The organism is Oligoflexus sp., assembly GCF_035638955.1.
GTDB lineage: Bacteria > Bdellovibrionota_B > Oligoflexia > Oligoflexales > Oligoflexaceae > Oligoflexus.
This window is the reverse complement of sequence record NZ_DASQYZ010000057.1, coordinates 1-51875: the sequence shown is the minus strand read 5'-3', so window position 1 is coordinate 51875 and position 51875 is coordinate 1. Positions and strand designations below refer to the sequence as shown.

The 51875-nt window shown below is 48.7% G+C and carries 50 protein-coding genes and 1 pseudogene; 37 read left to right on the top strand and 14 right to left on the bottom strand.

All coding sequences use genetic code 11. The features are described 5' to 3' along the window. Positions 1-518 (top strand): annotated as a pseudogene (locus VE954_RS05985) (hypothetical protein); the annotation flags it as partial. Between the two features lie 65 nt (positions 519-583). On the opposite strand, the gene VE954_RS05980 reads toward VE954_RS05985, so the two are convergent. Next, positions 584-967 (bottom strand): hypothetical protein, encoded by a 384-nt coding sequence (locus VE954_RS05980; protein ID WP_324950671.1) that lies wholly within the window; start codon positions 965-967, stop codon positions 584-586. Between the two features lie 240 nt (positions 968-1207). Between VE954_RS05980 and VE954_RS05975 the strand changes: the two genes are divergently transcribed. Further along, entirely contained in the window at positions 1208-1639 is a 432-nt protein-coding gene (locus VE954_RS05975) for a hypothetical protein (RefSeq protein WP_324950668.1), read from the top strand. A gap of 95 nt (positions 1640-1734) precedes the next feature. Here VE954_RS05975 and VE954_RS05970 read toward each other — a convergent pair whose 3' ends face one another. After that, positions 1735-2004, bottom strand: coding sequence for a zf-TFIIB domain-containing protein (locus VE954_RS05970; RefSeq protein WP_349263800.1), 270 nt, complete (start codon positions 2002-2004; stop codon positions 1735-1737). Between the two features lie 70 nt (positions 2005-2074). Further along, the gene (locus tag VE954_RS05965; protein ID WP_324950664.1) at positions 2075-3016 is read right to left on the bottom strand and encodes a phosphotransferase family protein; all 942 of its coding nucleotides are present in this window, start codon (positions 3014-3016) and stop codon (positions 2075-2077) included. A gap of 233 nt (positions 3017-3249) precedes the next feature. Between VE954_RS05965 and VE954_RS05960 the strand changes: the two genes are divergently transcribed. Then, entirely contained in the window at positions 3250-5211 is a 1962-nt protein-coding gene (locus tag VE954_RS05960) for a serine hydrolase domain-containing protein (protein WP_324950662.1), read from the top strand. A 16-nt stretch (positions 5212-5227) separates the two neighbouring features. Here VE954_RS05960 and VE954_RS05955 read toward each other — a convergent pair whose 3' ends face one another. The 3 genes from VE954_RS05955 to VE954_RS05945 all read right to left on the bottom strand — a co-directional run bounded on the left by VE954_RS05955 (position 5228) and on the right by VE954_RS05945 (position 9252). Next, the gene (locus VE954_RS05955) at positions 5228-7075 is read right to left on the bottom strand and encodes a hypothetical protein (protein WP_324950660.1); all 1848 of its coding nucleotides are present in this window, start codon (positions 7073-7075) and stop codon (positions 5228-5230) included. A 206-nt stretch (positions 7076-7281) separates the two neighbouring features. Beyond that, entirely contained in the window at positions 7282-7800 is a 519-nt protein-coding gene (locus VE954_RS05950) for a DUF2892 domain-containing protein (RefSeq protein WP_324950658.1), read from the bottom strand. A 39-nt stretch (positions 7801-7839) separates the two neighbouring features. After that, positions 7840-9252 carry a dihydrolipoyl dehydrogenase gene (locus VE954_RS05945; protein ID WP_324950656.1) on the bottom strand — a complete coding sequence of 471 codons (1413 nt, stop codon included), beginning with the start codon at positions 9250-9252 and terminating at the stop codon, positions 7840-7842. A gap of 146 nt (positions 9253-9398) precedes the next feature. Here VE954_RS05945 and VE954_RS05940 point away from each other — a divergent pair, with 146 nt between their 5' ends. After that, entirely contained in the window at positions 9399-10148 is a 750-nt protein-coding gene (locus VE954_RS05940; protein WP_324950654.1) for an MnmC family methyltransferase, read from the top strand. On the opposite strand, the gene VE954_RS05935 is transcribed toward VE954_RS05940, so the two are convergent. Continuing rightward, complete coding sequence (locus VE954_RS05935) at positions 10135-11184, bottom strand: ABC transporter permease (protein ID WP_324950652.1); 1050 nt, start codon at positions 11182-11184, stop codon at positions 10135-10137. The two genes, VE954_RS05940 and VE954_RS05935, sit on opposite strands and share 14 nt — an antisense overlap. Next, on the bottom strand, positions 11177-12109 hold the full coding sequence (locus VE954_RS05930) for an ABC transporter ATP-binding protein (RefSeq protein ID WP_324950650.1): 933 nt from the start codon (positions 12107-12109) through the stop codon (positions 11177-11179). The genes VE954_RS05935 and VE954_RS05930 overlap by 8 nt, the downstream gene beginning before the upstream one ends. A gap of 458 nt (positions 12110-12567) precedes the next feature. Here VE954_RS05930 and VE954_RS05925 point away from each other — a divergent pair, with 458 nt between their 5' ends. Genes VE954_RS05925 through VE954_RS05915 form a run of 3 tightly spaced genes read left to right on the top strand, consistent with a single transcriptional unit; the run spans position 12568 to position 15560 of the window. Beyond that, positions 12568-13761 (top strand): hypothetical protein, encoded by a 1194-nt coding sequence (locus tag VE954_RS05925; RefSeq protein ID WP_324950649.1) that lies wholly within the window; start codon positions 12568-12570, stop codon positions 13759-13761. Then, positions 13758-14708, top strand: a complete 951-nt coding sequence (locus VE954_RS05920; protein WP_324950648.1) for a hypothetical protein — start codon at positions 13758-13760, stop codon at positions 14706-14708. Before VE954_RS05925 ends, VE954_RS05920 begins: the two co-directional genes overlap by 4 nt. A gap of 60 nt (positions 14709-14768) precedes the next feature. Beyond that, positions 14769-15560 carry a DNA-binding protein gene (locus VE954_RS05915; RefSeq protein WP_324950646.1) on the top strand — a complete coding sequence of 264 codons (792 nt, stop codon included), beginning with the start codon at positions 14769-14771 and terminating at the stop codon, positions 15558-15560. A gap of 54 nt (positions 15561-15614) precedes the next feature. Here VE954_RS05915 and VE954_RS05910 read toward each other — a convergent pair whose 3' ends face one another. From VE954_RS05910 to VE954_RS05900, 3 genes are all read right to left on the bottom strand, one after another. Further along, on the bottom strand, positions 15615-18752 hold the full coding sequence (locus VE954_RS05910) for a WD40 repeat domain-containing protein (RefSeq protein ID WP_324950644.1): 3138 nt from the start codon (positions 18750-18752) through the stop codon (positions 15615-15617). 331 nt (positions 18753-19083) lie between these two features. Beyond that, the gene (locus VE954_RS05905; RefSeq protein ID WP_324950642.1) at positions 19084-19518 is read right to left on the bottom strand and encodes a hypothetical protein; all 435 of its coding nucleotides are present in this window, start codon (positions 19516-19518) and stop codon (positions 19084-19086) included. Continuing rightward, positions 19515-20288: a hypothetical protein gene (locus VE954_RS05900; protein ID WP_324950640.1), complete on the bottom strand. Its 774-nt coding sequence runs from the start codon at positions 20286-20288 to the stop codon at positions 19515-19517. The genes VE954_RS05905 and VE954_RS05900 overlap by 4 nt, the downstream gene beginning before the upstream one ends. A gap of 572 nt (positions 20289-20860) precedes the next feature. Here VE954_RS05900 and VE954_RS05895 point away from each other — a divergent pair. The 12 genes from VE954_RS05895 to VE954_RS05840 all read left to right on the top strand — a co-directional run bounded on the left by VE954_RS05895 (position 20861) and on the right by VE954_RS05840 (position 35157). After that, positions 20861-21532 carry a hypothetical protein gene (locus VE954_RS05895; RefSeq protein ID WP_324950639.1) on the top strand — a complete coding sequence of 224 codons (672 nt, stop codon included), beginning with the start codon at positions 20861-20863 and terminating at the stop codon, positions 21530-21532. Positions 21533-21565: 33 nt separating this feature from the next. Continuing rightward, on the top strand, positions 21566-22102 hold the full coding sequence (locus tag VE954_RS05890; protein ID WP_324950637.1) for a hypothetical protein: 537 nt from the start codon (positions 21566-21568) through the stop codon (positions 22100-22102). Positions 22103-22110: 8 nt separating this feature from the next. After that, positions 22111-24516: a hypothetical protein gene (locus tag VE954_RS05885; protein WP_324950635.1), complete on the top strand. Its 2406-nt coding sequence runs from the start codon at positions 22111-22113 to the stop codon at positions 24514-24516. A gap of 1 nt (position 24517) precedes the next feature. Then, the gene (locus VE954_RS05880; protein WP_324950633.1) at positions 24518-25429 is read left to right on the top strand and encodes a hypothetical protein; all 912 of its coding nucleotides are present in this window, start codon (positions 24518-24520) and stop codon (positions 25427-25429) included. A 25-nt stretch (positions 25430-25454) separates the two neighbouring features. Next, on the top strand, positions 25455-27926 hold the full coding sequence (locus tag VE954_RS05875) for a hypothetical protein (RefSeq protein WP_324950631.1): 2472 nt from the start codon (positions 25455-25457) through the stop codon (positions 27924-27926). 10 nt (positions 27927-27936) lie between these two features. Then, complete coding sequence (locus tag VE954_RS05870) at positions 27937-28341, top strand: hypothetical protein (RefSeq protein ID WP_324950630.1); 405 nt, start codon at positions 27937-27939, stop codon at positions 28339-28341. 15 nt (positions 28342-28356) lie between these two features. Further along, a complete protein-coding gene (locus VE954_RS05865; RefSeq protein ID WP_324950628.1) occupies positions 28357-29262 on the top strand; it encodes a hypothetical protein in 906 nt (301 codons plus the stop codon). A 19-nt stretch (positions 29263-29281) separates the two neighbouring features. Next, positions 29282-30352: a hypothetical protein gene (locus VE954_RS05860; RefSeq protein ID WP_324950626.1), complete on the top strand. Its 1071-nt coding sequence runs from the start codon at positions 29282-29284 to the stop codon at positions 30350-30352. Continuing rightward, positions 30342-32309, top strand: coding sequence for a hypothetical protein (locus VE954_RS05855; RefSeq protein WP_324950624.1), 1968 nt, complete (start codon positions 30342-30344; stop codon positions 32307-32309). The genes VE954_RS05860 and VE954_RS05855 overlap by 11 nt, the downstream gene beginning before the upstream one ends. A 2-nt stretch (positions 32310-32311) precedes the next feature. Next, positions 32312-33400, top strand: a complete 1089-nt coding sequence (locus tag VE954_RS05850; RefSeq protein WP_324950622.1) for a hypothetical protein — start codon at positions 32312-32314, stop codon at positions 33398-33400. Between the two features lie 34 nt (positions 33401-33434). Next, positions 33435-34334, top strand: coding sequence for a hypothetical protein (locus VE954_RS05845; protein WP_324950620.1), 900 nt, complete (start codon positions 33435-33437; stop codon positions 34332-34334). Between the two features lie 199 nt (positions 34335-34533). Next, positions 34534-35157 carry a hypothetical protein gene (locus VE954_RS05840; RefSeq protein ID WP_324950618.1) on the top strand — a complete coding sequence of 208 codons (624 nt, stop codon included), beginning with the start codon at positions 34534-34536 and terminating at the stop codon, positions 35155-35157. A 51-nt stretch (positions 35158-35208) separates the two neighbouring features. Here the strand turns inward: VE954_RS05840 and VE954_RS05835 are convergent, their stop codons facing one another. Then, positions 35209-36006 carry a hypothetical protein gene (locus VE954_RS05835; RefSeq protein ID WP_324950616.1) on the bottom strand — a complete coding sequence of 266 codons (798 nt, stop codon included), beginning with the start codon at positions 36004-36006 and terminating at the stop codon, positions 35209-35211. Positions 36007-36878: 872 nt separating this feature from the next. On the opposite strand from VE954_RS05835, the gene VE954_RS05830 reads away from it, so the two are divergent. From VE954_RS05830 to VE954_RS05765, 14 genes are all read left to right on the top strand, one after another. Further along, entirely contained in the window at positions 36879-39353 is a 2475-nt protein-coding gene (locus tag VE954_RS05830; protein ID WP_324950614.1) for a DUF3987 domain-containing protein, read from the top strand. Between the two features lie 782 nt (positions 39354-40135). Beyond that, a complete protein-coding gene (locus VE954_RS05825) occupies positions 40136-40855 on the top strand; it encodes a hypothetical protein (RefSeq protein ID WP_324950612.1) in 720 nt (239 codons plus the stop codon). A 4-nt stretch (positions 40856-40859) separates the two neighbouring features. Beyond that, on the top strand, positions 40860-41186 hold the full coding sequence (locus VE954_RS05820; protein ID WP_324950610.1) for a hypothetical protein: 327 nt from the start codon (positions 40860-40862) through the stop codon (positions 41184-41186). Further along, on the top strand, positions 41179-41778 hold the full coding sequence (locus VE954_RS05815; protein WP_324950608.1) for a PD-(D/E)XK nuclease-like domain-containing protein: 600 nt from the start codon (positions 41179-41181) through the stop codon (positions 41776-41778). The genes VE954_RS05820 and VE954_RS05815 overlap by 8 nt, the downstream gene beginning before the upstream one ends. 4 nt (positions 41779-41782) lie before the next feature. Further along, positions 41783-42490, top strand: coding sequence for an AAA family ATPase (locus VE954_RS05810; RefSeq protein WP_324950607.1), 708 nt, complete (start codon positions 41783-41785; stop codon positions 42488-42490). Beyond that, positions 42477-42914, top strand: a complete 438-nt coding sequence (locus tag VE954_RS05805) for a single-stranded DNA-binding protein (RefSeq protein ID WP_324950605.1) — start codon at positions 42477-42479, stop codon at positions 42912-42914. Before VE954_RS05810 ends, VE954_RS05805 begins: the two co-directional genes overlap by 14 nt. A 13-nt stretch (positions 42915-42927) precedes the next feature. Beyond that, the gene (locus tag VE954_RS05800; RefSeq protein ID WP_324950675.1) at positions 42928-43332 is read left to right on the top strand and encodes a RusA family crossover junction endodeoxyribonuclease; all 405 of its coding nucleotides are present in this window, start codon (positions 42928-42930) and stop codon (positions 43330-43332) included. Beyond that, positions 43329-43766 (top strand): hypothetical protein, encoded by a 438-nt coding sequence (locus tag VE954_RS05795; RefSeq protein WP_324950603.1) that lies wholly within the window; start codon positions 43329-43331, stop codon positions 43764-43766. The genes VE954_RS05800 and VE954_RS05795 overlap by 4 nt, the downstream gene beginning before the upstream one ends. Positions 43767-43785: 19 nt before the next feature. Further along, positions 43786-44061 (top strand): hypothetical protein, encoded by a 276-nt coding sequence (locus VE954_RS05790; RefSeq protein WP_324950602.1) that lies wholly within the window; start codon positions 43786-43788, stop codon positions 44059-44061. Between the two features lie 31 nt (positions 44062-44092). Beyond that, entirely contained in the window at positions 44093-44410 is a 318-nt protein-coding gene (locus VE954_RS05785; RefSeq protein ID WP_324950600.1) for a hypothetical protein, read from the top strand. After that, a complete protein-coding gene (locus tag VE954_RS05780) occupies positions 44407-44916 on the top strand; it encodes a glycoside hydrolase family 108 protein (protein ID WP_324950598.1) in 510 nt (169 codons plus the stop codon). The genes VE954_RS05785 and VE954_RS05780 overlap by 4 nt, the downstream gene beginning before the upstream one ends. Next, on the top strand, positions 44913-45194 hold the full coding sequence (locus VE954_RS05775) for a helix-turn-helix domain-containing protein (protein WP_324950596.1): 282 nt from the start codon (positions 44913-44915) through the stop codon (positions 45192-45194). Before VE954_RS05780 ends, VE954_RS05775 begins: the two co-directional genes overlap by 4 nt. A 560-nt stretch (positions 45195-45754) precedes the next feature. Further along, a complete protein-coding gene (locus tag VE954_RS05770) occupies positions 45755-46243 on the top strand; it encodes a hypothetical protein (RefSeq protein WP_324950594.1) in 489 nt (162 codons plus the stop codon). Between the two features lie 24 nt (positions 46244-46267). Beyond that, positions 46268-46609, top strand: coding sequence for a hypothetical protein (locus VE954_RS05765; RefSeq protein ID WP_324950592.1), 342 nt, complete (start codon positions 46268-46270; stop codon positions 46607-46609). Here the strand turns inward: VE954_RS05765 and VE954_RS05760 are convergent. Both VE954_RS05760 and VE954_RS05755 read right to left on the bottom strand, forming a co-directional pair. Further along, a complete protein-coding gene (locus tag VE954_RS05760) occupies positions 46606-46785 on the bottom strand; it encodes a hypothetical protein (RefSeq protein WP_324950590.1) in 180 nt (59 codons plus the stop codon). The genes VE954_RS05765 and VE954_RS05760 overlap by 4 nt on opposite strands. Positions 46786-47157: 372 nt before the next feature. After that, positions 47158-48153 carry a P63C domain-containing protein gene (locus VE954_RS05755; RefSeq protein WP_324950588.1) on the bottom strand — a complete coding sequence of 332 codons (996 nt, stop codon included), beginning with the start codon at positions 48151-48153 and terminating at the stop codon, positions 47158-47160. Between the two features lie 552 nt (positions 48154-48705). Here VE954_RS05755 and VE954_RS05750 point away from each other — a divergent pair. From VE954_RS05750 to VE954_RS05735, 4 genes are read left to right on the top strand one after another with little or no spacing between them, the layout of a single operon-like run. Next, positions 48706-49380, top strand: coding sequence for a hypothetical protein (locus VE954_RS05750; RefSeq protein WP_324950586.1), 675 nt, complete (start codon positions 48706-48708; stop codon positions 49378-49380). 52 nt (positions 49381-49432) lie between these two features. After that, a complete protein-coding gene (locus VE954_RS05745) occupies positions 49433-51208 on the top strand; it encodes a terminase gpA endonuclease subunit (protein WP_324950584.1) in 1776 nt (591 codons plus the stop codon). Further along, positions 51205-51414, top strand: coding sequence for a hypothetical protein (locus VE954_RS05740; protein ID WP_324950582.1), 210 nt, complete (start codon positions 51205-51207; stop codon positions 51412-51414). The genes VE954_RS05745 and VE954_RS05740 overlap by 4 nt, the downstream gene beginning before the upstream one ends. A 10-nt stretch (positions 51415-51424) precedes the next feature. Then, complete coding sequence (locus tag VE954_RS05735; RefSeq protein WP_324950580.1) at positions 51425-51784, top strand: phage portal protein; 360 nt, start codon at positions 51425-51427, stop codon at positions 51782-51784. Positions 51785-51875: the final 91 nt, after the last annotated feature.

Below are 51875 nucleotides of genomic sequence, written 5' to 3'. Positions count from 1 at the left end.
ACCAGCAGAATCCCTATCACCGTCATGCCCTTGAGCAGAGGATCAAAAGCAGTCAGATCCTTAAGAGAACCATCGGTGGAAGGGAACGCTGGTTCGTACAGCTTTGTCTGGAAGGCGAGGCCTTCCGGGATACGGCAAAGGAAAGACGGCACAAGGCGCGTCTTGTTTCCCGTTTTGGCGAGGGCTTTCAGGGACAAAGTGTATCCGTCGATTTCGGGCCGAAAAAAATTGCCATATCCAATGGGATTGTCTCCTATGAACGCCTGATCGTAGGGGACTGGCTCAAGGGACTGATCCTGGAGTCCAAAGCCCTGCAAAGAAAAATGTCGCGCTCGCTGCACATCAATAATAAAGGAGCTTTTCGAGGTGGTGCTCTTAAAAAAGGGGTGCGTCTTGGCAGGACCAGAAACTATCAGAAGCTGGCCCTGGAAAAGCGGGATATTGATCAGCAAGAGCCCTGGTGCCCGACCGGCCAGGGAAGCGCTGAACGCCCGAAGGCCAGGAATCTCCATCCATAGCCCCTGGCTTGGGTGGAGAGGTTTAATTGCTTTTCCATCATCTGAACGATAACTCCCGGAAACTCTCAGGAAATCGTGCACTGCCGAAACAACTGCACAGACACAGGTTTATCGAGTCCATAGCCCATGATGATAGCCAGACCCGTGTAGTTGCATCGAACGGTCGGATAAAGATCCACCATAAAGTTAAAAGCCGAGGCATGATAAGCCCCATAAAGACCACTGCAATCCCCACCCAGAGGAACCAGAAAATCCAATTTCACATCGGTCAACGTAGAAGGATCGATGAGGCTGGCATCGACCTTGGCGACCTTGGCGATCTGTGGAATCATGGCGGCTTTGAGGTCTTCCTGAGCGAGATTGACAAGCGAGCAGGCCGAGGCCTCGGACGTGAGATAAAACGAAGCTGAAACAAGCCCTGATAGGACCAATACGTTAAGCCTGGTCATGAGCGTCTCTCCGAAGATAAATTTTGAGTTCAGTCTTTCCTAAGAGAAACGCTAAACCTGTTCATTCAAGCGGTCAATTCCAGCTCCCAACCACGACTAAATTGACCTTCGCCCGGCGACGGCTGAGCTTCAAATACTTTTAAACAACGAAAGAATTACCAATGGTCAGCTGGGCGCTTCTTTTCCTGTCCAGTTTGAGGTATATCTGCTGGCGAAAATGTAAGAGGAGAAGGGGTTGTTATGAATAAGAAATTATTAGCGGCATTGGCGCTGGCTGTTTTGGGTCTTTTGTATCTGGCGTTCCAACCCAAGGGTGACATACCAGCCACGGTTGAAGACGAAAGGCCCGGAACCACGGATGTCGGCGACGCTCGAATTACGGCAGCCCCGGACACCACAGCAGCTCCTGACTCGGAAGACCAAAGCATGGCGGGTAAACTCGTCGAAACCCTTCATGCCGACAAGCAGCTGAATGCTGTTGCTGTTATCCAGTCGGTTGAATGCGCCGATGGTCAGTGTACGGTTGAGCTGGAAGCCAAGGGCGAAGAGAGTGTCCAGCCAACCATGCTGAATTTTCTTCGGGAACACCCGGAGTATGGTACGGACTTTAAAGTCGCTGCCGGTGAAAACCCGCGTTCGACTCAATTCATCCTGAACACGAAGAAAATGTAAGGATACTCGCCTTCCGAGGCTGCCGTGGCGGAAACCGCTCCGATCGAGCTCTCTTCCACACGGCGCTCTTCCAGCAGACCCGAGTCAGCTCAACCTTATGACGAAAACAGCATTCCCATCAAGCCGCGCTTTTTATAGTAATGCGGGTGAGCATGATGATGTTGCGGTGCACCCCAGGGAGGATGTCCAGGTGCATGTTGAGGCGGCGGTGGTGGCATTTGCTGAACCCATTGGTTTTGCAGCTGAGTCAGTGTTTCCAATTCACCGTAATCCAGAAAAATACCTCGGCAGTTGTCACACTGTTCGATGTGGATGTTGTTCCGATTGTGGGTCCGCATTGCGCCTCGACACTTTGGACATTGCATGTTCATGTTCATGGTTTTCTCCCAGTTAAAAGCGGTGGCTTACCAGCAGCCCCGCGAATTCATGTATAACTCAAGCTTGCGAAGGCATGCGAGCGATTCTGCGACAGGCCTCGATCAAATGTTCTTCAGCATCAGCCAGCGGCTTTTGCATCCGCCTGGACCGGACCAGGGCTGACGCCGCACATTGGACAACCAAAGCGCGGGCAGGACCATCGAGCGAGAGCCAAGGATCATCACCTTGTGTCACGGCCGGACCTCCCGCTGCACAGTAGGCGTTGAGGAACGATTCCCATACGTCCGGTGGAATCAATCCTGCGGCGAAAAAAGCGGCTGGCCGAGCCAGATCCCAGGCCGGGTTGCCGATGCCCATGTCATCAGGATCAATGAGCCGCAGAGTTTTTTTTCCCTTGATGGAGACCGTCACAAGCTGTCCAAAATGCCAGTCGCCATGCACGAGCGTTGTCATTCGAAAGCCCGGATTTGGATCGGACAGATTCAGTGTGGCTGCCGCTTCCCAAACTATCCTGACATTGGAATCCACGGCATCGAAGAGCTCACCACCCAGTTGAGATAAAGCCGCCCGGACTTTATCTTCCGCACGACATTGCGGTAAATCACGCTCAGACATGGAAGACGGCCAGGGACTTCTATGTAAAGCAGCCAAAAGACGCGCAGCCTCTTCCCAGGGTGCGCCTTCGAGGCTGTCATCCAGGGAAAGCCCCGCCGGCCAAAGTGTTGCCAGCAGCCCACCCGACACAGGCCAGGCTTCACACTGCAAGGGAGTGAGAAATATATCCTGCAGCGGCGAATGAGCCACAAGCTCGAGACGTGCCTTAAGTTCCTCGTGATTCGTTGGCTTCGCATGCGCTTTCACAACGACGGAACCGACACGAATGACAATCCGATCCGACCGGTAAGATAAAAGCGTCGCGTCAGCAAGTTCATGATCCTGTGCGGCTCCACGAGCCAATTGAATGAGATCATTCAATAATTGAGGCTCAATATGTTCCATATTTGCGCCATGGCAAGCCGTAGTCCCATGCGACTTCAGGAGTGCGATTTCTTGTATAGCCACGAGTTCCATGGAATGACCTATTGCGAGTGAATCCCGCTCAGAGGGGATTAAAGAGCAAGTGGCAATTTCACGCAAACAGATATACCGAGTCAAGATCATTGTTTTTAGCGAAGATGTGAGAACATGGGTTAAACTTTGATAAACTGGATTCTTTATGCAAAGGGGGCGTCATGCACAGTATTTTGTTAATTCTGGCCACGATTGTGTTCAGCTGGGATACCGCTCAGGGTTCACCTAAAAAGTATGATCAGGAAACGGAAGTTGTTTTGGGTCCGCGGACGCAATTCAAAATATCCAAAGGTTGGAGTTTTGATAGCAGCACGTTGAAACTGACTTCTCCGGAAGGCGACCTCGTTGCCTATTTGATTGAAAAGCCGGCGGAACAGGATCTGGATGCTCTGGCATTGAAGGCTTGGAAAGGAATAGACCCAACTTTCAATTTCAAACTGGCGCAGAAAATGTCACCACCGGCCACGGGCGGTTGGGAGCGCGTTCACAGCATAGCCTATGACGTCCCCATGCAGGAAAATCGAACGGTCGCCGCTACAATCCAGGTCTTCAAAGGCGTGGCTTATATTCTCCTTCTGGATGCATCCAATAGCGCCTTGGAGAAACGCCAGGCGCAATTGGATATCGTGAGTGATACCTGGAAACCCAAGGATCTTAAACCCGAGGATCTGACTCACAATAAGATCAAGAATTTTTCCAAAAAAGAAACCGTGGAAATGAATCGGTTTATTGCGAAAGCCATGAAGGACCTTGGAATACCAGGCTCATCCATTGCGATCGTTCAGTCAGGAAAGGTCGTTTATCGCGAAAGTTTCGGTGTCAAACGCCTGGGAAGTCCTGAGAAAGTCGATCCTACAACGATGTTCATGATAGGATCCACCACCAAACCCTTAACGACTTTGATGCTTGCCAAACTGGTCGATGAAAAGAAATTAAGCTGGGATCAACCGATACAAAGCGTCCTGCCAAACTTTAAGCTGGCTGATAACGCATTATCTTCGAAATTCCTGATCAAACATACGGCCTGTGCCTGCACGGGCATGCCTCGCATGGACGCCAGCTTCTTCTTCGGAACGACCAAGGATTCGGTCGACGACATTCTCCCCCAGTTTGCCCATGTTAAACCAACCACGGGTTTGGGCGAAACCTTTCAGTACTCGAATCAACTCGTGGCCGTGGGAGGCCTTGTCGGAGCGCAGGTTTATAATAAAGGAACAGACTTTTTCAGCAAATACGAGGCGGCCATGCAGGACTTGGTTTTCAATCCATTGGGCATGAAATCCACCCGGGTCAGGCCATGGCCTACTGATGCTGGGAAGCTTGCCAGTCCTCATGCTGATTCAATCGATGGCATAGCCCAAGCGTTTCCACAGAAGATTGATGATTTTGCTTACGCCGTCGCACCCGCTGGCTCTGTTTGGTCCAATGTCGATGACCTTGCCAAGTACCTGATGATGGAGCTTGGCGGCGGAAAATCTGCTGATGGCAAGGTTATGCTATCTCCGGAACAGCTGGCGAAAAGAAGGGCACCAAACGTCAAGGTCGACGATAATACATCGTATGGTTTGGGTCTTTTCATAGAAAATTCCAGCGGAATTCCCGTCATAAGCCATGGTGGTGTGACGATGGGATTCACACACGCCCTGTTTTTCCTGCCGCAGCATGATGTCGGTATGGTTATTCAAATCAATATTGGTGGCGTTAACGGCTTCGGCCGCGCTTTGCGTCAGAAGCTTTTTGAACTCCTCCTGGGCGCGGCCCCGAGAGCTCAAGAGTTCAGTGATTTTTCCAGACAAAGACGGCATGAAATTGTCGAACAGCACAAAGCCAGCGTATCGACAAAACCCGAAGATCTAGCATGGATCGAAGAATTTTTAGGGACCTATCATAAAGAGGGCCTGACGCATATGACGATATCCAGAAAAGGGCAGGACTATATTCTTGCAACCGATCGATGGGAAAGCAAACTCGGCTCCGACACGCAGCAGAAAGGCGTCAAAGTCCTGTCCCTGATAAGCACCCCCTGGTCAGGAGGGTTTGCGCTGCGAGCTCAAGGCGGTGCTGCCAAAAAGCTGATTTTAGACGATGCGCAGTCGACTTTGGAATTCGTCAAAGTGAAATAGAATATTAAGGTTCTGCTTAAAACCAAATCATAGGCGGTGCGTTAAGCTTCTCCAGGCTGATCCGTTCCGCCAGATTTGGATTGCTCAAGGTCAGGACGCGACGTTTGCTGAGTTGAACGTACTGAATGGAATCCCCATAGATGACCTCCAGGAGTTCCTGCAAGATCCCGTGATTTTGCAGGGATAAAAGTCCCCGCTCCGCCGCGTAAGCAAGCTCGCTTTTACTTTTTGAAAAAAACATCTGCTGTTTGGCTGGATAACTCAGCAGCAGGTTAGGCTCCACTTCCAGCCCTTCCAAAGGACGAGCCAGAATTTCATCCCGCGCCTCATAAATGGTATGAGACACACCATCACAGCGGCCACTATGCAGGTCTTGATAGAGTTCCCGGGTGAATGTCCGTGTCACGACCGGAATTCCGGCCGCTTCCATTACCAGCCTATCGGGCCAGCCTGAGCCTACACAGATATTAAATCGACGCAGATCATCAATGGTCTGTACGTCGTTGAATTTAGCCTCATTCTGCTTTCGAATCACAAAGACCCGGTGTCCCATCATCCCCTGCGATATATCAACACGCGCGGTCAGAAGCCGATTTTCGCGGACATGACTGCTTTGGGTGGCGACAGCGTCGACGAATGGACTCTGGTTCCTGAGGGCCAAAAGAGCCGTTTCCTGATCCAGATCCTTATCAATAAGATAGTGGACGCCTTTTTGAAAATAAGGTGACTGCTGGTTGACGGGTTGACTCAATGCCAATTCAAAAGCAAACACGGCGGCAAGAATATGCGTATCATTGGGGCGATCCGCGGATCTTACAATAAGCGGCGGGCTCTTCGCTTTGTGTTTGGCAGGTGATGGGAGACGGCTTTGATTTTCAATCAACAGCTTGGGTCGATAGACGCCCGACCAGTGCGGCTGAAAACGATCCCGCGCCATGCGCTGGAGTCGTGCCATGTCGCCTTCCGCCTTTTTATGCCACTGCTGCCAACTGGAAAAATGCAAAGGCGGCTGATGCGGAAGCAAAGGATTGGGGATAACGATGCGCCTGCGTCCCGCCCAGTCGGCTCGAAGAATGGCAGCACCAAAATGGTCCACAAACAAGCGATCCAGCGTTCCATTGGCCTGCAGGGCTTCAAGGCCTTTCTCGAGCCGGAGGACCAGCTCCTTTTGGTCTTTGCTCACATATAAATAAAAAGGCACGGGATAGGCCAAGAGCCATGTGCCTTCCCAATCGAGACTTCGAAAGCCACGTGTTCGCAACTCATCCCAGGCTTCATGCACGGCCCGGCTTAAAAGGTCAAAACGTCGACCTTGAAGCATGGGAAAAAGCAGATCATAGCGTACGGATGTCTGCACGCGGAGGCCAGCGTGTTTCATAATCTCGCCATCTATCCAACCCTGACCTACGCCGATGCTGTGCTTCTGCAGATCCTGCAAAGAGTGGATCGACTCCATCTCCCGCCTTCTTTCGGGTCGGACCAGAAAAATTCTTTCACCCATCATCGAAGATGCGATGGAGATTCGAATAGGCATCAGCATGGCATCCAGGTCCCGGCTTGCTGAACTGGAAATAATATGAACATCGCCTTTATTTTGCTGAATGGAAGCCAGCGCGCGATTGCGATTCATCCCAAGTTCCCGTTCCGCGGTCGATCGTACTTCGATGGGAGCCTGTTTTTCAGCGCCAATGTTAAGTGCGGCCTGGACCACAGCAAGGGTGTGGTTCAATCGAAAATCAAAGACGGCTTCCGACCCAAAAACAAAGACAGTCGTGGGTAGCTCAGCCTGCTTGGCCCAAGCCTGGGATGAGAGGCCAAGCCATAACAGAAAAATGCTTACTGCATAAGTAAGGGGAACGTGCACAGAAGTTCCTTGGCAAATGAAAGGGGCCAATGGGGAAGCCGGAGGCCTGGCTCGGCTTCACTATACTCTTGGCTTTTTTTATAACCAAGTTGGACTTTTGTGGTGGGGATTCGGTGTTGGATGATGGCTGAACCTCGATGAAACTTACCATAACCAAACCTTTGATTGGACACGCGCTCCTGGCGAGCCGGAGCGGAGAGTGAGGTTCAGGCTTTGAGCTCCGAGCGACCATCCGATTCAATGAGCTGTTTGATCCTAAGCAATTCAGTGTCGGCAAGGGACTTTAGTACGGACTTGGATAGATAGGTCGTTAATTCAAAAGAATCGTTCTGCTCGGAGAGGGTTGCGCGGACATGCGTCAGACGCCCTTCGCCGATAGGCTCAAGCTGAAGGTTCCACAGGAGGTAGCCCGCTGTGATCGGAAATATTTTGCGACTGGTTTCATGAAGCAAAGGATCGCCTTCATCAAGAATACTGCGAACCTCTTCCACCGAACGATCGATGACAATCGACCGCTCGATGTTGTGAGGCGGGTGCAACGGCCTGCGATGAAGCGATCGAAACACTGGACAATAACCCACCAGCCCTCGCACGACGAGCAGGAATCCCGCAGCCCTTTGTACATAACTCAAGGTTGTTTTGGGTCGAGAAAACCCCTGGAAAAATGTAAGAGTTCCCGCGGTCACAGAAGCCAAACGCTCTTGATTCGAAAGATTGGGTTGCATATTCGGATCCTCCATTCTGAAAATTGGAAGCCGCACTTATCATAAACCAATGGGTGATTCGCCGTGATGGGAGACGCCAGGATCCTTTCCTGAATGTGAAGCCGTCCACTGACGCGCCGCATCACGCAAAGCCGTGCGTAACCCTTCCTCCAGCGTGGGATGGTAAAAGGGAAGATGCAGCATGTCCTGGACAGTCCGTTTATTCTGAATCAACCAGGCCACCAGATGAGCAAGATGCTCGGCCGCAGGTGCGATCATATCCGCTCCCAGCAGACGGCCGGTGCCAGCATCGACGTGAAGGTGGATGGCGCCCTGATTCGCGCCCATGAGTTTGGCTCGGCCCTGGTCCTCGTACGACGCAACGCCCAGGATTGACTTTTCTCCAACTGCCGGACGTCTGCCAACTGTAGCAATGCCAGGGTGGGTAAAGACAATGCCCAATGGTGTGCGCCGCTCACTGTTCCAGGGTTTGTCATGACAGGCGTTATAGCCTGCGATGCGGCCATCATCGGTGGCTTCGTGCAGGATGGTTTTTTTCTTATCCACATCACCTGCCATGTAGATGGGTAGGCCCTGGATAGCCAGCGTATGATCATCAAGGACTGGCATCCCATCCTTGTCGAGCGAGCAACCCGTGTTGGCTAAATCAAGGCCGTCCACATTAGGTTGACGACCGATGGCGGCAAGAATCGCGTCGACGTTTTGCAAGCGTTCACCGGACTTGACCTGCAATTGTCCCTTGTGTTCGAGGACGTCGACAGGGTCGCTGAAATTCAGGCTGAGATCTTTCTCAAAAATTTGACAGGCGAGCTGAGTCAGCCCGGAACCACGGAGACCACCAATATCCTGGCTTGTATTATAGCCATGAACATCAAGCCCTAAAAAGGCGAGGGCCTGACCAAGCTCAAGACCAATCGGACCCAAGCCAATGATCGCCCATCGGTTGGGTATGCTTTCCAGCTCAAAAAAATTATCAGTGGTCACGATGCGCGGATGACTCTGTGGCCATTCCTTGGGAAGAATGGGTCGGCTGCCCGTGGCCAGAATAATGCTTTTGGCTTCGATATGATGTTTGTCATCGATGCAGAGAGTCGTCGGTCCGGTAAATCGCGCATGACCCTGGAGGAAGTGCTCGCCCCAAGCGTCCATTTCATGAACAACGTGCTGCACAAACTTGTCCCGGAATTGCCTGACTCTTTCGAATACATGATTGACCTGCACCTGATGATCCCCAGTGATGACTCCGGTTTTCTGCAGATGCCGCGTTCGGTGAACGTCGTGTGCCATTTCAATAAGGGCTTTGGATGGCATGCATCCTACGCGCGCGCAGGTGGTGCCGAGAGGTCCCTGATCAACCAGCAGAAAGGTCTTGGTATGACGTTTGACTGTATGAGCCGCGGCAAGACCAGCCGAGCCCGCACCAATAATAATAACATCGAACGATTTCTGCATGATTTCCCTCCTGCCGGACTCCTTGGAAGCCTCGGCCTGCAAGCACGCGTGGATCTATGCAAAATGGCGGCCAGAGGGGGTACGTTGCAATCATAATATTGACATGATAGAGAGGGCTGCGTTGAGCAGGATTTAAAGGAATCTAGATGATCATTTCTCATGACGCTCTCGTGATGACTCAGGATGGCACCCTTACGCTACGTCACCCTGGATACGATGAGGCCTTTCATTCCAATCAAGGGGCTCGCTTCGAGGCTGAAAGCCTTTATATGGAAGCCAGCGGTTTTCGTGCTGCGCTTCAAAGCGAACCTGCTTCGGACCGGATGGGTGTTTTGGATGTGGGGTTAGGGCTCGGCTACAATGCGCTGATGACCATTGAGTGTTGGATGAAGAGCGCAGGTCAGCAGGATATGCTGCTGGTGAGCCTTGAGCATACCCCGGATCTGGTTGCTGCTCTGGCGGATCCTGCTTGTGGCTGGAAAGAGGGCTGGTCTGAGTCGTGGCGTCGGTGGTCCCAAACACTGGAAAAACAGCGTGAAAGTGAGAATTGGCAGGCGCAGTTAACTCATCCGCAAAGCGGCCGCAACTTGAGATGGCAGGTCCTGGTCGGTGATGCCTGCGCATCCGATCTCTCAGACTTTGAATTTCATTATATTTGGCAGGATGCCTTTTCCCCGAAAAAAAATCCCGAACTATGGTCGGTGGAGTGGTTTGAAAAACTGCGAGCTGCGAGTCATCCCACAGTGCAGCTCGTGACCTATTCCGTGGCGCGAGTGGTGCGGGATCATTTGGAAGCCGCGTGCTGGACCCAGGAGCGTGTGAAAACGCCCCAGGCCCAAAACGGTGCAGCATCAGGAAAAAAGCGGTGGCTTCGCGCGTGCCTTAAAACCACTTGAAGAGGCGCTGGGCTATCAGCGCAGCGACGACGGTGTAGAGCACCAGTACGATCACCTCAGGTCCCAAGGCTTGAATCGGCAGACCTTCCAGCGCAATCTTGCGAAGGCCATCATTCAATGCCGTCAAAGGCAAATAGGCCGTTCCCTCGCGCAGCCAATCGGGGAAGTTGTTCTTCGAAAAAAAGACTCCCGACAGCATCATCATCGGCAGCGAAATGAGGTTGGTCAATCCCGAGATCATCGGCACACTGCGCGTCCGCGAGGCACAGAGCAGAGCCAGCGCTGTGAACGCAGCCGCTCCCAGGATGGCAAAGAGGAAGTAGTGCAGAAAATTGCCATATAAACGGAAACGGAAGATGAGATAGCCCGCAATCATCACCGCCGAAAACTCAGCCACCAGGATAATGAGGCGGCCGAACATGTGAGAGACAATAAACTCATAGGCCCGCATGGGTGTGGCCAGGTAACGCTTCAGAAGATTTTCCTTGCGGTTACTGACGATCGTCATCCCCACCCCGAACAAACTCGACGTCATGATGCTGAGTCCGAGCAGACCCGGAATAAGAAAGTCGACGTAACGTCCCCCTTCGGCCTGAATATTGGCCGATTCCTGGGGCACAGGATCCAAGCGACCCCCTTCATTCTGCACGACGTCATTCACAAAGTTGCGAGCGCGCATCGCTTCCGGATTATTCTGATCCAGCCGATAGATCGCTTTATTTTGCGGATCAAACTGCAGAATCATCGAAATCTCGCCCCGTTTGATACGGGTCTCAAGCTCGCTCAGAGACGCTTCTTGAAGTTTAATTTGCGGATTTTCAGCCAAAGCCTTGTGAGTTTTTTCACTCAAAGCGGAGGGTGCCTCAGGGGCCAGCCAACCCACACCGTAGGATTCCGGCCGCGGCTTGGAAAAGGCAAAGCCCAGCACCACCATCCATAAGACGGGCATGAACATGACCCAGAAAAAAGCGGAGGGCTCCCGACGAAACTCCCGCCAACGACATTTGGTTTGCTGCCAAAGGCTGCGACTAAGCATCGCGAATGCTCCTTCCCGTTAATTTGATAAAGACATCTTCCAAGGTGGATCGGCGCATTTCAAGCTGCGCGAGTTTCAGATTTTGTTGATCCGAGGCGCGACTCAATTCGGTTATGATCTGCACGGGATCGCGCGCCACCAGCTCAAAACTGTTATGGATCACCACCGCTTCCTTGAGCCAGGGCAGATGCGCCTGCAGGCGGTCGCGCACAGCGGCGGGTTCGAGACCCAGATAACGGAAACATACCACCTGTTCTCCACAATGCGTTTGGATCAATTGCGAAGGCGAGCCCTCGGCAATGATCCGACCATGATCGACCACGGCCACCCGATCCGCGAGCTTTTCGGCTTCATCCATGTAATGCGTGGTCAACAGAATCCCGCGATCACGACCCTTATGTTTTTGCAGAAGGTCCCAGATCATGCGGCGCGATTGAGGATCCAATCCCGTGGTCGGTTCGTCCAGAAAAAGGAGGCGTGGCTCATTGATCAGACTGCATGCCAGATAGGCCCGCTGCATCTGTCCACCCGACAGCTGCTCCAGTCGCGAGTCCCGCTTGTCGCTGAGTTCGACCATCGCTATGGCGTCGTCCACTTTCAAGCTTTTGGCAAAAAAACTGGCAAAAAGTTCGAGCGTTTCTTTGACCGTCAGCTTCTTGTAAAGCTGAGTTTCCTGCAGCATCACGCCGACGTTTTGCATGATCGATTGGCGAGCGGTGCGCAGGGATTGACCGAATATCCTGATTTCACCGGAGTCCGGTGTCTGAAGGCCTTCCAACATTTCAACGGTCGTGGTTTTGCCAGCGCCATTGGGTCCAAGCAAAGCCAGACATTCTCCGGCCTGGACGTTAATTGTGATATCATCGACGGCAGTCAGCTTGCCAAATTTCTTGCGCAGGTGCTGTGCGGTGAGAAGGGGTTCCATCCACGTCTCCCTGGTGTTAAAACGGGGATTGTTTTGCCATTTGATATCTTAGTCAACTGAAATTGTTAGAAATCGGAATTATTTTAAACCCTTGTCATTCCTTTGCTTGTGCACCGACATCTCTCGTTATCCACTGTTGTTTTCGCTCTCTGGTCGCAATTGGCCGCAATCAACAAAAATTTGGTCGCAAAAATTTGAAGTCATGAAAGCATTGGTAATCATGATCTTTGCTCCTTCTTAATTCTTTTCATCAGATTAGAGTTTGAATTTTTTCTAGAAGCAAATATGGTAGGAAGCGATTGGCTTTATGGTTGGAGACTGAAGCGCTAACTTCAGTCTCCGAGAACACCGGAGCCTGGCAATAGCTACAAAGCAGACCCCGATGTTCCGCTCGGAGCATAGTACGGATGCGTCCGCTTTTCAACTCCTGCCGGACTCCCTCATAGAATGAGGGATTAATGTCAAATTTGCAGTACGCTTTCCCACTGAATCACAGAGTGTTCCAAGGTGGTCGCTATCTACGCGCATTCGACCATCTGCCAGACATTGATCACTATGAACACAGCATTCTGACTTATTTAGGGTCGCTAATGCCTTTTGACAAAGCATTTGTTGACCATCCAGCTTTTCCATCAATAGCCAGAATCGCATCCTCAACAAAAATCAGTGCATCTACAGTCCGGGGCCGCCTGAAAGCCTTAAAGAGGAAAGGGTATGTAAATGTCAAAGAAGTTAGATTTCTAAACACTCAGGGGCATTTTCAACAAAGCTCGAACAATTATTATCTGTCAGCTCTCCCATTCCAATTTTTTGAGAACGTTCTTCAGACCCAAGATCATATAGGACAGATATTAAAACGGGCCGTGGGTGATTCTTTTTCATTTCCCGTCGTGGAGTGCTCCCCTTCGTCCCACGTTGAAGGGTACTTTGAGAGTGGATCTGCGCCCCTCTCCAGTGTGATGCCTAATTCCATTCCTAAGTCATCAGACGAAGGCCACAGCTCTCCTGATTATTGTCACCGAGACATCTTTACGATGAAGTCTGAAGTCGATCGCATCTCAGAAGCGTGGGAAAAACTGTTAAATCGTCCTGTTTCAAGGTGGGAGAAGGAAAGATTTTTCCGTGAGTATATTCGTGTCAATGGCAATGAAATCTACTACAGCGAACGCGCCTTGCTCATTGCTGAAGACCCATATTTGACTTCGCGCGCAAAAAGTATGAATTTCCTTTTTGCTGGCCTCGACTGCGCGATCAGGAACCGGGCGGAAATTGTCAAAACTGGAAGCCTTGCTATACTTGAAAGCCGGACCGGGAAAGACCTGGATGAAACAGTTCGCAAGATTCCCGCTTTTATCCAGAACAAATCTCAGAACTATGGCACGCCCTCCGAGACAATAATCAAGCACCTTCTGCAAGAACCTCTGAAAGAAGCAAAACAACAATGTGGGGTTCAGGTTGAACCAGACCTTCCCAAGAACGATCGTGAGCTGCTGGCAGAAATCCGGTGTCTTGCGAAGACTGATCTTTCGTTGGAACAGCAATCCGAGCTTCAAATCATCCTGGAAGCATTGCCTCGACTTAATTTTGGCTACTGTCTGGAACTCTATCACCGCTTCTGCAAGAAGCGGCAACTGGTGGAGGCAGTTCAATGACAAAAGCCCAAGGCCGCAAAGCCAGAGACAACCGGTACTACCAAGCCAACAGGGACGAGATAAATCGGAGGCGGAGGGAAAGGCGTCAGCGCGAGAAAGAACGGAGCGAGCTAGGAGCACCCAGACTTAAGCTTGTTGAACGCGGCTACTCTTCCGACTCCGGGCTAGCATCGGACCAGGATCAGGCATCGGACCACGGAGCGTCATCGGACCAGGGTCGGGCAACGGACCAGGGTCGGGCAACGGACCAGGGTCAGGCACCAGACCAGGGTCAGGCATCAGACCAGGGTCAGGCATCGGCTCACGAACAAGCTACGATACAAAAGCCAGTGATAAGCAATGTTGCGACGAAAGAAACAAAGATTTGGAAAAAAATGCCGACCGTGGTCAAACTTCGCATCAGCTTCGTGCTTGCCTTAACTACTTTGCTAGTGCTTCTGCAAAATGAGTTCTATAGGGCGCATGACATATTCCCAGGCTTTTCGATTCCTTTGTCTATAGCCTGTGAACTGTCCCTGCTCTCATTGGCATCAATGAAGCTCGGTAAGCATGACTGGCTGCGAAAGCTCGCATGGGTGATGATCTATGGGTATATAGTAGCCTCCTTGTCATTCCACGTGATCTACCATGCACGTACACAGATACAGCAATCAAGTCTCACCGCTCCCAGTGGGCGCGTTGCTGAACTGAACTTGCAACTTGCGAAGGAAGAGATCGACCTAGCGTTCGCTAAAAAGGCAAAGGCTTGGAAGCTCGTAGATACAACTAAGGCGGAAATTCATCGACTGCGTAATGAAATTAGCCGTACCCCTCCCGAGAAACTGCTTTGGATGACGGACGAATTCACAATCGCGGTAAGCGCGCTTCTAATCATTGTGTTCCGGTTGTGTTTACCGGCAGTGAATTCTCTAAACATGACAAAACTTCGGGAAGAATTGGCTCTTTGAGCATCCTAAGTAAAGCCGATTTCAAAATAAACCTTGAACACTACCATAAGGAACACATATATGAACTTAACACTCGCAAATCCCCAGAACGCCGAAGAACTTGTATTCAAGGCTGCTACAAATATCTTTACCCTTTCTGGAATTAAGCCGAGCTTGAAGCTCGTTCATAGTGAAGTCGGAATTTTAAACAAAACTGTCGTCGGCAGGCATCTGAAACGATGGGAACGGCAGAACGAGAGATTGCTCGAACGCGAGGCTTTGTCGCCGTCATGCATTGATACCATACAGGATGAGATCGATCGCAGAGTCCTTGCAGCGGCAAAGGCCCTTCACGAAGAGTTAAAAAGGGTGCAAGCTGATTACGATGCTTTGCTCAAAGAAAACGAAGAACTGATTGCCCAACGAGACTCAATAGCCGAAGAAATCCACGACGTTCGTACCCGGTATCTTGAAACCTCGGGCCAAGCTACGCAGCTGCAAATTGAACTCAGTAAGTCTCGCGAAGAAGTTCGTGAAGCAAGGCAGGATGTTGAGGTACAAAGAAAGAATACAGAAAGGCAAATTGATCACCATAGGACAATCGCGACCGAAGCAATTGAAAAACAGAAGAAGGCGGAAGCGGAGCTTGCTACAATCCCAGAATTGAAATCGCTCAGCGAAACAGCATTGAGACTGGCTGACGCTTTGGATCAGTCAAGCAAGCGGGAAGAATTTTTCCTTGAAAAATATGAAGAACTTCATAAGCGAATAAGCAAGGGCTCACCCGATCCAAGTTCAACGCCGATGAAACCAATTCGGCCAGATCGGAGTGGCTACGACGGTTCAAAGAAATCTGAGGCTGAACTCAGATAGGTTCCCTGATTCGCTCAAAGGCTCCAAGAATGGAGCCTTTGAAAAGAGGAATTTCTATATTTTTTCTCCTATTCGTTTGATTAATTCATGCGCATTCAAGGGCATTAACATGAGTCTGTTATCGTTTGCCTCAACGCCAAAATATCGAGAGGAATATCGCATTGTCCAAGTAGAAAACACCACATATCCATTCTGTGGGTCAACTGTGGCGGACTCAAAGAAATTTTGCAGATGGAAGGTCTCACCCAGAGGAATCAGATCATTTCCATCCAATCTCCAGAGCTTGACCTTTTGATCTTCGCCGAAGGTGATCAGCTTGTCTCCCGCCGATACCAAGCCCTTGATTGGGCCGTCGTGCAGTTGAATGCCTGCAGGCTGTTTGTCGATCATTGCAACCCGGCCTGATGAGAAACCAAGGGTATGCCCATTATGGACGTAAATCCTATCCAGAGGATTCGCTGACTTGAATGCTTCTTCGGCAGTCTTGTTAATATTGATGATTTTGAACCCATTTTCCGTCACACAAGCAAGCGTTCCTTCTTTCGTATCCAATTCAGGTGCCTGCATTGTATCGCAACTTGAAAACGTCTTAAGAATATCTTTGCCTTTTCTAATCTGAACTTCACCATCGAATGATAGCATGGCATGCTTGTCGCCATAACTATAGAGCTTGAAAAGGTTCGGAAAATTACCGAGGTTCTGGACCTTTTTTGATTCATCGATTGAAATCACATCTTTTTCTTCAGTGATAAGATAAACCGAATCACCGCAAACCATTTGTGCAGTTTTGCCAGAGCCCTGACTGATTATATATGCAAGTTTGCCCTTACTGTATGATTTTACGACGCCTGAATCAAACCCAATAACGAGCGAATCGTCTTTTTCACGGCAAAGGTTCAACACAAACCCATCGTTCCCAGTACGCACATTAATCAAATCTTTCTCTGCCTTGCTGGCTACATCAAGCGACTTGAGCTGACCATCTCTACTCAAATACTGGATGACCTTGCCGCCAGAAATCGCAACATGACCAACAATCCTGTCAGGCATTCTACTTGTCAGGTGAAGAGTGATGGGCGATAGCAGAACTTCCTTGATCAGGCCGCTATCGGTCAAAACCAGGATCGTCTTGGAAATATCAAATGATTTCGTTAGAACTTTTAGAGGACGCCCGGCAGCAGCTGGAAGATTGACCTTGCTAAGTTCCCGGCCTGCTCCCTTCCAAATTCTTACGGTTCCATCATTGGACGCTGTTGCAACATACTCGTCATTAGCGGAATAGGACACGTCAAGAATCGAGTCTTCATGCCCGGTGGATGTTCCCAACGGCGAACCATCAGAACCATATCGCTTCAGGATACTACCGTTTGCGACTGAGAAATACTTGCCGTCGTGCGAAATTGCAACGCTGCTAACTGGCTGTTCCACCTTCTCAGAAAATGCCTCAGCAATTGTGGTTTTGAGATTTATTCTCTTCAGCTGTCCAGCGGTGGACCATAAAATCATGAAGTCATTGGCGGGTGCGAACTCCACTCTGTCAACACCTCCAGGGAAGTCAAACTTTGCCAGTTCTTTAGAATCTTTGGAAAAAACCCTAACTTCTGGAGCGGCACCGTATACCGCAATGATCGCAGATGATTCTTCAATAACATGAGCAAAGCGCAAGTCTTTCGTCGGTATGGGGTAGGTTCTTGCATTCTCCCGGTTCTTGCCAAAGACTGTAACATCTTTATCGGAATATGAAATGAAATTGGCTGAGTTTTCGTCAAAATTCAGTGGCTTCGTTCCACTGGCGAGTGGACCAAACGGGTTGGTCTTATTCAAGCCGCTGGACAGGTCAAGAACCTGAAGTTCGCCGTCTCTTCCGATAACAACAATACGTTTGGAAGCTTTACTGCTGAATAGTTCCCGAACCTTGAAGTCAATTTTTTCAGACCCGATTTCAATTCTCTTCTCGAGATCGAAAGCGATGATGTCACTACCGTTTCTTGACATGCAGGCAAAGTAATTGTCTGACTGAGTAATCAGGGATGGGTTGCACAACTTTTTACTGTTGATGTCTTTAAGAAGACTGATTGCGGTTGCAGTATTAACAGTCCCACGCAATAAGAAATCGTGAAGAACTGCTTTTTCTTCATCCTGTTTTAGTTCATTGCTATAAATGGTTTGGGAGCTTTGAAGCTGGGCGAGAGCTGATTGACCTTGGCCAGCTTTGGCCGCGGACTCTGCTTCGGCTAACAAGGATTTTGCCTTGTCTACAGCCCTTTGGTTAAACACTTTAACTTTCATTTTAACTTCATCTGAGCTGTTGCCAGCTTTATCGACAGCTTTGAATCTCAATGCAACAATGCCCGTCTCAGGCGTCTCGTACTGTCCATCAAAGGCAGCGAACTCGCAATTTCCTTGAGCGGATTCGACACAATAATATTGTTGAAAGTCCGACGACTCTACAACTATTGGAGCAATTTTCTCCTTTGGATTTACCTGTGGCAATCCTGTTGTCCGAGGAAGGTCGAGAGAAATTTGTGGTTTGGTACGGTCTACGACCATCTCTATCGATCCCTCGAACGGAGCCTTATAGTCCGGCGTGAAGATATCGTGAAACTGAAAGTTCACTTTATGATCACCCTCTTCCATTTCCTTTACGCTGATCCGTGCAACGTCCAGCGCTTCCCCAGGCATCATCACATGAGTTCCAGGTTTGCCATCGATAGTAAAAGTCAAAAATCCAAGCAGGTTCTTCTTGGAGTTTGGATTGACGACTGGCGAAAATTCCTCCTGCACGAATATTTTCGGATCCTGATTGAACTGAGGACGTTCAAATTCATTTAAATCGATCTTGTTCACTGTCTGGCTATCTGAGCTTTGCAGCTTTGCCAGCGTATCTTGGCGGTGATAAAGATTGTTATTCACCGATCCGACAACCAGAATGAGCGAGTCTGCATTGATTTCACTCTTGGAAGCGAAAACACACCCCTTTTCAGTGATCTGAAGGCGCCTGAGAGAGTTATCTTTGACTTCGAATGCATGGAAAGCCCTGGGGTCAATAGGCCTGCTATCGTCAAAGGAAAGCTTAGAATGCTCAGTATTGCGGTCAGCCAACTGACACTCGACCATCAACTGGTCATGGCCATTTGAAAAGTTACTGCAGCCGCCTATAAGCATGATCATGGTAAGCTTAATAATATTCAAGGCTTATGTCTCCAGGCTTTTAAGGGGACCAACTCATTTGAGGAGGCCTCTTTAGCATAATTGCACAGCATATTCCAGAGCCTTAAAGAGCAATGATTACGCAGCGTAATGGCAGTGTAAAGATTGATAGGTATGGGTTATAAGGCAAGTTAGTTTGAAAAGGTAGGGCCAGAGGTTGGGTATCTTTCGAGGGATTTGCGCATGAAGATCAGGATATCATAGAAAGCAAAGGGCTTTTGTGGCCGTCGATCTAAACGCTAAAGACATCAAAGACGTCTGATAGAAAAGGCAGCCGAAGCTGCCTCAATTAAGAAAGCACATCTTAAATGGTCTACTTCACTGATTCCCGCAAAATTTGGCGACGGTCTCTTAAGACCAGTTCGCCAAGACTGTCTCCATCCTGGATCACATATGAGCGATTCAGCTCTGAATCAGCGGAGGATAGGTTACCAAGATTTATTGCGTCCACAGTCTTATTCTTGCTAAGTAGGTCAAAATCGACGTCAGAGAGCGCAATGGTGTCAGACTGAACATTTGTCTTCAACACTCGCAATTTGGGTTCTAAAGATCCTCTGAGACCAAGACCGATCTCACCATTGCCGCGATCGAAGAGGCCAGCATTCAACTCAGCATTCGACATCAACATCTCTTGAAGATCCTTCATAGCAGGTGGAGAACCGCCTCCAGAAGTCCCGCCACTGACTGCCAAAGAGCTGACAAGGAAGTTTGCAATTAGTGCAGGGACAATCCACAATATTTTTTTCATTGGCCTTGCTCCTTATTCCCTGGTTGAGACATGAGCCCACCAAGAATCGTCACCAAGTACATTACGCTTCCCTTATACTCTGGCTTCCGGAAGACACTCAAGACTTCAGGAATGAAGCTATCGATCATCCCATAAACCTTCTGTAGTCCTGCCTCATTTAATCCACCAAATGGATTTTCCATTCTAAAGCCAGGCCCTTCTTCAAATAGGTCAACATGTAAATGACCATGCTGCCTTACAGACTGGATAGATGGTCTGACATCTTTGTCCGCAAAGACTCCTCGAAGGGTGCCGTTCTCCAGACTTAGCACACCAGCGCTTCGTAGTTCATCTGCAACTTGCAGCCCTTCCCTACCAAAATCTCTCGCGATGTCATCAAGGGTCAACCCATCATGTTCCAGTGAGCGAGCAAAAATGGAGAAGTGTGTTTTGGAACTCACTCCAAAAGCAAATTTTTTCTCAACTTCTTCAATGATATCCTTTTCCGCATTGGCTTTGATGGACAAGACCTCATCGACATCATCAGGGAAAAAATCAGCAAGAATCTGAAAGTAATTTTCGAGGTCGGTATGCTTTAGGATGCGGGAGGCGAGAAAGAAATGCACAGATGTAGCGGTACCATTGTAAAGACGGTAGGCTCCGCTATAGTTCTTGATACCCATGTGATAGCACGCTCTATTGACGTTGCCATCATATTTCTCATCGACATAACTTTTTAGTCTTTTCGATACAAATATCGCCGCTGGCTCCATCGCATACCACCATCTCATGTTTAGACTATCTTTATTCCCCTCAATTCATGACCAGTCAAGCGTTTGGTTCCCCGTGCTGGATAATTTTTCTTTATTATGTGCGTCAAAAAAATTTTCATTTGCAAATTATTTCTTCTTTCGCGAGCAACGTCAGCTCATATGACTTTGAAAGTGAAAAACAGATAATTATCCAATTTCGTTGCAATTTCCATAGGAAAATAATCAGTTTGATGTATCTCTGCATCCTCATTTTTTTTTCATGAAAAGAATCTCAAGAGCTAGAGCAACAAGAACTTGAAAGCCTTTCGACTTGGCTGGTAAGTCCGCTTCACCGCCGTGAATCGCGGCATAGCCAGTGAAGGATTTAAACCATGACGATCAAAGCGCAGCCAAAGTATCCTCTCGCAACACCATGTCCAAAGCTTCATCTAGGTCGCTCTATTAAGCGAATCTCAAGTCGAAATCTGCAATAAGCGCTGATCGCATGGGTCCTTACACTAGCTATTCATAATTCCAGTTTACGTTGCTCGGCAACGAATTCAGTGAATTTTGTAGTACAAGTTTTAAAAAATTTGAGGGAGTTCGAGTTTATGAAAGCTGAAAGAACACTGCCAAAGTTTGCAATCGCAACAGTCGCCATCCTCGGACTGCAGAACATTGGCTTGAGCCAAGCCACCGAGGATTGCGGATACGAGAACGGCGTTCGTAGATATTGTGGGAACGGATATGCTTGGGAGTTTGATAAAATCTCATACGCCGTTGAAGGCAACCACCTTTTTGGCGAGAAAGCACCTGATGCGGAATGGGAATATGCCTCCGCAGGTTGGAACGCGGCTGCACGATCCTGTGAGCAAAATCAATCTGGCGTTTTTGTCGCCGCACCCAATATCACGATCAAAGAAGCTGAAAGCGCAAGATATCGCAGACTCTATTTTTCCATTCCAGTGGATGTCATGTTAGAGGCGGACAAATTTTTACCGACTCCCGGTTCTGCTTTGCTTAAGTATGAGCTTCAAGCGAACGGCAAGACTTTGATTAGCAGCCAAACTTTAGTGCTGGAAGATAAGCATTACGATGCTTCTCGAAAATATGCATTTCTTAGCACAAAAATCACTGGGTATACAGAAATCAATAATGAGGAACTGCGAAACGTAAAGCTCGTGATTTCAGATCTTATTCAAAAGGTTGATCCATCAAAAGACTATCATTGTTTCCAATTCAACTTACTGCTGGGCAAGGGTCGTATCGACCTTCTCCAGTAGTTTTCAACCTATTGAAATTGAGGATCCAGTATCATGACTATGCGTAAAATTTTTATCGCCGCCCTCATGCTGGCACCTGCCAGCGCATTTGCCATCGAAGCCGATCAATATCAGGTAGCAGAAGTACAGCCAGACTCGGAGGAACTTCTAGAAGGTCCTATTGAGACTGAGTTCTCCACACTTTCTTTTTCAAGCATGACTTGCGGCGATTCAAAGCTGTCAGGTTTTTACGAGGAAACAAGGGTTGGATTCGCTGATGAACCCGGCGGTAAAATCGACCTGAAATTTGGTTCCACTAAACTGGTAACGCGCTTTGCCGACGTCAGCTGTCCGGATGGCTTCCCACTCATCCAATTCGAAAACGGTGGCAGCATTAGACTGACATCTTATTTTGGATCATGGCTTCCATCGCCGACTTGGGGCGCTGTCCAAGCCTATTATGGGAACATTAACATTCCTGGTGTCTTCGCCGTTGACAATGCAAAGTTTTGGCTTGACTCCAACGGCGATCTTTTTGGGGCGCTTCTACCTGATTTTGTCATGTCGTCCAAATGGTGGGTTCCCAACTGAGGTGTAGTATGAACCATCGAATTGCGAATGCTTTCCTGATGCTAAGTCTTGCTTTCCCTGCCCTTGCTTCCGCTGAGCCAAACAGGGGCTGGCGCTGCATGTCAAAGACTGTTAGCAGTTGCGAACAGGGGATCTTCAATGAAGTCGAACGGCTGTCTCATCCAAATTTCAAGGATTTGTCCAACAAATACGGACTCGCATTGAAAGCGATCAGGGTTGGTGAACGGCTGGTCACTGGCTACCTGGAAGGCGAGCTTCAGATCGGGGGCAAGAAGTTCCCGAACCAGATACTTGAGATCACATTCGATCCGGGTGCGGATGTCGATGGTACATCCATACCGTCTCTGGGAATCATTCGCTATTCGATTGGTGATGGTGAAGTGGACGATAAGGGGCAGTCACTCTGGGCTGCATCCACGGCCCATTCTTCCGCCGTTCAGGGATATTACGGAGATCTTCTCAGGGATACTTTTCGAAGAGCTGTCCGCCAAGCGTTAGGCCTGGATGCGCCCGTCGCGAAGCCTCCCGTAAACACCCCTCAGACATGCTGGCGCGGCTGTGGCAAGGAAAGCGAAGAGAGGCGCTTTCATGAGATTAGCGTCTTGGCGAAAGGAATTATGTCTGCGCGTCCTCGCCAGACTGTTTCCCTTCCATTGAAATTGAGTTGTCATATATTCCGGCCAAAAGGCACCTCCCAATACCCTCAGATGCATAATGAGCCGCCCGCATTTGAAACAGTTTTCAACGTCCAATATGCATCTAATCTTCATTTGGGTGCTCTGGAGCTTTTCACGGATTCGGCCCTTGCCGTTCTAGAAGGACAAATCCAAATCGGAGGGCAGTCTACGCAGGTCCAGATTTCCTCGAGTTACCAAGCTGGCCAGCCCATTGAGGGAAACCTAATTCCGGAGTTCGGCGGCAGCTGGAAACTCGTAACAGGTCCGGACAATACCAACTTTTGGGAAAGAACGGATTTTGACATTGTCGTCAGAAACACCCTTCCTGTCTTTCGGAAGGAAGTGGCCGTCGGTCCATATCCGAGCGAGGTACATTGCTTTGACCCCGAAAAACGACCCCCAATGGAATACTGGGAGAATCCTGGCGAATATAACAAATATAACTTCCGGGAACGAAAATCGCTCAGCAAGAACATTCAGCCTCTTATGGAGTTGGTGCAAGGCAGCCTCAAGCAAGCTTTTGCCTTTGCTGTGAAGATTCATTCGAAGCAGGCAAAGCTAACCAACGAAGAGTTTAGCGCATACCATGCCGGTTATTTTTCGAGCACCCTGACAGACGTTTCTCAAGATCTGCGGCAGTCTTTTGATGTCGCCAACAGAGTCATCGAAGGTGTGCGGCAATCAGAGGCGCAGACCAAGCCGCTGATTGACGAGAGCGTTCAGTTAATGGCACGCGAAACGGCGTCTGCACAGCAGATGTTGGCGCTCAAGGATAAAATCATGAAAGCAGCTCTGACTTCATGCAGTGGCAATCTGAATCAAGTTAGCGACGCTTTGGTGAACCTCAATCGGGATTTTGACGTCTACCTTCAGTTTCAGTCCGATGCCGGAACTGTATTTGCAGTTTCCGAGAAGACCGCAGAGTTCGAAAAAATATTCTCAGCCTTGAAGCCTTCAGTTGACTCTGTCGATAGCACTCTTGCTTCTTTATCATCCATTTTGGAATCCGATGGTTCATGTCAGAAGCTGGCAAAGGCGCTTGCTGGAGTTACCCTTAAGTTGGATGCCCAGTTCCTGGCTGGTGATAAGGACACCTTGGCGAAGATCTCAAAGACGGCATTGGAAGCTCTAAAAAAGGCATCGGCTGCAAAAGAAGTTGCTGCTGCTGATCTAAGACTAACCGCAAGATTTGAGCAACTGGCTATGAACTTCAACTCAGGCGTCGCCAACCTCAGCTATAGCCAAGCAATCGATGGTATGGAGACGATTTCGGCATTTCTGACCCAGGATGCCAATGTCGAGGCTAATTCAATGATAGTCGCGGAAGACTCACAAAAAACCGCCCTCAAGGACAAGTTTGCCAAGAGACATGGGTCATTGGATGCCGAGTTCCAGCAGTTCCTACAGGACGCGGGATCACCTTTAGAGTTGGTTCGGATGCGGGTGAGCTATTACTACGACAGTCTGATTGACAAGATCCTGCCGGCCCTCTCGTCTCGACCAGAGGCCGAGCAGAAAGCCTTCCTGGCAGCCTGGGTTAGGAAATTTTTGGATAATGGATATGAACTCTCTTCATCCTGTCTTGATCCGAAGACAGCCCTAGCATCGCGGGCTTTGTGTTGGGAGGTTCCACTTCCCGAGCCATCCGCCTCAGCCCGGCAGCTCGCATCATTTGATAGAAAGCTGACCGATATTCTTAACCATGCCCAGCAAACGCTTAACGGCACAGGAGATTGAGATGCAAAAATTTAAAATGCTGGCGGGCGCGTCATTACTTATTCTTTGGACAAACGCCGCCCGCTCGCAGACTTCGGGAGAGATATTCAGGGTGCCGTTTGATGGCTGCGATACGAGTTTTGGATCCGGCGAAAATATTTGGTACTTTTGCCCCAATAAGGTCCACGCCCTCAAAACTGATAGTGTGTCCAGCACAGAGAACGCACTGATTCAATCGCTTCCGGTCCACGGAAAGTTGCGCGTAGCATTTGTTTGTCGGAGTACCGAGCCAGTTATGACGACGATTTCGATCAACAAGCAGAACTTTCAGCTGAATCCTGATAGCACACTCAACCAACACGATTTTGAGGTCTTTCTGGAGCATTCGCAGACTGGAACTGAGAAATGGCTGATCTCCAGCAACTTGCGAAAGCCTGACTACGTTTCGCTGAAGAAAGGCTGCTATTTGGAGGTCTCAAAGAACCTATCCTTAGTGCATATTCCGACCATAAAAGTATATGGAGAGTTCCTGTCGGGCAGTGTTAGCGACCTCACTGAGATACTTGAGGCATTGAATAGTACCGTCACGAGCGATTTGTCCGAAGTGCGAGTATCGCTTGACGGGGGCATCAAGAACATCAAAGCAGTTCTTGAGAAAACAACCGATCCGGCGACCAAACTCTTGCTCAACCAGTCGCTGAACAAGCTTCTGTCAATACAAAAAACGATCTCACAATCCTGCGAGCAAACCGATGCCTCTCTGTGTACCACTGCATTATCATCAGCTCGTAAAAAGGTCCAGGATACACTCACCGACCAGGAGACAGATCTAACGTCGCTTTCAACGTTCCTCCAGGATGAGATCGATCGCCTAGAAACCAAGGAACAGGACGTGGTGAAAGAGCTGCAAGAAATTAAGGATGGTTTGCAATAACCTTCACATCTTTGGAGATTGAACCATGTTGAGATTTGGATTCCTCGTTCTCTGGATTCTCACTGTTGCAAGTCAAGCTTTTGGCGGCATTGTCTGTACCCCTGGAAGTGAAATCGCGGTCACGTATGAAACCCAGGGCCGTCAAGTAACGGACCGTAGGCTCTTTCGAGATGATTCCAGCGCTGCCCAAACTGCAATGGGCCAGTATAAGTCCTATGTGGCAAGCCTCGCAGCGAACAAAATCCTGGCGGTGTCGAGGAATCCCTTGATAACCTGCTCAACTATGGCCCCCCGGATGGCAATGGCCAGCCGCTCGGCGTCGGCGACCCCTGAACTCACATTGGTCGATACCAACGTAAAGACAGCGTGTCGAACAACTTATCCATCGCAAAGGACCGTTATGGTTGAGTGCGATGATGGGTCTGTAGCTGTCTACAATAAGGATCAGGATTCCGTTTACGTTCGTCCAGCAGCTCAAGAACTATATGACGACATGTATCGGCAGACCCAAGCTATGAATGCCCTGATGAATCAGGCTGATCTTCTAACTCGACCAGATTGGAAGAAAGGGTCGCAGTCAGTCACTGTGACTGGGAAGGACTTCGATATGGTGCTTGATGCCGTTACGGCAGAAGCGCAAGGAACAAAGTTTCCGAAACCCGAAGACTTGACGAAGAATTTCAAGAATTTCAAGTTGACACCGCTCAATGATGCCATGGAGAAAACCTTCCGCCAACAGCAGGAAAGGCTGCAGAGATTCGCACGGGTAAACAACTCGTTTACCATGAGTCCTGGTCAAATCCAGTCGTATTTTGAACGCTTCGCTCAAGGATTGGAAAGATTGGATGATCTCAGTCAAAGAAACTCTCCTGCATCCGACACCGAAGCCAACGCAATGGTCGGTGATTTCATCAACGACCTCGTTGTTACAGGACAAGGCGGGCCTTTTTCTGCTGAACGTCGAGCTGCAGCCAAGGCGGTGCTCGATAGCTTCGCGCCCAATGGTCTTATCCCACGCCCTCAGAACGAGGAACTAAACAGCTTCCTATCAAGACTAAAGCTTAAAACCTCACTAGATGATTCTGATCTATCAAAACGTGAGTACGCAGCCGAGCTCAGGGGCGTTATCAACAAGATTTCCGGTATGGCGATCCGTGGTGGCGTTGAGCTTCTGAAGAATTCGCTGATCGCTCTTGGCTGGGCCGGTAACGCTGATGTGGCATTCAGCGGATTAACTGAAGGTGACGAAGTTAAAGGTCTTCGATTGCTGGATCGGCTCAACGCATTCTTCGACTATGGGCAGCCGAAAAAGCCAGCAATGCCTGGGGTGTCTCTGGAGGAAAGTGCCATTTTCCACCTCGGGCAACTCGGAAACACATTTGAAAACTCTGAAATCGTCAAGGCAGTAAAAGAACTGTTCAATGAAGCAGGCCTGCTTGACGATCCATACTATCGATTCCATGCCGTTCTCTCAATCAATCAGGCATTGAAGGCCGCAACTCAAGACAGGTTTGGAGACTTCTCCGTCCAAATTGAGAATGCCTATGCAGCGCTTGATTGCTACCGTGGCTATGGAACCGGCCTTGCGCTTTCAGTGTGGAATACATTAGAGGGAGTCTACAAGATAGGGGCACATCCTCTCAATTCTACATATGCGCTTGCCATGTCCATGGTGAACTATGAAGACACATGGAGCGGTCTCAAAGGAATTATTCACGAGAAATACAGTACAGTAAAAAATTGTGACCAAGACAAATTCGCATGCGGACAAGTTGTAGGCTTGTTGGCAGGGGACATCACTCAATTTGTTGTTGGCATTGCAGAAATAAAAGCTCCACTCACTTTAGCAGCAGTTCATGAAGGCGCTGAGACCGCAGCTGAAATTGTGATAGACGCAACCTCAGATGTAGCCAGGAGAGCTTCTTCACTTGGAATAGACGATGGTCAGAAGCTAGAGAGCTTGCTAGAGAGCGCTGGTAAGATAGAACCATGTGATGTTGCCGCTTGTGGAATTGCAACCCAAGTCAATAACGCTCAGGAAGCTTTAAAATCGGTCGAAAAATTGGGAACCGAGGCAGCCCCTGCTGGGCAGGCGATAACAGATCTCATGAGGTTCAGAAAGCGTACCCTTGAACTTGGCATGGAACCGAAACGTAAACCAGATTTGGCAGAAGGCATAGGAGGCGCAAGGTTTGAAATAGCTACCGGAAGGACGCTCACCAGATCTGCTGACCCATCTTATGATTTCATTGACTCAGTTCTCGGAAAAATAGATCTTAAAGGTCCACTGAGAACCAAAGCAGGCCTTCCTATGAGTATTACTGGAGACAGATTGGACGGCTTGATTGCGTCTGTCGTTCATGAGGCAAATGTTTCTTCAGCTGCAAACAAAATTGTTGTAGATACTTTCGGTATGACATCAGATCAGATCAAATATATGGAAACGGCTCTTAAGGCAAAGGTTTTTGATTTGAAAAAGATAATCTATCTCAAATGAGGGCCTGGCAATGGCGCATTCGTTTCTGACCTTTAAGGAAAAGATCGTAAGACTGCGTGACAGTGAAATCGAAGCAGCAATGTTAGCTCTTGAAGGAGCCACACTTCGATCCACTCCGAATGATGATCGCTTGCAAGAGATTCTAAAGGCGTGGTCGAACGAGTCTCGCAGCGCTCCACCTGGATGTGTTTTATTGAAACTTGACCTACTTCAAGATGTAGATCGAACAAAAATTGTGCAGGCCATATCCGAAGCGATTTCCTACATCATGAAAGAATATCCAGAATTCATATCGAAAGATTTATTGAATGCCATGATGCCAGACGCGGGAAGGCTTGAGCTTTATCCTAGCGATATTCCGACAAAGCCTGTTTTGGACTGCTTACAAAGCTTGAGAGACTTACTTTCGCAGTAAGCCGAAAGGTGAACAATGAAGACCATATTTTGCATTGCTTTGATGTTCGCATCGGGTGCCGTTCATGCACGGGATTGTGACGTTTTCTTCTATTCCGGGGCACCAGAAGAAATACTTCGTTACAAAGTTGAATTCATCAAGAAGGAAATTCCTGAAATTTATTTTGCCGAATTGCCGAGACCAATAAGCAAAGGATCTGACTTAGCCATTGAGTGGTCGAAGCAGGCTGCAGACTGCCTCCTCAACCCGACGAACGGTATTTTGGCCAGCTTCGTTGAAGCGAAAACGTTACCCCGTCTGCTTGAGCTAAGAAGCTCCCTCCATGAACTGTCAGCCCCATACAGCAATGACACTCTTTTTGAGACCAGGAGGATCAATCAGGCCCTTAAAAAAAGCCTAGAAGAATTCAAACGATCGGTCAGCATGTCAGAGCCTCCAAAAATCAGCTATTTGAGAGGAGTACTGACTCAATCATGCGGATCATTTGGATCCATTGAAACCAATGTGGGCATCATCACAGCTCTCCGACTGCCGATAGAACTTAGAAAGAACTATATCCGCGAATTCTGTGGCAAAGACCAGGAGGCATCACGAACTGAGGTTCTGAAAAAGTTCGAAGAAATTGAACTGCAGTGCAATAACGGAAGTACGGAAGCATGCGACCTTAAGGACGTTTTTGACTCTGTGGATTGTTCGCGGGTCGATTCTTTCCTGAACCAGGACTTTGAAGGCCTGATAACCAAGTTTGAGGCTTTGGCTGAAAAGGTCGAGGAGACTCGGGAAATTTGTGCCACGAATATTAGAGACTTAATCGATACTTGTATTGAGCTTGACCTCGGAAAAAATGTGTGTCTGATTCCCGCCGCTGAAGTGGGCGCGTGCGAGCGCCTCGAAATCGGCAGCGAATACTGCGCAACCTAACCAGCGGGAGTTCACGAATATGAGATGGCCCAACCTCCTGATCGTTGCGTTTGCCGCAACTCAGGCGCTGACGTTCAGTAAAATATCCAAGGCAGACAGCTGTGAATCGATTGCGAGCATTCCAGGTGTAACCAGTTCTGGATCTCCGCCCATAGTTTTCAAGAAAACGGACTTCGCCAACAAGGCTTATGGAATAAGCCCTAAACTATTCTATGGCGACTGGGACTGGCGCAAGGATTTCAGCTACCTTAACCTGCCCAAATCACCACATGCCAATGAAGCGATTGCAGCTTTCGCCGCCCGCTGCTTGACGGCGTTCCCAGCCGGTCGGATCCACACAGGGTTTCTTCAACAAACAGAGGCCGACTATGGCTCCTATTTGAATAGAATCTTCGACGAGGTCGTCGCGATTAAGCGTGAACTATTGCTGCTACAGCAAAGCCAAGTGCGCCTTCTCGATCAGTACATGCCCACGGAAACAGCAGAAGCCTATAAGCCGATCTACCGCGAGAATATGAAAAAGCATCTGAACGATGCTCTTCTTCAGCTGACTCAATTTGTTGATACGCATTACATCTATACCATTGAGGGCATGTCCAGCTATTTCACTATGGAAAAGCAGCTTGCAATTGCGACAAGCCAGATCTACGAACTCATCGCACTTGTTGGTGATGTTCCTGATGCCGACAAATGGGCTTTAAAGATGCTCAAAGACAATACTTATAAGGTACTCGATACCTATGGCTTGTTTTTTAGTTCTGAGCAAAAAGGAAAGCTGGCAGCCAGTCTCGAAGCAGCCTCCAAGATCGAGAATGAACCAGATCTAGGGAAAGTCAAAAAGTCTCTTGAGGATTGGGCACTCTCGTTAGAAGAAAGCATGAACAATGCTTTCAATGAGAAGTCATCTTATTTCACAATCGCTTTAAAGATCAAATTCTTGTTTGGGACGCGTGATCCTCTTGATGAAGAGACAGCCATTGAGGAGATACAGGCAAGGATCGATCCGAACAAGACTGCGGACGTTGCGGAGATTCTGCGGAAGGTTAAGAATGACAGCAGTCTCTGGCAGGGGGTGCTAAATGGTATCTAAAATCGCTTCGCTGGCTGTGTTAGTTACTGCCATTCTTTCGGTGCGAGTCGCCAATGCTGATGAGCTTGATGTTTTTAAGAAGAGAGCTGAAGCCTATTATGATACCATGATACCGGCTTATAGAGAAATCGGCGACAAGTCCAAGATCGTTGCTGGCAATCTCATTGATTATTCGATCTTTGGGTCAATGAACGAAGTCAATGCAGCGTTTCAATACACATTTGATAGAAACTACTATAGCTATAAGAAACTGGAAGGCTGTTTCGCAAGTCATGATGCAATCGCCAAGGTTCTGTTGGATGCCATAGGCAAGGAACCTTCGGGTGAAAAAGAGCGACATGACTATTGGAAAGCCAACTACGGGTACGGCCAACTGGAAACGTTCTCCACCGCATTGAATTCCGTTCAGAGCATCTATTCCCAGTGCATAGGTGATCTGCAAAGAGTTCGTGAATTTATCAATGTCATGAAGAATCATCAGAGAGAAAAGTTAAAGGTCTGTGAAAATGTCCAGAAAAGCCTACCTTACGATAAGCTCGTAAAACTCCTGCCCCTTGATCGAACTCCAATGAGCCGTCTTCGGCATACTTGGTATTCTGCCGTTCCATTGCACAACATATCAGGGTCAATTCTGTCTGGCGGATGTCCTGACTCTGTCGTCACCGCGAATTGCTATGCATCAAAGTATATCACTTGGGAGGCAGTCAGAAATCAGGATGCTGCAGATCATTCCTATCAGAATTATAAGAGTCATTACCCCGAGCTGGCCGCTGCCAGTTATCTGACTTTCCTGGCCATCATGAACGGGTATGAAGTTGGGACGCCCACAGACAATCAGGCGGATTCTGATCTTGCTGGAGCACGGATACCACGTCGCCCAGGAAGTCTTTCACACATGGGTGAGGCCAATCTCATAGCTAACTTGGTTTATGTCGGCCTACTCTATGCTCAATCTGAGCAGCACAAAAAGCGAGTTGAGAAGCTCAATGATTGGCTTGACAGTAAAGAGGCTGAGCTAAACGAGGCAATCGCATCTTCGTACATTTCGGAAGAGGAATTTGAAACTCAAAAAGCAAACTCCTGCGCTGAAAAAGCTGGATCGTTTGATCAAGCTATCATTGATCTTCTTGTTTATTTCGATGCCACACAGCAGTCAGACAAGTTGAATCTATACTCGACCCAGTTCGACAAGATTCAGAATTGGTATAGTTCTCTCTTCCTTTACTTTGTCGACAATCAGCTCGTCGATGAGATTGCGAAGAATCGATTACTGAGTCTTCGTGACCAACACTACGCTGGCTTGAACGCGGCCAAAGTTAAGGCCGACTTCGCGATGACCCAGCAGGCGATAGATGGCGTCCAGCAGGAAGTCGCACGCACCCGCTGCGCACCTGATAGCAATATGGCAAGTATCGCACGGAACTTAAAGAAGCTAGTCGGTCGGTACCAGATGTTCTGTGACAACGCACTGCAGCTTTATGGACTTCGTTCAGGAAAAATCCCCTACTCATCGAGTGCAGAAGAAGGCAAGGTTCGCTGCTATTACCAAGGATTTGACGAAGTGGTAAAGAGTATTAGGATTGGTGAAGAAGCAAACGGGCATGGGTCGACTGTGCAGGCTATGGGGAAATCCGGCGAACTTCTGTTTTCATTGCAGAACGTATCATCGACAACGCAGGATTCTGTGGTTCGGTTCCACCCACAATTCTATTGTTCAGTGGTCGGCCCTGGATCATTCGGAACAGACGCAAAGAATCGACTTCAACCAGGCATCTATTCGATGAATTCTGATATAGGGCTCGGCACTCCCGAAACTGACATCAGCGAGATGAAAAATCGAGTGCGTCAAAAGGCGGATCTGATCCGTTCCAAAGTTCAGAGATGCAACGTCTTGCTTCCAGAGTACAAAAGATTGGCATTGCCAGAGTCAAACTCTTGCCAGTTGTCAGGAGGTTAATCATGCAACGTTTTCCATCCATGTTCCTGCTAGCATCTGCATTGTTTGGTACCGGCTCTGGGGTTGCGGCTTCCAAGTCAGAAATGGTTCCTATTAAAAGCGATCCAGCACTTCCTTATAATGACATGTATGCGTTTTCCTATTCAGGAAATGAATTGGATGCACTATGGCTCTTGATACCGCCCTTCATTGAAAACGAGACAGATCTATCCAATGCCCTTTTTCAGTTCAACAACCGCGGAATGACAGCGGAGATTCTCAAATCCCCGGTTCCTCAGTTGCCGGTTCCGGATCCGTCAGCTGACACCTTTGAAAGGACCATGCAGCTTCATAAAGCGGCCGCTTTTGGACTGTTGTCAACCGTCAGTCTGTCTGCGGATTATGGAATGTCGCTAGTATCAAGACTTAAGGAACTCGCTGCTTCGGATCCAGGGGCATCGCAGTTGAAGCAGAAATTGCTGCGACTTAGCCTAGGGAAAGGAAGCCAAGGGCCGGTTCCGAAAGGTCTTGTCCTGGATGGCAACAAGCCGAAAGTTTACGATGATTCGGTACCTATCGCGGAAGCAAAAGCTCAGGCAGCGGAACGCAAGGTAGACGATCTGGAAAAAGGACTGCGGAATGCCATTCTGAGTCGAAGGCTCGAGTTATACGAAATTTCCATGGGTGGGCTTTTGGCCTTGCAGGACGAAGGGCAGGAGTCAAGTGGCCGGGTGGCTAAAATACTGGCCGGCCATCATGTCAATGGAATTCTGCGAGGGTTTCCAGCCGATGGTCTTATAGACGCACTCCTGCCATCGACGGTTCTTGGCTCCTGGGAGTCATATGATTTGATAGATTTGAACAAAATCATTCTGTTATCTGGTGATTCAATCGACCGGGGGAGGCTAGCGGCGGGCCTGATGTTGGTGCGTGCTTCTGTTGAGAAAAATCCTAATGACAGGTATTTACTTGTGGGTAGTGTTCTAAAGCGCCTTTTCAACAATGATTCGCTTGATAGCTTCATCCTGGATATAAGCAAGCTGTCATATTTTGGGTCCACTACAGATCAGGTTAATTCGGCTCTGCGTGATCTCTTAAAGCTTTGGGATTGATCACTGCTTCTGCCAGTTTGATGATGGGATGACTATGCGATTGATAAGTGCAATTTTGATGTGTGCTGTTGGATTTACTGCTTGTAAGAAGAGTAAGGATGATGACCCTGAATCGATAGATCCTATTGGTTTGGTAGGCAAGGCGGAAGTCTTGCCTCTGGATGGCGCGAAATGGGCTTCATTCATGTCGATTCCGTGGGAAAAGCGATGCGAAGGCATTCAGGATGCGGTCGAGACTTTTCAGAAAAACAATCTTCCTGGATTTATTATTGCGCCTCGCCCGAAAAGCGGATTTCCTGAATGTATGGTGATGTGGTCTAATGTCGAAACAGCAGAGGAAACCTATGAGTACAGATTTCGTCTGTCGAAGGACGGTAAGGACTTTGATTTTGATTTGAGAATGTCAGCAGGACCAAGAATTCGTCCCAACATTGGATTAGTAACGATTTTCTTTATAAAGGGCGATTCTAGTGTTGTTGTAGATTCTAAATTGGAAGAACTCAACGCAGTTCATTCCAATTTTCGCCATCTTGACAAAACACTGGATCAATGGTCTGCACAAGAAGATGTCGAGGCTAAAATTTTTGGTCGGCCCTATTCGCAGTACCTTTCTGAGATAAGTTCTACATTCGGAGATCAGGGAGGCTTCATTTTAAGGAACCCTGATATCAAGATGAAGCTTACCATGGATGCAAAGGTTCCCGGGAAAGGAACAGCGGAGTTTCTTGAAGCAGATAGTACTGCCTTTTCTCCTGAGCGGGGTCCGTTGCTCGGCTGCAACGACTTTGACTGCCTCAAAGGATCCACCGTCAAGTTTCAGGCGCTGGGCACAAAATTTCTCTTCGACAGAGTGATCGAAGCTCAAGCTGGAGGGACGACTCTGGTGGGAACTTGGCACTATGCTGTGAAGAGCTGGCCACTGACCTTTGAATGACCTTAGCAGTCCGGCGGGGAAAACTGGTTGTCTCCCCATCTGACTGGCTGACGAAGCCGAGATTTAGAGTTTCACCGAAAGGTCCTGTACATGCATTACAAATCAATTGTGAAACATCCTCAATACCTTGTTTGGGAAGATGAAAGTAAGCGAGGACTGCTTTACACAGGGATACTAGGCGCGAATTTGTGGGACAAAAATGAAAAATAACCTTATTGCCATTAGTTCATCGGCGCTGCTGAGTTTTGTTCTTTCGTGCCAAGAAGACAAGAAGGAAGACAAAAAAGTAGTTGCCGAGATTCCAGATGTTCTGCCAATTCCCAGCCGAGGCCCTGAGCTGACAAAGGCGCTTCCAATCGAAGGCTATACAGTAAAGGACTTAGCTTCTCAATACTGTACGGTAACGCTCGCTGAAACAAATGAAGAGTTGCTGGTTGGATCAGTTGAAGCCATTCCGTTTGCTGATGGAGAGAGAATTGGATTTTCGGTCTATTTTGCTCTAGGTGAGCGCGGCTTTGTCGAAAAGAGTTCTTACTATTTGGCAGACATGAAAAGTTCGACGTGTGACATGGCACAGCTTGCGAAAGCACAGTCATTGAATCTTGCTCTTGCGCCTATTAATGTATACGCAGATCCAAGCCTAAAAAGCGAAGTAGTTTGCACTTTTCCTGCTGGATCGACACTTGTTTCAGACAGCAGCTATGATCCGCTCTCATCAGGAGCGCTTCCGTTTTTTGCACCTTCAAACTATGACTGCAAAGGCTTGACCCGAGGCTACCTCTACGAGTGGCCAGTGATCTTGCCAGTTCACGTTCGACCTTAACGATTCACACTCCGATAGGTTCGGAGTGTGTCTTGGACTCAATTGGGAAAGTTAAAGGTTTGCATTCTCTGGCTGCGTGTCGAGACGAGATTCCTGTTCGAAATTCTCGTGGACAAGTTCGGCGTTTACATTCGCGAAAGCCGGAGATTCGCGGGAGTGGACGAAAATCAATCTTCCCGTAAGACTTTCCTCATATACTGCCGTTCTGAACTTGGGGTCGATTGATTTGAGTTTGAATTTCTCTCCTGCAACCATAAAAGTCTTTCTATGAGAGCGTGCATCGAGAATACCTTGCAAAGTATCGTCGCTTACCTGTATCAGAACACCGCGAAATTTTCCTCCTGTCAGCGAAAATTCGTCATCCTTAGCTTTGATTACGCCTTGATCAAACATGAAGGCAGCAAATTCCTTCGCCGATTTCATGGCTTGCTGTTGAAAGTTGCAAGCTTCGTCCAGGTAACTCTCTCCGAATTTCACTAAATCTTCCAACATCATTTCGGATTTTGTATACAGTTGCAAAATGCACTCAAGTGTTTCTCTAAAATCTGGCAGAAATTCGATGATGAATTTCGTGGTATCGTTGCCCGGTGCGACAATTCGAAGAATTCCAAGAGTGTTTTTAATATTTGTGACAGTGCCGGGCTTAAGAGCGTCAGATACCGTAGTGGAAGGTACTTTGGACAGAGCGCAAAGTTTGCCTTGAGTTCGCGTTTTATCCTTGGCAAACCAGCGCTTCATAAAACGTACAAGTGCCTTCTGCCTCGCTATTTCCAGAGCAGTAGGTTCCTTCTTCTTTCTCGATTTGCCGATCTTTTGATGCTCGCCGTTCGGAAACTCAATCTCTGCCAAAGTACACCTCTCATCCTCACAATCCGGAAATCCTGGCCAGAAACTGCGCTGAATTTGCTTGGAATGGCCATTTGAATAGTAGTCTCAAAAAGCTAAGAAATCTGGCCGTGCATGATATTGCGGGAGCAGTAAAAAAAATTTTATCAGCAGCGTCAATGATGGCCACTTGCATGCATCGATGGCTTTTTAGAGATTAAATTTTCGGTAATTGATCTGATTTATCTTAGTTAATACAGGTAGTTGACTGATTTTTTGGCCAGTGAATTTAAGTTTCCTAATAAATACAGGTAGTTATGAGCAAGTCGGGATGCTTTTCCATGTCGTTTGGACATCATTAGGAATCAAATGCAAAGATATTGAGAAGTTATATGAAAAATTCTGATTTTCTACCCAGATCCAAGTCTAAATGACGCACATACTGCAAATATTACAATAATTTCAATATACTGAGGATTGACTCGTTTGACGCTGTCGAAGTGATCACATTATTTTATGCTTTAATATTAGCATTTTAGATTCGTAACCCCGATTTTGACCCAAACACCCTCTGAAATCGGGGCATTTAATAAATTAGGAATCGAAAGGAGGCCGCTCACCGTCATTTTGGATACCAAGGTGCAAAGTTCGAAAGGCGAGAAAACAGAAATTCAAAAGTCAAGTGGGGCCAGCCCCCCTGTCGGGCTGATTGCTTTAGGGTTAAGAGCTGCTAGACTCAGGCCCAGACCAGCATTCCAGCCCTCGAGCCATTGCTGATCACCAAAAAACGTAATGATTTCAGTAGTCTACTCCAATGAACCATATATATTATATATAATATATAAGGGAAGGAGAAGGAAGGGGAGGGTATTATCTGATACAGGGATCAGATCTCTTTGCTGCTGAAATCGAGGGAACGCAACCGCATAGGCACCGTACCAAAGACAGCAGCGAGGTGGCATCTGAGCACTGAATCGTTCTCCACTGAAATAGCGGAAATTGAAGGCCGAATTACCCCAACAGCCCTTGCCAAATACCTTGGATTCCCAGTTGAGCGGGGCCGGATCAGCTGCCCTTATCATTCCGGCGACAAGCGGACAATGCGATGCAACGATCGCGAAAAGTCCTTCAATTGCCAGACAGAAACGTGCATCGCACACCGTTCAGAAATCGATATTGTCGAATTCTACTGTCATGTTCGGAATATATATTTCAGCCAGGCAGTTGCAGAGCTGAAGAAGCTCAAAATTGAAAGCGACAAATCCAGGCCTGAATCACGTACCTCAAAAGGGTTTGCGACTTCCGCTGAACTTCTGGAGTTTCACAAAGCATCGCAACCTGACTTTGAATTCAAATCCGAGCATGTCTGGTACAGCACCGAAGATCGCGCCCAAAAGATCGTCTTCAGATTTGCCCGGAAAGATGAAGGATCCAGTGAGGCTGATACCGAGCTCGTCCTCTATGGCAACTACTATCGGGGCAAATGGTATCGGACCCGGCTTTATACCGCGAAGGGACCGCTGCCATATAACTGGCACCTTAACAGCCGCAGTAGCTCTCTCCTGGTCTGTCGCGATGAGCTGGAGGCGGATTTTGCTCAGGGTCTTGGTATACCGTCTGTGGCGGTTTCATCGCTGGGACTTTGGGAGGGAACGCACGCGAATTTATTCCACTCCCTCGACATTCGGGTTCTTGTGAATCCGGGCCAGGAGGGCAGGGAGTATTGCGAGCAGGTAAAACGCGACCTTTCTCCCGTCGCAAAATCCTTTCGCATTGTCGAACTTCCACGTCTCGATAGGGCGCAGCCTGTGCACACAGCCGAATCGCTGAGAGCCTTCTTTGCCGCAATCGATGACCCATGGGAAAAGCCTTTACTCTCGCTCTCCGCATTCGAGGCTATTCCCCGCTTTGATCCTGACGAGATGCTTCCCGAATCGATTCGATATCACCTCATGGATCTGAGCGATGACCTTCAGTGTCCGATCGATATGCTGGCGGCACCGGCAATCGCCGGTCTTTCGCTACTTCTTGGTCGCAAGCTCACTGTCCAGCCAAAGAGGCTGTCACCAGATTTCAAGGTCGCAGCTCCCCTCTGGTGTCTCCTGATAGCCGATCCTGGGCAGAAGAAGACACAGATACTCAAATCCGCCCTGGCGCCTCTTTTTGAGATCGAGGCGGGCATGGAGGAGACGAACCAGGATCAGGCTGGTCATAGAGCTGCCGACATGAAAGCCATCCTGGCAAAAGAACGGGATTTGGATGCAAGGCTCGCTGAGGCTGTCAGACTTGGCAATCAAGGTCTGGAGAACCACCTTCGCCAAAGTCTGGCAGATCTTGAGTCAGATAAAACTCGACTCGCTGCCAAAGGTCCCCGTCAGTATGTGCTTCGTGACGCGACTGCCGAGAAAATGCTTGAGATCCTCGTACAGAATCCCAACGGTGTCATGCAACTTGCAGATGAGGTTCCAGGATGGTGGCGCTCGTTGAACACAAGCCACATTGATATGCGTAAATTGTTCCTGGAAGGCTGGGGTGGACTCAAGATTCTCGTTCAAAGAAAATCGTACACACTGCGAGGAGACTCGATTCTGTCTGTTGTTGGCGGTGCTCAGCCAGGATGGGTGGAGTCACTGCTGGCCGATATTCGCAAAGGAGGAAAAGACAACGACGGCCTGATCAACCGATTTTCGCTGCTCATAAATCACGAACCCCTTCTTGGGGTTTGGGAATATGTCGACCGTGGAGCGAATCCAACTGCGAAAGAATGGTACGAAACAATCTTTGGCGCATTTCACGAGCTGAAGACTGAGGACGTAATTAAGGACTGGCAGGCGGGGCAATCAAATTCGATCCGCTTTTCAGCTGAAGCCCAGGAAGTGTTCATCGCCTGGATTACGGAGAAGGAAAATGCGATCCGGGAAGGCAAATATTCGAGACTGCTTGCTTCCCACGTTTCAAAATACACGACGCTTTTTGCTTCGCTGGCTTTGGTTTTTCATATCGTGCTTTTTTTTGAGGGTAAAACAGAAGATCCTGATCAGGTATCAATTCATGCCGCGCAGCTCGCAAGGAAATGGTGCGACTATCTCTTTCATCATGCCCATCGCACGTTCTCTGACATTAAATCCCATCCTCTGCCCGCCAGATCAATTGCTCACCAGATTCTCATCGGAGAGGTCAAAGACGGCACTCTGGTTTCGGCTCTCCAGAGTCAGAAAAATCTGCATTTGCATGATGCCAAGGAGCGCAGAAAAGCTCTGAAGTATCTTGCCGAGAAAAAGCTGATTCGAGTTGTCGGCGTCGGTGATGCCGAGCGGATCAGAGTCAATCCTCATGAATTAAAATCCTGCCAAGTAAATGTGCTAAGGTGAATTTCATCACTCTAATCTGTTGGAAAAGATAATGCCTCAAAAGGCGGATTCACCGTATTACATAGCTAATCATATCATTCAAGTTTCTTCGCTTCCCACCAAGTTTATCTAAATTGTCACAGTGTACCAGAGCCGTGACAAGACTATCAAATGAAGACAAGCTGCCACAGAGCCTGTTTCAAGTGTCAGGGTACTGTGGTGCCCTGACAAAAGTAGTAGCGTCTTATGTAGCTAGCGCAGCTCTCACAGAACATGTTTACAAATGTTTACACTGTTTACAGAACGTGTTTACAAGCCAATTGCGGCCACTGATCCGTCATTGTAAGGAGTCGCGCAAGATGCAAGAATTTATTCCAGATGGAACAGAAGCTTGATTTATTCCAGTTAGAATAAATTGCCGTTCCGAGAAAATCAGGTTCGTATTTATTTCCGGTTTCTAGCGGCATGCAACGTATAAATGGTACGTTGTAAACAGGATAAAACTGCCGGCAAAATTTTATCCGCAGTTATAATAATAATGGATTATGAATAAACGATCTCTTCACCGCCAATACAGACTTCATAAGAATTGGAAAATGAATCGCGATGATTATAAGGCTTCGTCCTCAAGGCGATGAATGGTTCACTGTGAATAATCTTAGCCATCTCTTAAAACACTGCTTTTGTAGTGGGATTCGGCCCACCATCGACATTTTAAATTAAACCTCCCCATAAATTCTTCAGCCCTTTCCGAATGATGCAGAAAAGGATTTTTTTCCGGTGTCCTGAAAGCGAATGGAATCTTGAGTTTAGCATCGGGCACCCCCTTCACAACCGATTCCGGTTATTCTATTGTCGTGTTTGTCGAGAGAGACACCGGTCGCATCGAGGACACGAACGCGAATCCGGCAATCCAACACGAACATACAGAGAGAGCGATTGCGATGACGACTGCCAGCTACGTCGACGTTCTGCCAACTCATGCCCAAATTTCAGATCGCGATCAGGCGGTCATGCTTGTCATCGTGGACGGGGAAGATGGGCTGCTCATCAGCCAGGTCGAAAGCCTGTTCAATCTATCCCAGTTTGAAGTTCGAAGGGTGCTGGCAGCTGCGGGCCTCTCTCATCGCAAACTTACCGGCAGCTCACTGCGAACGCTTCAGGACGAAGGCCTGACAAGCTATCAGGCTGGACAGGCCACATTCGTCCCCCGTGACTCTCTAAGGGCGGTCATTGAAGAACTGGGCAAGGACGAGGATCGGAAACTTTATCGCATGCTCTGGGCGCCTCTAAAACCGAAGGTTGAAAGGTCAATGCCGCAAAGGACTTTTCGCTCATCGGTAGTTCGAAGCCTCAGAAAGCTTCATGAAGACCGCCGTCTCATGCGACAGGAAATCGATGAGTTAAGAGGGATCGTCGAAGACCTTCTTCATGCTGAAATGAGTTCCATGACCATGAATCTCGCTCGTAAAAACGTGAAAGCCGTGGATCTGGCCGCGATGTCCAATGATGATCTGGGGTGAGTTTATGACCGGCATTCTTGAAAATCTACCTGCGCCAGATTCTGCTGAAAAAAAACATCTCGTGCTGGGAATTCATAAGGATCTTGACATCGATGACTACCACAACAGCGATGGCATTTCAAAAACCGGACTTTGCATCCTCGACATTGCGCCGAAAGCCTATCAGGAATTTGTCCACGGGAACCGGCGCCCGGATACCAAAGCCCTCAGAATCGGCAAGGCGTTTCACGCAATGCTCGATGGGACATTCGACGCAAACTATGCAATTGGACCCGAAGTTAAATCCAGAAGCGAAAAAGCCTGGAAGGCATTTGAGGCAGAGCATGGGTAAAGGAAAAACCTGCTTAAAGCCGTCGGAAGTTGCAAATGCCCGCGCTATTGCAAATGCCATTCAGGAGCTGGCTCCTTATAAAGAGATCGCCTCCCAGCCGACCATTGCAGAGCTGACATTTTGCTGGCAGAACCCGGAATTTGACCTTCCATGCAAGTGCAGACCCGACCTTATTACGGCTGACTTTCTAACCGTTGTCGATTTTAAAAGCGCAGCAGATGCCACCCATCGCTCTTTTCAGGCTGCAGCATATCGCTATCACTACTACGTATCAGCGGCTTTCACCTTGCAGGGCGTTCACGCCTCCACAGGAATTATGCCTCGCCGTTACCTTTATTTCGTTGGCCAATCCAGTTCTCCCCATTTGGCCGCTGCTTACGAAGCGACGGCGGATGAAATCAAGCTGGGTCTTGCTTTCGTCCGCCGAAACCTTCGGATGCTCCGGGATTGTATGGACAGAGGGACGTGGCCGGGCCTGCCGGATGCGATTCAACCTTTGGGTCTTCCGCCTTGGGTGAAGGCGACCGACGACCCAGAGCAAATGGAATGGGACACGGTTTCCCATTCGGAACCCGAGCACTGGTGGGAGTAAGCAAATGATTCCAAGAAAAGCCGCGCGAAAGAGTGTGAAAGCCAAAGTGGGAATGTCCAGCCCAAGTGGCCATGGCAAGACATTTTCCTCGCTCCTTCTGGCGAGAGGTTTGTCTTCCGCTTGGAATAAGGTCTGCCTTGTTGATTCCGAAGGGTCTGGCGACAAGTATGCGGGTCATCCCGACCTTGGGGAATTTTTGGTGATTCCACTCTACGAGAGCAAAGAGCCTGATAGGTTCGCCCCTGTGGCCTGGATCAGCGCATTAAAAGCCGCGACAGATGCCGGCATGGAAACGGTCATTATTGATTCTGCAACGCATGAGTGGCAGTGGTGTCTTGATTACCATCGAAAGCTTGGCGGCCAATTCCGGGACTGGGCCAAAGTCACCCCTGAGCATGAAAAATTCATTCGTGCGATTCTGCGCTGTCCGTTGCATGTGATCGTTTGCGTCCGTCGCAAGGCCGACTATGCAATCACCAACGAGCCTGGACGCAAAGCTTCAGTTGAAAAAGTTGGTCTTAAATCAGAGATCCGCGAGGGATTTGAATATGAACTGGACCTGATGATAGGGCTTCAGAGCGGGCACCTCGCGAACGTCGAAAAGGACCGGACAAGCCTGTTCGGCGGTCGAGCGGATTTTGTGATTACTCAGCAAATTGGAGAAGAACTCAAAGCATGGGCGGAAGGGGCTGCGATCGATGGCGAGCGTTAATAAAGTGATACTTGTTGGCAACCTCGGCAAAGACCCGGAACTCAGGTACACCCAGAGCGGGATAGCATTTTGCTCAATCAGCCTGGCCACCGCTGAACATTGGACCGACAACAGCGGGCAGCGTCAGGAGAAAACCGAGTGGCATCGGATCACTGTTTGGAAAAAGCAGGCTGAAAACTGCGCGAAGTATCTCCGCAAAGGAAGCTCAGCCTATGTCGAAGGGCGACTGCAGACCAGGTCCTGGGACGATCACGGTCAGAAGCGATATTCCACTGACATCGTCGCCGAGAGTGTGAAGTTCCTCGGTCAGGCGCAAGCAAAGGATGGAAGATCAAATCAGCAATCGAACTTCGTTCCGCCACCAGCAAGCGATCCATATGAGAATTATAGTCCGCCTGCGTCTTTGGACGATGTGCCGTTCTGAGGCTTGATACGCGATCCTGAAATTTACGATTCCCATCGAACCAAAGGGCAAGAAAGAAGCAAGGCGCAAAAGAAATGGCCACACCTACAAGGACCCCGAAACGCGGGAGTATATGGAAGCTATTGCCCAAATTGTTCGCGCGCAGTATCGAGGGCCGCCCCTGTATGGCCCTCTCAAGGTGGAGTACCACTGCTATCGACCCAGACCGAAGTCAGCTGGCAAAAGCGTTTGGGCAGCAACCAGACCCGACTGGGACAACTATGCCAAGGCACTTGGCGATGCCTTGCAGGGAATTCTCTGGGTTGAGGATAGTCGCATCGCAGATGGACGTGTTTTGAAACTTTACGCGCAGGATGAAAATCCACGCATCGAAATTATGGTGTCCGAATTGGACGAATTACAAGGGAGTTCAAAATGAAAATTGGCGCTTCGATGAGTGTGCAGCAGGCTGAAAATCTTTTCGGGCAGATTCAAAGGATGATCGCAAAGCAGTTCTCTGCTGCCGTTGCTGAGAAAAAAGCAGCTCAAATGAAAGCAGAAAAATCCTTCCAGCGAATCCTGAGAATGCACCCAAACGAACTCATGTCCATGAAGGAGGCTGCCAGTATCTTTGGTGTCAGTCTTGAGAAGCTACAAAGTGAGGTAAAAGCATCAAAAATTACCTATGTGGATCACAAAGGAAACATTAGCAACCCACTTGTTTGTGGTTGCGAAGAATGCAAAGTGAGCATCCCGATATCGCTACCTCAGCGGGCTTTGATGAGTTTAATGGTAATTCTAAAAACCGATGAAGGTCTTGAGATTATAAATCAGGCGGAAGAGACATATATGGCAGAAATGGCCAACACGTAAATGCATTTAAAAGACAATTATGGAATTGAATAGCGATCTGCTCCAGTCTCTTGCGGTTGGTGCTTCGGGCGGAATACCGACAACGGTTCTTCTAATTCAGATTGTGAAGGGCCTGGGCAAGAGTCTGAATGATCTAAAAGACAAGTTGGACGTATTTTCGTCGCGGCTTCAAAAACTCGAAGTGGCCTTTGAAGTCCACTTTCAAACGGAAATAAAAAGGCTTTCGGACAATCAGGCAAGGCTGGAATCCAGAATTTCTGCACTCGAAACAGTCGTCAATCGGCTGTCAACATAACGGCCCTAAGGGGGCACATAAGGATTGGTTCATGTTAAAGAACAAATTGGCAGGTAGTGAGTATTTCAAGATCGTGGGTCTTATCAGAACCCTCGTGAAGAAGAGTTTGCAGGAACTGACTGGCGATGGTCTGTCCTGGAGCGACGTTTTGAAGTTTCTCAGATCCCAGGAATTCCAGGTTCAAGTTCTAGAAATTCTCGGAGGATTTCTGTCTGACCAGGAAGCCGAAAATCTCTCACAATCAGCGCCTCTCGATGTTGCCTCGGCAGCACTGCAAGCCGCTGACCAGATCGTGCAGCGCTTCAAAGCGCAACGGCTGGCCAACTCAACGGAGGCTTCTGCTGCTTGAGATTTGAAGACGCAGTCGAAGTAATTCTGGATATTGAAGGCGGGGTGGCCAACCATCCTAATGATCCTGGCAAGCTTACCAAATGGGGAATCTCGCTCCGCGCGTTTCCCGAGTTGGGAGAAAGCGGCATTCTGAACCTAACAAGGGAGGATGCAGCGGGAATTTACCGGGAGCACTACTGGAACAAAGTCTGCCTCAATATCCCTGAATTTCTTCGGCTCGCTGTCTTCGATGCCGCCGTGCATCACGGGCCATTTAAAGCCATCAAACTCCTGCAGGAGAGTCTTAATGAACTCAAAGCAGGTATCAATGTTGATGGAGTTATTGGACCCTTTACACGGCGGGTTCTCAATCGCACAAGCCCGAAGAAGATTCTTGTACAACTGCAAAGGGAGAGGCAAAAATTTCTGCGATCCCTTTCAAACTACCCAAGCTTTTCAGAAGGCTGGGAAGAACGTGTTCTAAAAATTGCTATTGAATCAGCTGCGTTGAGGATGGAAATATGACGAAATTTGGCAAGCTCCTTACAAAGATGCGGGAATCCCACGGCCTGAATGTCCCTGAACTTGCAAACTTGTCAGGATATGACAAGAAATCGCACTATGAGTATGAGGACGGCTCAGTAGCGCCTCCGGACGCGTACAAGCTACAGGACATTTGCGAAGCCATGGGCGCGACTCACGACGAATGTGTACAACTCATTGAAGCTGCTTTCGATGATCATAAGGAACGGATCGGGGTCAAGAAAGGTTATAGCCTCTGGAAAGTCGGTCAAGACGGATGATTAGATCAAATACTCTCATGCCAGATATTTCTGAAGTCAGGGATGCGACAGAGTTTGAAATTGTTCGCGCCTTGACCAGAACGGCCCGCGATGCGTTTCAGAGAATCAAAGGCGATCTGCCTCGCAAGTTCATCCTTCGGCGGCAGTGGGTGGTCAAGGGGATCCGTTTTGATGCAGCAACCAAAGGAGCCCCGATTGCCCGAGTGTTGTCCATAGATCCATATATGTTCAAGCAGGAGGAAGGGGAATCGTACTCACCCGCCGGAAAGCATGTTGCGATTCCTGTTGATGTCCGGCGCAACACAAGATCTCTGATTCCAATCGAGATGTTTCCGCGAAAGCTTTTGGGTCGACGCGACGTTTTCAAGAATGACATTAAGGGGATCGGTAGCGCGATTTTCCAGCGTCGGAAGTCAGGGCTCAAAATTCTTTATTTACTGCGTGGCAAAAAGCGCACAAAGCCCAGGTGGGAGTTTTTCGAAACCGCTGATTTGGTTGTAGAACAACGGTTTATGACAAACCTGCGGCAGAGTGGTCATTCAACTAAATAGGCGCGAACCATGAATTCTGATATTCGGCAGAAATTTAAAGAGACTCCCTTTGTTGTAAACAGCCGCTATTTCCAGGATATTGCTGAAGGCTATTCCAAACTGCAGATCGAGCGGGATCAGGCACTGGCAAAAGCTGAGGTTTCCAAGCAGGCGACCATCGCATTGAGAAAGGCAGCCCACGAAAGTAGCAAACTGTCTGACGTCAGACAATTTCAAGAAAAGCTGCTAAGACAAAAAGACAAAGAGATTTTGGAGTTAAGAGAGGCTTGCGAGCGCAATCAAGGCTGGTATACAGTAAGAGGCGCCAGAGATCATTTTCCCTCTCTGAATGCTTTCACGATACAGCTCGTGTCCTCTCTTCTGAACCGAACGAGAAAGCGCATGAAACTTGCAATCCGCCGAATGCCTTCATCAGATGCAAATCCGGGGCAGTTGACTTATCATATTAAGGTCGTTGAAGCATTGATTGAGGAAGTAAATACGCGAACCCTGAAATGAAGGCGTAACCCCGACGAGCGAAACATGATAACAATTCTCGACAAAGCACTGATAGCCTGTGATGGACAACCTGTACCCCTCCTGGAAATGGATGGCAGGATTGGACTTATGCAGAGTCAACTTGCCGCCATGCTTGATTTGCCGGCATTTCGATTGTCATATATCCTGTGTGGCAATAACCTTGAACGTCATCCGGTCAGCAGATCGAATTCCAAAGAGCTGAAACAGCGTGGAATTATTCATCGTCAGGGAACAGGAAACTTCCTTCCGATCGAGACCGTAATAGAGGCAATAAACCTGACCGATTCAATAGTTGCAAAAAAAGCGGCTGATCAGATCATGCAATATGTTAAGTCCAAACACTAATCCGCAGATCCCGTCTGCGGATCATTTGTTTTTAGTTGCAGCTCAATTTCAGCAATTCTTTTCCACTTATCCTGGATTTCTTCCTTGCTTAGATCCGCCTCGTCCTTATCTATTTCCTGAAAGATCCTGTAGGCTTCGCCATAAAGCTCAAATTTATTCTTTGTCGATGGATTCATTGAAATTTCGCTCTATATTTGGGGTTTCCCGTCGTGATTATCTATCACTTGGACACGCGGTAAACAAATCTTAAACGCAATGCATCGCGTTTTGGATAGAAAAGTATAGAGTTGTACTTTCAGGCGGGAAAAACTTCGCAACGGTTAAAAATTAATCGAGGAACTATCGGACAATTTTCTGCCGACAGCGCAAAATGCCGTACTTGGTCGCCCAGATTTATACCTGAAATAATGGCTAGTTGTGCATAAAAAGAGGCAAAATTAGGTAGGTTGGTCGTCCAGATTTTTTGACAGCATCGTTCAAAAGCTTGGTATTGAAATAACGAACTGCTGGAAGGAAAGGCGACCAGCTGAGGTCGCCCTTGTGTTCCTTCAGAATATAGGCTGATCTTCCAGCCCAAGGGTGCGCATGTAAATAAGCTTTGGAAACTTATCCTGCACAACAGGGTTTGCAAAACCGGACTCATCGTAGACCGGGAGCAGCTTATTCAAAGTTCTCATGAACTCATCCCACGATCTACTTACTTCCATGATCGTAATTACTTTTTCAATGAGTCGTTGCAGACGTGGATCACCAAAATCAGAAGTTAAATATCTATGCATGTGCTGCGTAGGCCGCCCTTCTTCATTTCTTGCAACCTTGGTACGAATCTCCTCCCAAACCCCTGGAGCCATTCGACGGTATATGATATCCCGAGTAATTTTGCCGAAAAACTGTGGCCGTTTTGCAGAGGATTTATCATAGGGCAGATGGTGCAATCTGAAAATATGCTCATAAAACTCAGGCGGAAATTTCGTCACATAGGGCTGCAACTCCTTGGCGATAAATGCATCCAAAATCTCTTTAAGAGCAGTATCGGAGCGATCCTTTTGATAGCCAGTCGCTTCATCTACCATGGCGATGACACCGACTTTGGCCAACCCTCGTATCAACAGCTCACAAGCTTTCGCTATATGCAACTGGGACGGATGCAATGCATCTGCGTCACGAGCTTTCAGATAGACATCGCAAAGCTCCGGCAGTACCTCTGCCCGGTAACCCAAGGCCACTCTGCCTGCCTTGGTGCGAAAAGTGATGGGCTTTGTCGTGCGAGAAAAATCTTCTGATATGAAGGGTTTAAGGTTCAAAGGAACCAAAAAAGAAGGGGTCTTGTCGTGGGAAACTTCTGGCATATCAGAGCGCTTTCCTCTGATGTTTTTCGACCTCCCCAGAGCACTAAGCATAGCCTCTTGAGTGATCAGCCTTGTCCCATCCTCAAGCACATAGCAGGGGAGTTTGACTTCTCCAATGATCAATGGTGAATCCGGAGATCCATGGGTTGCGCGCGGGATGTGTTTTGCATCGGCTTCTTTTAAGACTACTTTCAATTTTCAACTCTGATATCAAAGGTGGGGTTGCATCACGGCTAAAAGCTTATGACATTGCCTATCAAAAGTGATTTCATATGTGATTGCAAGTGGGGCCGGGGCCACTTCCCATAGCAGAAAAGATGTGATTATCTGTGATCTGCATAGGAGAATTTTGGAATGCAGAGAGTATTCGCAGATATTGAAGACAGGGAAACAGATAGCTGGGGCTTTGAGTGTCCTCACTGCAAATCGTACCTAACCGAAGATCAACCACGAAAGGGATCAATAGAAGCCCGCTGTGTGGATTGTGAGGCGTCGTTTCTTGTGACATTCTTCGATGATGAGATTTCCTATGTTGGTCTATAGATTGGTGATTTTCCGTGCGCGCGAAGACATGTCTTCAAATGATTTGGGTCCTTTCCCCAATAAAATCAGAGGGGTGACGATCAACTCCATCCTCTCTCTCAAAATCAAAAAAAATTTGCGGTACCACTATCATAAAAGGTTTCTGCCTCAAGCTTTGCAGAATCCGATGAATCAAACTTTTTCAGGAAAATTGCAGCAGCAAAAATGAGTGGAACTGGCAGTACATATTCGTCACTGGATAAGCCGAAATCGGAAAAAGTCACCGTATCGATCAGAGAGTTCGCTCGAATCGTCGGTGTTGCGCATACAGTTGTCATTCGTGCAATGAAAGCGGGGCAACGCCTTCAGAAATCAGTCACCAGTCAAAGCGGCAAGCCGAAAATCTTCTTGTACGAAGGTTGCGTTGAGTGGCACAACAACAAGGATCTTGCGAAGGAGAGGTATTCTGATGAAAGTCCTGTTCAGACAAAGGGGCTGGACATGGGCGCGGAGATGGAGCCCACAGAATCAAACAGAAAACAGCGGCATTACGTGGCCCTGCTAGCTGAACTTGAATTTCTGAAGGAAGCTGGAAAACTCACGACGATCGACAAATTCAAGACTGAGGCGTTTACCGTCTCTCGAACCCTGCGCGACAATCTTCTCTATATTCCAAACGAAAGCAGTAACGAAATTAAAAGGCTCGTTTCTGAACTTCTCCGCAACCATTTCGGCGAGCAAAAGCTCAATGAAGCAGCCAAGGACATCGAAGCCATTGCACTCAGTTTTCGCGTTTTCCAAAAGGCTTCGCTAACGAAAGCTCTGCGGGCCATCGTCAGCGATCGGTTTGGTACTTTAAAAATCCTTGATCACGAAGGTGTTTCAACTGACGAACTCTGATCGCATAACGCCTTGCCTTGGCGCCAGTCTCGATGATTTCTGCTTTGGCCTCATGCCAAATCCAGATATTTCAATTGCCGACCATGCCTCTCAAAATCTTTACCTGGTATCAGGCAAAAATCCGTTTCCGGGTCTTGTGGATTTCACGCGCACGCCATACCTCCTTGAGATTCTGGAGGCTCTTATGCCTGACAATGGCATTGAGCGTGTGGTCCTGATGAAAGGCTGGCAGACAGGCGGAACTTTGACCATCCTTAGCTGGATGCTTTGGGTGATGGATGCAGCACCGTCTGCGATGATGATAGTGCAGCCAACAGGAGAGTTGCGCGACAAATTCTCAAAGCAGCGTATCAATCCGATCATCGCAAACTGTCACGCTCTGCGGGATAAGGTCTTTGAGCAGGAGCGCTTTCTTTCCGGTAAATCGAAGGAGAAGGACACGCTCATTTCCAAGGTTTTCCCTGGTGGTCACATCAGCCTTTCGACATCCACCTCGGAACAGTCGCTAAGGTCTGAAGCCTGCCAGTATGTGGCCTTTGATGAAGTGTCCGCCTATGACGAGGATTGCCAGGGGCACGGGGATCCTTGCGGGCTTGCTCTCGGAAGGACGTCCGCCTACGACGGGCGCAAAAAGATTTTCTACAATTCGACGCCAACCCTCAAAGACAACTGCCGGATTGAACGCGAGTATCTGACCACCGATCAGAGGAAATACTTTGTCCCCTGCCTCAATTGTGGGGAGATGCAAATCATCGTTTGGGAACGTATCGACCGGACGACTGAGCTTCCGGTCTACCGATGCATTCGCTGCAATTACGGACATATTGAGCAGGACAAAACCGCGATGCTGCGGGGAGGTGAGTGGCGCCCGACTGCCAAACCCTCGGATGGGGCGCGCGGCTATCATCTGCCAGCACTTTATGCACCCCCTGGCATGTGGTCGTGGAAAAGCTCCGTCCAACAGTACATGAAGGGCCTTGAAAGCCCCGTTGAAATGAAGGTTTTCATCAATAACTGTATTGGCGAGCCCTATACGGACGACAATATCAAAGTCCTGGATCCCAACGACCTTCGCAACCTGGTCGAGGACTATGATGCTGAAGACTTGCTTCCCAAAGGCATCGGCTATGTCACAGCAGGAGTTGATACCCATCCTGGCCATGTGGATATCGTGGTCATGGGCTGGGGACGCGAGGGTGAACGCTGGGTGCTCGGGCATTTTGTGGTTCAAGGCGATTCAAACCAGGCACTGACCTGGCAGGAAGTTTATGGTCATTTGCAGGCCGTCTACATGCATCCCTCCGGTACACTTTTGAGAGTTGCCGCAACCTGCGTCGATACGGGTGGTCACAATACTGACGCGGTCTATAAGTTTTGCAAGGATAGAGAGCATGAATTCATTGTCCCGATAAAGGGTTCGTCCGATCGATCGGCGCCAATCATAAAACGTTCCCTTCGAAAGGACCCTGAAGTTCATCTTTTTCCGGTTGGAAAACTTGCCACTCATGGTCGCCTCTATTCAGCCCTTAATAAGTCCGTGGCGAAAGCTATTGAAATCAAGGACGCCCTGAAAAGGGGCGTTGCACTCGCCTATGGTGGGCCAGGTACGATTCACTTTTACAAAGGGCTTAAGGATTCCTTTTTCAAGGAACTCACAGCTCCAAAACCCAAATGGGTTAAAAAAGGGACTAAAGCCCAGCTTTCCTATGAAACGACTGCCGGAGTTGCAGATCACGCACACGATTGCATGCGGTATGCCGATGCCGCGAGGGAGTTTATGAATCGGAATATTGATGCAATTTGCGACGGGCTGGAGGCTGCAGATTGAAGTCCTATGACGAGCAGCTTGCCAACGTCCAGCAGGCCATCCATGAAATAGAAACCAACGGTGCTGAGTGCGAAATCGAGGTGAATGGGAACAGGCGCCGGGTCAGGCGAGGCGATCTTGCGACTCTCTATAAACGCGAAGCATGGCTGATCCGGGCCATCCATCGCGAATCCGGGTGTGGTTACACCCCAATCACTCCCATCTAGGAATCCCCTTTTGAGCGAATTCGTATCCTCCGCGGGCGGTATCCTGGTGCCTTCCGATCTTTCGGGCCAGACTGCCGACAGCCCCTATCGCAGCACGTCGCCCCTTAACCGGGCCGTGGCTGAGTGGTTTCCTTCGAGCGGTGATGCCGATGAGACTCTTTTGCCATCACTCGCGACCCTGAGGGCACAGTCGCGGGATCTTGACCGCAACGAGGCAATTGCCCGTGGCGCGACGGAAAACATAGTTGGCAATGTGGTCGGGGACGGACTCCGGCCACAGGCAAAGCTTGACCACCAGTTTTTAGGGATCTCAGAAGCTGCGTATCCATTCGGCAACCTAGCTCAACATGATATTCCCGTTGTGGTTTGATGGGCTCACGAAAGGAGATCCATCATGTCAGATCTCAAAGTTGAAGCCGTCCGCTGCATAATCGATAACTTCCGTCGCACGCGTCGAGCCC

What these genes read in the sequence shown, in the direction of transcription:
- VE954_RS05980 (WP_324950671.1), bottom strand. Translation starts at nt 967, where the DNA reads ATGACCAGGCTTAACGTATTGGTCCTATCAGGGCTTGTTTCAGCTTCG.
- VE954_RS05975 (WP_324950668.1), top strand. Translation starts at nt 1,208, where the DNA reads ATGAATAAGAAATTATTAGCGGCATTGGCGCTGGCTGTTTTGGGTCTT.
- VE954_RS05970 (WP_349263800.1), bottom strand. Translation starts at nt 2,004, where the DNA reads ATGCAATGTCCAAAGTGTCGAGGCGCAATGCGGACCCACAATCGGAAC.
- VE954_RS05965 (WP_324950664.1), bottom strand. Translation starts at nt 3,016, where the DNA reads ATGGAACATATTGAGCCTCAATTATTGAATGATCTCATTCAATTGGCT.
- VE954_RS05960 (WP_324950662.1), top strand. Translation starts at nt 3,250, where the DNA reads ATGCACAGTATTTTGTTAATTCTGGCCACGATTGTGTTCAGCTGGGAT.
- VE954_RS05950 (WP_324950658.1), bottom strand. Translation starts at nt 7,800, where the DNA reads ATGCAACCCAATCTTTCGAATCAAGAGCGTTTGGCTTCTGTGACCGCG.
- VE954_RS05945 (WP_324950656.1), bottom strand. Translation starts at nt 9,252, where the DNA reads ATGCAGAAATCGTTCGATGTTATTATTATTGGTGCGGGCTCGGCTGGT.
- VE954_RS05940 (WP_324950654.1), top strand. Translation starts at nt 9,399, where the DNA reads ATGATCATTTCTCATGACGCTCTCGTGATGACTCAGGATGGCACCCTT.
- VE954_RS05935 (WP_324950652.1), bottom strand. Translation starts at nt 11,184, where the DNA reads ATGCTTAGTCGCAGCCTTTGGCAGCAAACCAAATGTCGTTGGCGGGAG.
- VE954_RS05930 (WP_324950650.1), bottom strand. Translation starts at nt 12,109, where the DNA reads ATGGAACCCCTTCTCACCGCACAGCACCTGCGCAAGAAATTTGGCAAG.
- VE954_RS05925 (WP_324950649.1), top strand. Translation starts at nt 12,568, where the DNA reads ATGTCAAATTTGCAGTACGCTTTCCCACTGAATCACAGAGTGTTCCAA.
- VE954_RS05920 (WP_324950648.1), top strand. Translation starts at nt 13,758, where the DNA reads ATGACAAAAGCCCAAGGCCGCAAAGCCAGAGACAACCGGTACTACCAA.
- VE954_RS05915 (WP_324950646.1), top strand. Translation starts at nt 14,769, where the DNA reads ATGAACTTAACACTCGCAAATCCCCAGAACGCCGAAGAACTTGTATTC.
- VE954_RS05905 (WP_324950642.1), bottom strand. Translation starts at nt 19,518, where the DNA reads ATGAAAAAAATATTGTGGATTGTCCCTGCACTAATTGCAAACTTCCTT.
- VE954_RS05900 (WP_324950640.1), bottom strand. Translation starts at nt 20,288, where the DNA reads ATGAGATGGTGGTATGCGATGGAGCCAGCGGCGATATTTGTATCGAAA.
- VE954_RS05895 (WP_324950639.1), top strand. Translation starts at nt 20,861, where the DNA reads ATGAAAGCTGAAAGAACACTGCCAAAGTTTGCAATCGCAACAGTCGCC.
- VE954_RS05890 (WP_324950637.1), top strand. Translation starts at nt 21,566, where the DNA reads ATGACTATGCGTAAAATTTTTATCGCCGCCCTCATGCTGGCACCTGCC.
- VE954_RS05885 (WP_324950635.1), top strand. Translation starts at nt 22,111, where the DNA reads ATGAACCATCGAATTGCGAATGCTTTCCTGATGCTAAGTCTTGCTTTC.
- VE954_RS05880 (WP_324950633.1), top strand. Translation starts at nt 24,518, where the DNA reads ATGCAAAAATTTAAAATGCTGGCGGGCGCGTCATTACTTATTCTTTGG.
- VE954_RS05875 (WP_324950631.1), top strand. Translation starts at nt 25,455, where the DNA reads ATGTTGAGATTTGGATTCCTCGTTCTCTGGATTCTCACTGTTGCAAGT.
- VE954_RS05870 (WP_324950630.1), top strand. Translation starts at nt 27,937, where the DNA reads ATGGCGCATTCGTTTCTGACCTTTAAGGAAAAGATCGTAAGACTGCGT.
- VE954_RS05865 (WP_324950628.1), top strand. Translation starts at nt 28,357, where the DNA reads ATGAAGACCATATTTTGCATTGCTTTGATGTTCGCATCGGGTGCCGTT.
- VE954_RS05860 (WP_324950626.1), top strand. Translation starts at nt 29,282, where the DNA reads ATGAGATGGCCCAACCTCCTGATCGTTGCGTTTGCCGCAACTCAGGCG.
- VE954_RS05855 (WP_324950624.1), top strand. Translation starts at nt 30,342, where the DNA reads ATGGTATCTAAAATCGCTTCGCTGGCTGTGTTAGTTACTGCCATTCTT.
- VE954_RS05850 (WP_324950622.1), top strand. Translation starts at nt 32,312, where the DNA reads ATGCAACGTTTTCCATCCATGTTCCTGCTAGCATCTGCATTGTTTGGT.
- VE954_RS05845 (WP_324950620.1), top strand. Translation starts at nt 33,435, where the DNA reads ATGCGATTGATAAGTGCAATTTTGATGTGTGCTGTTGGATTTACTGCT.
- VE954_RS05840 (WP_324950618.1), top strand. Translation starts at nt 34,534, where the DNA reads ATGAAAAATAACCTTATTGCCATTAGTTCATCGGCGCTGCTGAGTTTT.
- VE954_RS05820 (WP_324950610.1), top strand. Translation starts at nt 40,860, where the DNA reads ATGACCGGCATTCTTGAAAATCTACCTGCGCCAGATTCTGCTGAAAAA.
- VE954_RS05815 (WP_324950608.1), top strand. Translation starts at nt 41,179, where the DNA reads ATGGGTAAAGGAAAAACCTGCTTAAAGCCGTCGGAAGTTGCAAATGCC.
- VE954_RS05810 (WP_324950607.1), top strand. Translation starts at nt 41,783, where the DNA reads ATGATTCCAAGAAAAGCCGCGCGAAAGAGTGTGAAAGCCAAAGTGGGA.
- VE954_RS05805 (WP_324950605.1), top strand. Translation starts at nt 42,477, where the DNA reads ATGGCGAGCGTTAATAAAGTGATACTTGTTGGCAACCTCGGCAAAGAC.
- VE954_RS05795 (WP_324950603.1), top strand. Translation starts at nt 43,329, where the DNA reads ATGAAAATTGGCGCTTCGATGAGTGTGCAGCAGGCTGAAAATCTTTTC.
- VE954_RS05790 (WP_324950602.1), top strand. Translation starts at nt 43,786, where the DNA reads ATGGAATTGAATAGCGATCTGCTCCAGTCTCTTGCGGTTGGTGCTTCG.
- VE954_RS05785 (WP_324950600.1), top strand. Translation starts at nt 44,093, where the DNA reads ATGTTAAAGAACAAATTGGCAGGTAGTGAGTATTTCAAGATCGTGGGT.
- VE954_RS05775 (WP_324950596.1), top strand. Translation starts at nt 44,913, where the DNA reads ATGACGAAATTTGGCAAGCTCCTTACAAAGATGCGGGAATCCCACGGC.
- VE954_RS05770 (WP_324950594.1), top strand. Translation starts at nt 45,755, where the DNA reads ATGAATTCTGATATTCGGCAGAAATTTAAAGAGACTCCCTTTGTTGTA.
- VE954_RS05765 (WP_324950592.1), top strand. Translation starts at nt 46,268, where the DNA reads ATGATAACAATTCTCGACAAAGCACTGATAGCCTGTGATGGACAACCT.
- VE954_RS05760 (WP_324950590.1), bottom strand. Translation starts at nt 46,785, where the DNA reads ATGAATCCATCGACAAAGAATAAATTTGAGCTTTATGGCGAAGCCTAC.
- VE954_RS05750 (WP_324950586.1), top strand. Translation starts at nt 48,706, where the DNA reads ATGAGTGGAACTGGCAGTACATATTCGTCACTGGATAAGCCGAAATCG.
- VE954_RS05745 (WP_324950584.1), top strand. Translation starts at nt 49,433, where the DNA reads ATGCCAAATCCAGATATTTCAATTGCCGACCATGCCTCTCAAAATCTT.